Here is a 57,671-nt window from a genome sequence, read left to right on the forward strand (position 1 = left end):
TGGGTTTCATCTGGGGTGGGTTCGGCGTCTCCGGGGGGGGGCTGCGGCGCCCCCCCCGCGCGGCGCGGTGGGCCGCCCCGCTTCTGAGCGAGTGTGCTTGCGGGGTAAGTTGACCCGCGCTATCCGGCGGGCGGTGCGAACGCCTTCAGCGGCTCGGAGCCGGTTTGGTCGTGGCCCCAGTACGCGTCGGCGGTGATCTCCTCGGATGTGTAGAACCGTTCGTCGACCAGCATGCCTTCGGTACCGAACTCGAGATCCCATCCGCCCGGTGCGCGGACGTAGAACGAGATCATCTTGTCGTTGGTGTGCCGGCCCAGCGTCGAGGAGATCGAGAAGTCCATGCGGTTGACCCGATCGAGGGCCTGACCCACTGCGTCGAGGGTGTCGACCTCGGTCATCAGGTGCACGAGCCCGGGCTCCTCGTTCGGCGGTGCCGGGCACAGCGCGAGGCTGTGATGGCGCTCGTTGATGCCGAGGAAGCGCACGCGGACGAGGCCGTCCTCGTCGAGACGGATCGAACCGCGCGGCAGGAACCCGAGTACCTGCGTGTAGAACTCGTACGTCTCGGCGAAGTTCGCCGAGGGCAGCACCACGTGACCGAGGCCGTGGCGTCCGGTGACCCAGCGTCCCGCGAATCGGGTGACCACGGGGCTGTGGTCGAGAACCGGGCCGAAGAACACCTCGAGGCGCGTACCGGACGGATCCTCGAACGCGATGGCACCTTCCGCGTCGATGTAGGTGGCCTCCTTGTGGGAGAGCACCTCCACCGTCCGGCCGGACTTCTCGACCGCTTCACGCACACGCTCGAGTGCGAACTCGTCGCGTACTTCCCAGCCCACGGCCAGTGCCTTGTCCGAATCGCCGGGCAGCACCTGGATGCGGGAGCGACGCTCGTCGACGCGTGCGTAGAACCCGTCCTGCTCGGGACCGGAACCCTCGGCCATACCGAGGCCGTCGAGCAGCAGTTCGCGCCAGCGCGGCACGTCCTGTGTCTGAATCCTGAGGTAACCGAGACCCCGTAACTCTGTCATGTCAGTTGTTCCTCGAAAGTAGTAGGTGGATCAGATCATTGCGCGGTATGCGCCCTGCGGCTCGCCGCCGAGCTGGGTGAGGGCGGCCGAGTGGTAGATCATGCCGGGCACGTGAATGGCGTGGGTCAAGCCGACGTGCGCGTCGCGCCAGAAACGCTGCATCGGCGTCTTCAAGTGGACGGCCGCACCGCCGGCGCGGGCGAAGACCTCGTCCATCGCACGCACTGCACGCCACGCCGCCGAGATCTGGGTGCGCCGGCCGATGGCCCGCTCCTCGAAGCTGATCTCTTCACCGCGGTCGGTCTTGTCCCAGAAGCGGTCGACGGTCTCGAGCAGAGCCAGTCGCGAGGCGGAGATCTCGGATGCGGCCTCGCTGATCGCGAAGAGAACGTAGGGGTCTTCCTTGATCGGGACGCCGGTGACCTGGACCCGCTCCTTCTGGGCCGCGATGTAGCAGGCGAGCGCGCCTTCGGTCATGCCGATGAGCGACGACGTGATGCCCAGCGGGAAGATGTAGGAGAACGGGAACTTGTACAGCGTCTCGTCGCGTCCGGCGTGACGCCAGCCGTTGCCGCTGAGCACGATCTCGGCGTCGAGGGTGCGGTGCTCGGGGATGAAGGCGTCCTTGATGATGAGGTCCTTCGAGCCCGTGCCGCGCAGGCCGATGACGTTCCAGCTGTCCTGGTCGATCTCGTAATCGGAGCGGGGAAGCACGACGTGCAGGACCTTGTCGGTCCGGTTGCCGTCCTTGTCTCCGACTGCCGCTCCGATCATGATCCATCCGCAGTGATCCGTGCCGGACGAGAATGCCCAGCGCCCGTTGAGGATGTAACCGCCGTCGACCGGCACCGCGACACCCATGGGCGCATACGGCGACGCCATCCACATGTCGTTGTCGGCGCCCCAGATCTCCTCCTGGGCCTTCGGATCGAAGAATGCCAGCTCCCACGGGTGGACACCCACGATGCCGGCGACCCAGCCCGTCGCGCCGTCGAGTGCGCCGAGCGCCATGACGGTCTCGGCGGCCTCACGGGGATGGCCTTCGAATCCGCCGTACTCCTTGGGCTGGAACGTGCGGATGATGCCGGACTCGCGCAGGTGCTTCGCGGTCGTGTCGGTCAGGCGCATGAGCTTGTCGCCCTCGACGCCTTCGGCGCGGATCTCGTCCGCGTGCTGCATGATTCTGTCCAAAACGTGGCCCATGGCGTGACTCTTCCTGGGTATCGGCTGTGGGAGCCGAGCGGTGGGGTGGTGTCCCGATAAGGGGTGGGGACCGGCGCACACAGTGTGCCGATGCGCTACCCCGAACAGTGGCAGGGACCACACCCACCCGCATCGATGTTTCCGTTGAACGGGACAGCAACTGCGCCACCTGCGGGGGCGCGGTACAACGAGGACAACGCACCGGCCGTCCGTGCCCGCACCTTCCGAAGGAGCAAGATGACCGACACCGCAGCTCTGGTGGCTTCCCTGCTCGAGCGTGTCCAGGCACTCGAAGACAAGGCAGCGATCCAGGAGGTGCTGTCGGCGTACGGGCCTGCCGTCGACGCCGGTGACGCCGACGCGGTCGGCGAATTGTGGGCCGAGGATGCCGTCTACGACATCGACATCCGGGTGATGGAGGGCCGCGACGCGATCACCGAGATGGTCCGCACCCGTCCCCATCAGGACTACATCAACGAGGGCTGTGGCCACCTTCTCGACCCCGTCCACATCCGGGTCGACGGCGACACGGCCGTCGCGACCTGCCATTCACTGTTGCTGCGCCGCAACCTCGATGTCGATTCCTTCCGCGTCTGGCGCGTCACGGCCAACCGCTTCGAGCTGGCGCGCATCGACGGAGCCTGGAAGATCACGCGCCGCACGGCCCGGCTGCTCGACGGTAGCGCCGCAGCACGCGAGTTGCTCGCGCGAGCGTCCCGCTGACACCGGAGGAAAGTCGTGTCCCAGAACGAATCACAAACTCTCTCTTCGGAATCAGCAGGCCTCACCCTCGGTGCCGCAGAGCAACTTCTCGCCATCCGGGAGATCGAGCGGGTCTTCGCCGCCCGGCTCCGGGTGATGGACAACAAGCAGTGGGAGTACTACCCCACCTTGCACACCGAGGACGTCGTCAGCGAAACGTGGCAGGGCCTGCCCGGCGACAAACGCCCCAGCACCGACGGTGAATCGGGCCGTGTGGTAGGGCGTACGGCGCTGACGCGTGCCATCAGCAACCTGCTCGACGGCCCGGTGAAGGTGACCTCGGCGCATCACGGGCACTGCCCCGAGATCGTGCTGGAATCCGACACCACCGCCCGCGGTATCTGGGCGATGGAGGACCGGTTGTGGTGGGACAACGCCGGCACCGAGGAATCGCTACACGGGTGGGGTCACTACCACGAGCGTTACACCAGAGTCGATGGTGTATGGCTGATTTCGTACCGCAAGCTCACCCGTCTCCGGCAGGTGCACACGCCGGGATTCTTCTCGTTCCTGAAACCGCTCTGAGCCTTTCGGCACTCCCGCGGCGCACCGGCGTCACGCGCGAGCAGCGGACCCCTTCTCTGCCGCCCGGGCATGGCCGACGATCTCGCCGGTGAGCTGTGGCCACAACTGTGGGGGCAGGTTGTGGCCCATGCCCGGAACCACCACCAGGCGGGCTCCCGGAACGGCGTCGGCAGTTGCGATTCCGCCGTCCACCTCGACGAGCGGATCGTCTTCGCCGTGGATGACCAAGGTCGGGATCGTCAGGTTGCGTAGTCCCGGAGTGCGGTCGGGGGAGACCAGGATCGCAGCGAACTGGCGCGCGACACCGGCGGCGTCGTGGCTCCGGAGGAACGATCGCCGCCCAAGGTCGGCGACACGTGATTCGTCGAGCGGGTATCCGGGCGAACCGATCACCCGGTACACCTGAAGGGAACGTTCGGCGGCGCTGTCCGGGTCGGTCGGCTGCGGAAGGAACAGCGCCGCTGACGCCTCCGGTCGCGTCCGACCCACCTCCCGCGACGGCGTGGACATGATCGATGTCAGGCTCCGTACCCGGCTGGGGTGATCGATCGCGAGTTGCTGGGCGATCATGCCCCCCATCGACGCACCGACGATGTGCGCGGACTCGAGACCGAGCGCGTCGAGCAACCCTGCTGTGTCCTCGGCCATGTCCACCAGCGTGTACGGCGGTGCAGGCGTGCCCTGTCCACCGAGCAGCGCACCCAGGTCGGGAACTCCGGCCTCGTCGAGGTGACCGGACAATCCGATGTCGCGGTTGTCGAAGCGGATCACGTGGAAGCCGTGGCCGGCCACAAGTCCGCAGAATTCGTCGTCCCACGCGAGCATCTGGGTGGCGAGACCCATGATGAGCACAAGGGGTGGGGCGTCCGCGTCGCCGAACGTCTCGTAGGCCAATTCGAGGTCGCCGACTGCTGCGCGCTCGGTCCGGTCGGTCATGGGCATCCTTATCGCTCGCTACCGGTGTCTGTTCGTACCCTGCCATGTCGCGCCGTCGTCTTTACGCTTTCGAGGGGACGTTGGAGTGTTCCGGAGGAGACTCGGAAAGGACTTCGGAGGGGCACATGACGGTCGACGACAATCCCACGAATCTTCGTCGGGTGTCCAGGCTGCTCGCCGGCATCCGTGACGGCACCGACGACGACACGCTGGCGGCGGGATTCCTGCTCGCCGCCACGGTCGTGGCGCTTGTCTGGGCAAACCTGGGAGATTCCTACGAGGCGTTCTGGCACACCCCGCTGAGCATCCGGATCGGGGATTACGCCATCACCCTCGACTTGAAGGACTGGGTGAACGACGGCCTGATGACCTTGTTCTTCTTCGTCGTCGGTCTGGAAGTGAAGCGGGAACTCACCATCGGAGAGCTCACCGATCGCACACGGGCCGCTGTCCCACTGGTAGCCGCCGTTGCCGGTCTCGCGTTGCCTGCCGTGCTCTACCTGTTGCTCAACCCCAGCGGGGAGGCTGCGGGTGCGTGGGGCGTGGTGGTCTCCACCGACACGGCGTTCGTGCTGGGCGCGCTCGCGCTCGTCGGACCACGGTGCCCGGCCCGGTTGCGGGTGTTCATCCTCGCGCTCGCGGTGGCCGACGACATCGGTGCGCTCGCCATCATCGGGTTCTTCTACACCGAGCAGCTGAGGCTCGGGTACCTGCTGCTCGGCTTCGCGGGTTTGCTGTTGATCATGCAGTTCCGCCGGCTCGAAGTGTGGCGCGGCGTCGCCTACTTCCTCGTCGCGGCCGCAACGTGGGTGGCCTTCTACGAGTCGGGCGTGCATCCCACCCTTGCCGGTGTACTGATCGCGCTGATCCTTCCCATCTATCCGCCGCGGCGCGCCGAGGTGGAACGGGCGGGTCAGCTCACGCGGGCATTCCGCCAATCACCCAATCCCGACTATGCGCGCGCGGCGCAACTCGGTGTTCTCCGCGCGGTGTCCGTCAACGAGCGGTTGCTCCGGTTCTATCAGCCGTATACAGCCTTTCTCGTGGTGCCGATCTTCGCTCTCGCGAACGCCGGTGTGGTGATCACCGGCGAGACGATCGGCGACGCGATCGTCTCACCGATCACGTGGGGTGTCGTTCTCGGTCTGGTGGTGGGCAAGCTGGTCGGGATCACCGCAGCCACCGCAGTGTTCTCCCGTCTTCGGCCCGGGAGCCTGCCGCCGGGCCTGACTCTCTCGCAGGTCAGCGGTGGGGCAGCACTTGCGGGCATCGGATTCACCATCTCCCTGTTCATCGTGGACCTGGCGTTCGAATCGCCCGAGGCCGCCAACGATGCGCGCATCGGTGTACTCGTCGCAGCCGTGCTCGCGACCGGATCGGGCTGGGCGCTGTTCCGGTTGGCGGATCGACGCCGCCCCACCGACGGCGTCACCGGACTCGTGCTGTTACGTCCGGTCGATCCGAGCCGAGATCACGTGAGGGGACCGGAAAACGCACCGCTCACGCTCGTGGAGTACGCCGATTTCGAGTGCCCGTTCTGCACCAGGGCCACCGGGGGCATCCAGGAAGTACGCACACACTTCGGTGACGACCTCCGGTACGTCTTCCGGCACTTCCCGCTCGATGCGGTGCATCCGCACGCGCGTTTCGCAGCCGAGGCTTCCGAGGCGGCCGCGGCGCAGGGCAAGTTCTGGGAGATGCACGACCTCCTCTTCGCCCACAGCGACGCCCTGTCCGAAGAGGAGATCTACGACTACGCCGAGCGACTGGGCCTCGACATGGACCGATTCGACGAGGATCTGCGGTTGGACCGCTACCGGCACCGAGTCGACGACGACGATCTCGACGCCGCGACCAGCAACCTGTCCGGGACACCCACGTTCTACCTCGGAGCCACCGGCACGGGTCTTCCCTTGCACACCGGGCCGTTCGACGCGGCGACCTTGATCAGCAGACTCGAAGAAGCGCGCGAGCCCTGACCGCTACCGGACCCACACCCAGGCGAGGTTTGGGTGCTCATACAGCGGGAAGCCGACGTGCAGAGCAGCACCCGACCAGTTCAGGAAGGCCCGATGGAGGGAGACATTGATGGCTGAAGAGGACGCCCACACAACGCGGACCGATCAACTCCGCTTCCAGGACCCCGTGACTCGCTACCCGTCGATCACGCCCCCGGAGCAACATCAGCCGGAACCGGGGCACGAATCCGAACTCGAGCCACGAGCCGACATCGGTGAGTTCTCGTACCGCGGCACCGGTCGCCTTCAGGGGCGCAAAGCACTCGTGACCGGCGGTGATTCCGGAATCGGTGCCGCCGTGGCGATCGCGTTCGCGCGAGAGGGAGCCGACGTCGCGATCTCACATCTGCCCGAGGAAAAACCTGACGCGGAGAACGTCGCCCGCATCATCTCCGAGAGCGGCCGGAAGGCGGTGACGCTCAGTGGCGACCTGACGGACGCTCGTTTCTGCCGCAGCGTGGTGGATGACGCGGCCGAACATCTCGGCGGACTCGACATCCTCGTCAACAACGCGGGCAAGCAGATCGCGACGACCAGTCTCGAAGAGTTGCCCGACGAGCAACTCGAGGAGACGTTCGAAACGAATATCCTCGCGATGTTCCGGACCACTCGCGCCGCGCTGGCGCATCTGGAGGCCGGGAGCACCATCATCAACACCACGTCGATCGTCGCGTACATGCCGTCGCCGACGCTGATGGATTATGCCTCCACCAAGGCGGCGATCAACAACTTCACGAAGGGCCTGGCAAACCAGCTCGCCGGCAAGGGTATCCGCGTCAACGCCGTCGCACCAGGTCCGATCTGGACACCGCTGCAACCTTCCGATGGGCAGCCGAAAGAGGAACTTCCCGAGTTCGGGCAGAACACACCCCTGGGGCGTGCGGGCCAGCCCACCGAACTGGCGCCGGCGTATGTGTTTTTGGCGTCGCCGGAATCGAGTTACGTGGTGGGATCGACGATCCACGTCAACGGTGGGATGCCGTCCCCGTAGCCACTTCCTCGAGCCTGCGCCGTCGACTGGTCGCGGGCGCACTGGATCGACGCGGTACACGCCTACGACGTGGTAGGCGTGTACCGCGTCGGCGGTCGGAGGTTTCGTGTCATGTGGCGCACCGCCCCGGGCGTCACCGACAATCGAGCCCGCATCGTGAGGCCTGAAGCCCCGACCGACGCCTCGCCTCCATCCGAGTCTCCTCCCCGAGACCGGCCGCTGCGCAGATGTTCTGCGTATTCACTTGCGACACACGGTTTATCCGTCGCCCTACGGTTCCCGTTACGCCACAGGGCATGCTTCGGCAAGGTTCATCTGTTCGGATTACAGACCGGCGAACACGGCGAGGTCTCGAGGTGCTCGGTTCCCGCCGGCCGTGCGCGACGGTGAGGGTCGTCACTCGTCGGAGCCGCGGCCTGTGGTCCATACACCGCGGTGTCCGGCGGACGGCTCAGGCCCGGATGCGGGCGAGCAGGGGTAGCAGCAGGTCGGCGATCTCCGATCCGACCGCGACGAATGTCTCCTCGTCGCGGCCGATCGGGTCGACGATGTCTTCCGGCCCGGATGCGGGAAACTGTGCCCGGGCCTCTGCCAGTTCTGCGACGGACGCGGCGCCCGAAGCCTGCTGCACGCGCGCGGCTTCCGGCAGCGTGAACGTCACGCGCATCATCCGCGGTGCGAGCGTGATCACGTCGCCCCGATGCTGTTCGCTCATTGTGAGGACGAGGTCGGCGTCCTCTGCGATTTCCGGGGTCAGCCGTCTCGCGACGAATCCTTCCGGGTCACCCCCGAGTTGCTGCAACACGAGCGCGGCGGTGGGCTCCATGCCGTGTCCCACCACGGCCCTGGTGCCCGCGCTGTGGGTGTCGAGGTCGTCCCGCCCCGACTCGGCGGCAAATGCTGTGGTCAACCGTTCGGCGGTGGGCGAGCGACAGATGTTTCCGGTGCACACGAAGAGAATCCGCATCCGCCGATCGTAGGGGACGTCGCCGCGAGGGGCTGTCCCACGAACCGGCCCTGGCGTCGTATCCGGCATTGGGTAGCATCGGAGCGATTCGAAAGGCGCCGGGGAGACACAACGCCGCTGGCGCGACCAACTGTCGAAGGCGGCTCATGAGTTCGGTTCTCGGTGTAACCGTGGGGGAAAGCGCCGTCCGGATCGTGCGTCCGGTGGATCGGGCCGCACCCTCTGCGGGTTTTCAATTCCAGGTCGTGGAGACCGGTAAGGACGATCCGGCGCGACTCGCGGCGAGCACGCTCGGCGTGCTGTTCCAGGCAGGCGTGGCGGGCGATCCGATCGAGACGGTCGGGCTCGTCTACCGCGATCAGGCACAGGCCGAACGCCTGCGTGCCGCACTGTCCGCCGAGAAGCTCGACCGCTTCACGCTCGTGTCCGAGCCGGAAGCGGCCTTGACCTATCTGCAGGCGACCGGCGAGCTGGGCAGCAACACCGCGGTCTTCTACGACCTCGGCGACGCGGGCCTGACGGTCACCGTGGTCGACCTGCGCGCCGGCCAGGTCCTCGCCGAACGGACCGACTCGATCGGTGGCCGCGTCTTCGACAAAGCCATCCGCGAACATGCGCTCGATACCAACGGCGTGTGGCGTCCCGACGACCCGAGCACCGACAACGAATTGTCGGCGCAGTGCCGGCAGGCGAAAGAGAAGCTCTCCGAGAGCGATACCGTGGCGGTTCCCGGAGCGGCCGGTGTGGTGTTCCTGTCGCGCGACACCTTCGACCCGCTGATCTCGCAGTGCGTCGAGTCGTCCGCGCAGTTCGTGCACAACGTCATCGCCCGCTCGAACCGCAATCCCGAGGCCGTGGTGCTGCTCGGGGGCGGCGCGCACGTGCCGCTGGTCCAGGAAGTGCTGCGCTCGTGGCTGAAGCTGCCGCTGGTCGTGCCTCACGAACCCGAACTCGTCCTGGCCAAGGGCGGTGCGATCGTCGCTGCGCGGCCGCCGTCGTCGCAGCCGATCAGTCCGCTCACCCGAATCGTGCCTCCGCGTCCCGCGCCGGTCAGCGAAGACACCGACCGCATTCCGGTGGTCAAGGCGGCGGTGTCCTCGCCGCCGCCGGAGAAGCCTGCGGAGAAGACCGACGACGACGCGAAGCCGTGGTGGGCCGCGCTGTCGTGGCGGGGACCTTCGGTCAGCGGCAAGCAGATCTCCGGTGCCGGACTGGCCGGGTCGGCGCTGGCTGTCGTCGCGGTGATCGGTATCGCCTTGAGCGCGGGGAACTCCGTGTTCGGAGCGCCTGCGGACGGCCGCGGGACGAGTCCTACGCAGTCGTTCGATCAGCCCACGACGTCGTCGACGCGGCCACGGCCCGCGCCCGCTGTGTCACCGTCGACGGTCACTCCCACAACCACCACCGAGTCGCCCACGACCACCTACGAGCCGCGACCGGTACCGCCGCCTCCGTCGCCGGAACCGACTCCGGAACCGCAGATCCCGGGCCTGAACATTCCGGTACCGACGTTGCCGCCGCTCCCGACGATCGAACTGCCCCGGCTACCGGAACTCCGCGTACCCGGTCTGTGACCTACCGGCCCGGCTGCCCGCCCCCGTTGGGGCGGGAGTGCCGGCCCGGCGCGACCGGCGGGCTTCCGGCCCGGGACAGCACGGCGGCGATCGCTGTGGTGAGGGGAACCGACAGCGCCAGCGCGATACCGCCCACGCATGCGCGCACGATCTCGACGGCCACCGCGTCGCCGGTGACCACGTCGGAGATCGACCGGCCCGCGACGGAGAAGAGCAGCAGCAGCGGCAGCGCACCACCCGCGTAGGCGAGCACGAGCGTGTAAACGGTGCTGGCGATGTGGTCGCGGCCGACCCGCATCGCGGACGCGAAGATCTCCCGGCGCGACGCGCGTGGATCCAGGGATGCCAGTTCGAACGCCGACGAGGCCTGCGTGATCGTGACGTCGTTGAGCACACCGAGCGAGCCGATGATGAAGCCTGCCAGCAGCAGGCCGCTGATCGACACGGTGCCGATGTACATCTGGACGTCGGTGTTCTGTTCTTCGGACAGACCCGTCAGATGGGTCATCCGGATCGCGACGTACGAGAGCAATGCGGCGAGGGCCATCGACGCGAGGGTGCCGAGCAACGCCGAACTGGTCCGCAGATTGACCCCGTGGGCGAGATACAGCACGGCGTAGAGGATCAGTGCTCCGCCGACCAGCGCGACGGGGACGGCCGGCTTTCCGTCGAGGAGCGCCGGGAGCATGAACATCACGAGCACAGCGAACGCGACGCCGAGGCCGATGAGCGCCCGCAGGCCGCGCCAGCGGGCGACGGCGACGATGACGATCGCGAACGTCGCGATGACCAGGCTCAGTGGCAGGCCGCGCGCGAAGTCGTAGAACGAGTACTGGGTGGCCCCGGTGGGGTCGGTCTGGCGGACGATCCGGATGTCGTCGTCGGTGCTCAATTCGGGCTGCCCGGGACCAGGGACCACTTCGAGCAAGGTGAAGGCGCCGGCGTTGGGACCGGACTCGATCGCGATGATGCTGCGCTCGCACTCGTATGCCCCGCCGACGGGCGGGGGCAGCGGGTCGCCGGGAAACACGCGCCCGGACGACGGGCTACCGCACGCGCCGGGACCTTGCTCCACCACTGTTCCGGCTTCGGTGACCACTGCGTCACCGCCGGTGGTCTGGAACGGGGCCGGAACGTCGATGGATTGACTGCTCGGCCAGAGCAGCACCGTTCCGAGGAGGACGACGGCGCCGATGGCCACCAGCAATCCGATGACGATCTTCGCGGCGAGCGGGCCCAGTGGTGCAGGTCCGTCGAAGTGGCCGTGTCCGTGTCCGTGACTCACGGCCACAGGCTAACCACCCGCCGCGCGACACGCGCAGGCGGTGGCCGACCACGAGGAGTGAACCGAAGACAGTGGGCTGGGGGTGGCGGGGAGCAGGGGGGTGTCCCCGCCACCGTCACCTGACCTCGCACAGGGGGATGGCGTCGGTCAGGGAGCCCGGCACTGAGTGCCGAAATCCAAGCTACTTGCTTTTGGGGGTCCGCGGGGCCCGCGATTCTGTGGCGCTCCTCACGAATCGGACGGACCGTCCAGGCCCGAACAGACTCCGAGGGCACCGAACAGGGACTTTCGCCTCTAGCGCCCCTGCGTCACCGTTCCGCAACGATCGCTTTCGCGGGCGTGCCGCTACTGCTTGTAGCTCGAGAGGAAGTTGCCGATCCGCTCGATCGCAACGGAGAGGTCCCGGGCCCACGGCAGCGTGACGATGCGGAAGTGGTCCGGGGCGGGCCAGTTGAAGCCCGTGCCCTGTGTGACCAGGATGCGCTCCTGCAACAGCAGATCCTGGACCAGCTGCTCGTCGTCGTGGATGTCGTACACCTCGGGGTCGAGCCGGGGGAACGCGTACAGCGCGCCGCGCGGCTTGACGCAGCTCACGCCCGGAATCGCGTTCAGGCGCTCCCACGCGACGTCCCGCTGCTCGAGCAGGCGCCCGCCGGGCAGCACCAGATCGTCGATGCTCTGGTAGCCACCCAGGGCCACCTGGATGGCGTGCTGGGCCGGAACGTTCGGGCACAGGCGAGTGGACGCGAGCAGATCGATGCCCTCGAGGAATCCGGCGGCGTGGTCCTTCGGGCCGGTGATGACCATCCAGCCCGACCGGTAGCCGGCGACGCGATACGCCTTCGACAACCCGTTGTACGTGATGCACAGCAGGTCGGGGGCCAGCGTCGCGAGGGAGACGTGCTTGGCGTCGTCGTAGAGGATCTTGTCGTAGATCTCGTCGGCGAGCAGCAGCAGCTGGTGCTTGCGTGCCAGTCGCACGATCTGCTCGAGCACCTCGCGGGAGTACACCGCGCCGGTGGGGTTGTTCGGGTTGATCACCACGATCGCCTTGGTGCGCTCGGTGATCTTCGACTCGATGTCCTCGATGTCGGGGTTCCAGCCGTTGGTCTCGTCGCACAGGTAGTGCACGGGTGTGCCACCGCCGAGCGATGTCATCGCAGTCCACAGCGGGTAGTCCGGTGCGGGGATGAGCACTTCGTCGCCGTCGTCGAGCAGCGCCTGCATCGTCATGGTGATGAGTTCGGACACGCCGTTGCCGAGGTAGACATCGTTGATGTCGAACTTGGGGAAGCCCGGGACCAGCTCGTAGCGGGTGACGATCGCGCGCCGGGCGGGCGCGATGCCCTTGGACTCCGAGTACCCCTGGGCATGCGGAAGCGACCCGATCATGTCCTGCACGATCGTGTCCGGCGCCTCGAACCCGAAGGGTGCGGGGTTGCCGATGTTGAGCTTGAGGATGCGATTGCCCTCCGCTTCGAGCCGTGCCGCATGCGCGTGCACCGGTCCGCGGATCTCGTACAGCACGTTCTGGAGCTTGGACGACTGCTCCAGACGGCGGCTCATCCGGTGGTGAAGCTGGCCCTGTTCCTCGTTAGTCACGGCTCTATGGTGCCACCGTCCCGCAAACCGATTTCATCCGCATTTTCCCGACACGCGGAATTAAGGCGGGATCCACCGCGACGAATGTCCGGATAAGTGCGATGATTGGGATTCCAGCAAGGCCGTACGTCGGGGTGACGTACGGGAAGATTAGGAGCAAGTGGTATGGCGCAGGGCACTGTCAAGTGGTTCAACGCAGAAAAGGGCTTCGGATTCATCGAGCAGGACGGTGGGGGCGCGGACGTTTTCGTTCATTACTCCGAGATCCAGGGCTCGGGATTCAAGTCGCTCGACGAGGGAGCACGCGTCGAGTTCGAGATCGGCCAGGGTCAGAAGGGCCCGCAGGCCCAGGGTGTGCGCGCTATCTGAAGCGCATCTCTGCTGACCGAGCGGCGGCGTCGCATCTCAGGGTGCGGCGCCGTCGCCGTGTCTGCTCCCGGTGCCGATCCGGGTCTCACCGCACATCTGGCCCCATGGATACTGTGTAGCCGATCCGGCGTGCGAGTCGCGTTGTGGTCGGTGGGGATTCGATAAGCCGTCGGAGACGGAACCGGTGTGAGGTGGGAATGAGCGTGGGGGGCGACACCGAGCGCGCAAGCTCGGGTGCGCGATGGCGGGATCCGAAGCGCTACCTCTGGTTGTACGGACTGGCGATCCCGTTGAGCCCGTTTCTCGCCTACGTTCTGGTGCAGCACTTCCACCTCGGGGTGTTCTGGGCGACCGGCGCCATCATCATCGCGGTGATCTGCCCGCTGATCGATGCGCTTGCCAAGGTCGACACCGGCAACCCGCCCGACGAGGTGATGAAACCCCTCGAGAACGACCGGTACTACCGGTACTGCACGTACCTCTACCTGCCGCTGCAGTACGCCGGGTTCGTCTTCGGCTGCTGGCTCTGGGTGTCGCAGCCCATGGGCGGCGCCGAAAAGTTCGCCCTGGCCGCGACCTTGGGCATCGTCGGCGGAGTCGGCATCAACGCAGCGCACGAGCTCGGGCACAAGCGCACGTCGATCGAAAGAAACCTTGCGAAAGTGGCGCTCGCCCAATCTTTCTACGGTCACTTCTACGTCGAGCACAATCACGGGCACCACATCAGGGTTGCCACACCGGAGGATCCTGCGACGGCACGCTTCGGTGAAGGGTACTGGCGATTCCTGCCGCGTTCGGTGTTCGGCAGCCTCGGTTCGGCGGTGCGGTACGAGAACGCGCGGCTGAAGCGCCGTGGCCTCTCGTGGTGGAATGTGCGGCATAACAACGTGCTCAGTGCCTGGCTCATGAGCACAGTGCTGTACGCGGCGCTCATCGCGGTGTTCGGCTGGTCGATCGCACCGTGGCTGGTCGTGCAGGCAGCCCTTGCCATCATGTTTCTCGAAGGCGCGAACTACATCGAGCACTACGGGTTGCTGCGGCGGAGCCGTCCCGGCGGCGGGTACGAACGGGTCGCTCCGGAGCACAGTTGGAACAGCAATCATGTCTGCTCGAACGTCTTCCTCTACAACCTCCAGCGGCACAGCGACCATCACGCGAACCCGCTGCGCCGCTACCAGACGCTGCGCTCCATGCCCGACGCGCCTCAGCTTCCCGCCGGATACGCGGTCCTGATCGTGCTGTCGCTGGTCCCGCCGCTCTGGCGACGGATCATGGATCAGAGGCTGCTGGAGCATTACGGCCGGGATTTGTCACGCATCAACATCCACCCCCCGAAGCGAGATTTGCTCCTTGCCAGATACTCGGACTGACGCGAAGCTATATTACGGAACGATCTTGTCCGAATAACGATCCGGAATCTTTTTCACTAGCGTCGGGAGCCGAGTGGAACAGCAGTATGCGCGTGGGCCGGTGCTCGTCGACGACGAGCGTCAGGCGGGCTTCCCACTCTCGTCGGCGCAGCGCGGGATCTGGTTCGCCCAGCATCTGCTCGGCGACATCCCGCTCACCATTGCCCAGTACATCGACGTCCACGGTGATCTGGACACCGAGGCCTTCGCGGACGCCGGTGCGGCCACCGGTCGCGAAATCGGCACCGGGATGCTCCGGTTGTTCGAGCACGACGGGCAGCCGTACCAGGTGATCGATCCCGATCTCAACGATCGGGCCACCGTTCTCGACCTGCGTGAGAGCCCCGATCCCGAAGCCGCTGCGCTCGCATGGATGCGGGCCGAGTACCGCACCCCGCTGGACATGCTCGAGGACCGGCTCATCGTGTGCGCGATTCTGCGCATCGCCGACGCCCGGTACTTCGTCTACACCCGGATCCACCACGTTGCGCTGGACGGATTCGGCGCCACAACCTTCGTCAACCGCATCGCCGAGCGGTACACCGCCGCCAAGGAAGGCCGCGAACCCGCGTCGTTCCCCGTCAGCGCGCTCCACGAGATCGTCGACGACGAGAACCGCTACCGCGCATCGGACCGGTTCGCGACCGACCGGGAGTACTGGGCCGCGCGGGTCCGCGACTTGCCGCACCCGATCGGCCTCTCCGGCCGGGCGGCGCCGGTCGGCCCCAATCCGGTCCGCTACAGCGCGCCGCTGCCCGACGAGGTGTCGGCGTCCATCGAACGGGTCGTCGCCCGTGACGAGCAGGCCACCTTCGCGAGCGTGGTCATCGCGGCGTTCGCCGCCTTCCTCGCCCGGGTCACGGGCGAATCCGACATCGTGCTCAGCCTGCCGGTCTCGGCACGCACGACCGTCAAGTTGCGACGCTCCGGGGGCATGGTCTCGAACGTCGTGCCGATCCGAGTGGGCGTGGACCCCGCGGACACCGCTCCCGACATCACGTCCCGCGTGCAACTCGAACTCACCGGAGCGCTGCGTCATCAGCGGTACCGGCACGAGGACATGCGGCGCGACACCGGGAGGGGCGGAGCCGATCGCGGTTTCTTCGGTCCTGCCGTCAACATCATGATGTTCGGAACGGAGATCCGTCTCGGCGATCTCGTCGGCCGTCTCCACGTGGTCAGCACGGGACCGGTCGAAGACCTCTCGCTCAACATCTACCCGAGCAAACCCGGCGATCCGGCGCACATCGACCTCGAAGCCAACCCGAACCTGTACTCCATCGACGAATTACGCTCCCACCACAGCCGATTCATCGAGTTCCTTGCCGACTTCGCGGAATGCGACGGCACCGTGGGCGCGCTCGACGTGCTCCACGAGGACGAGCGGGACACGCTCGTCCCGTTCCGCGGCCGCCCGCCGCGCCCCGTCCGGATGCTGCCGGACCTTCTCGCGCAAGGGGTGCGGCGCAACCGCGACGGCATCGCCGTCCTCGACGGCGACCGGACGCTGACCTACCGCGCCCTCGACGAGCGCTCCGATCGGCTCGCCCGGGTACTCGCCGACGCCGGCGCCGTTCCCGAAACTTTCGTCGTGCTGAGCATGGAACGCAGTGTCGAAGCGCTGGTCGCCCTCTGGGCAGTGGCGAAGACCGGCGCCGCGTTCGTGCCGATCGATCCGGCGCTGCCCGCGGAACGTCTCGCGTACATGATCCGGGACTCCGGTGCGCGACTCGGCATCAGCACGCGGGACCGGATACCCCACCTGCCCACGGGTCCGCGCTGGCTCGCCGCGGACGACGCGCATCCGGCTGTGGATGCGCCGCCGGTCGTCGCGGCCAGGCCCGAGCATCCCGCCTACATGATCTACACCTCCGGTTCGACCGGCACACCGAAGGGCGTGGTGGTCACCCACTCCGGGCTCGCCGCGTTCGACGCCGACGCCCGGCCGGAACTCGGCCTCACTCCCGAATCGAGGATGTTGCGTTTCTCGTCGGCGAGTTTCGACGCATCGATCTTCGAGATGCTGCAGGCGTTCAGCGCCGGCGCGGCGATGGTGGTCGCCCCGCCGCACATCCTCGGCGGGCAGGATCTCGCCGATCTGTTGCGCAGCAGCCGTGTCACCCACATCGTGTCGGCGCCGACCGTGCTCACCACCGTCGACCCCACCGGACTCGACGCTCTCGACGCCGTCGTGGTGGGCGGTGACGTCTGCACCCCCGACCTCGTCGAGCGTTTCGGTGCCGTCAGCCGGTTCACCAACAGCTACGGGCCGACCGAAACCACCATCGTGGTCACCGCGGGGAGCCCGCTGCACTCGGGTGACCGGATCACCATCGGGCGGCCGCTCGACGGTGTCGCAGCCGTGGTCCTCGACCGCAGATTACGGCCCGTCCCAGTGGGATTCGTGGGTGAGCTGTATCTCGGGGGCCCTGCGCTGGCCCGGGGATACCACTCCCGGCCCGGACAGACCGCCGACCGGTTCGTCGCCAACCCGTTCGAGCCCGGTGGCCGCCTCTATCGCACCGGTGACGACGTGCGCTGGACCGTCGACCACGAACTCGAATTCCTGGGCCGCTCCGACTTCCAGGTGAAGATCCGCGGATTCCGCATCGAACTCGGTGAAATCGACACGGCGCTGCTCGAACAACCGGGTGTCGACTACGCGGCGTCCGTCGTCCACGACACCGGGCACTCGAGCGTGCCGATCTCGTACGTGCGGATGGAATCGGACCACCTCTTCGACGCAGCGACGCTCCTCGAGGGCGTCGGCCGGATGCTGCCGTCGCACATGATTCCCGCCGCGCTGATGGAACTGGACCACATTCCGGTGACGCCCGCGGGCAAGCTCGACCGCGCGGCCCTACCGGCACCACGGTTCGAGTCGGCCGAATTCCGCGCGCCCCGGACAGATTCGGAGATTGCACTCGCCGAACTCGCGGTGGGGCTCCTCGACGTCGAACGGGTCGGTGTCGACGATTCACTGTTCGCGCTCGGCGCCGACAGCATCGTGGCGATGCAGTTCGCCGCCCGCGCCAAGGATGCCGGGCTGCACATCACGGCACGGCAGATTTTCGAGCACAAGACGATTGCCGCGCTGGCTCGTGTCGCCACCGCGGTGTCGACGACCACGGTCATGGCAGAACTGCCCGGTGGCGGTGCCGGCGAGATTCCGCTGACGCCCATCGTGCACGACATGCTCCGGCGCGGCGACTACTCCACGTTCGCGCAGGCGGTACTCGTCACCACCCCCGCCGGCCTCACCGCCGAACACCTGTCCGCAGCGCTCGGTGCCGTGCTCGACCGCCACGACATGCTGCGCTCGGTGATGCGCGGCGACACCTGGGAGGTCCGTGCCGGCGCCGCCGATCCCGGAACCCTCGTCACGCGCGTTCCCGTCGCGGACCTCGACGACATCGAGGATCTGATCGCGTCCCGATGCGACAGTGCCGCAGCGGCGCTCGATCCTGCCGCGGGTGTGACGCTGCAGGCCGTGTGGTTCGACGTGGACGCAGCCGATACGCAGGGCAAACTCCTGCTCGTCGCGCACCACCTCGTCGTCGACGGGGTGTCCTGGCGGGTGCTGCTCCCCGACCTCGGACAGGCCTGGATGCAGGTCGCGGCGGCCCAGGAGCCTGTTCTCCCGCCGATCGGTACGTCCTTCCGCCGCTGGGCGCACGCCCTGCACGACGCCGCTCGCGACGGCGCGTTCGCCGACGAACTCGTCTACTGGCAGCGCACGCTGACCGGGGCCCGTCCGTTGCGCGGGATCGGCACCCTCGACCCGGACGTCGACACCCTCGCCGCCACCCGGCGCATCGACGTCGCACTCGACCCGGCGGTCACCGACGCCGTCCTGACCCGGCTGCCCGCGCTCTACGGCAGCGGCGCCGCCGACGGGTTGCTCACCGCCCTCGCGCTGGCGGCCGCACGCTGGGACGACGGTGCCGAGCGCTCGCTGCTGCTGACCCTCGAAGGCCACGGGCGTGATCTCGATACGCCGGACCCCGCAGACCTGGCGCGCACCGTCGGCTGGTTCACCAGTGCCTACCCGGTGCGTCTCGCCGTCACCGGCGACCTCGACGACGCCCTCGCCGGCGGATCCGCAGCGGCCGCCGCGGTCAAAGCGGTGAAGGAACAGCTTGCCGCCGTGCCGAACCACGGTATCGGCTACGGCATCCTGCGGTACCTCGACGACGAGACCGGAACGGTGCTCGCGGATCTGCCCGCATCCCAGCTCTCGTTCAACTACCTCGGCCGGCTCACCTCGGGTCACATCCCCGACGAGATCCGCGAGATCGGCTGGGTACCCGACGACCTCGATCTCGATCCGAACCGGACCTCCGGGCTCGCCGCCGCAGCGGCGATCGACATCAACGCCATGGTCGTCGACGGTCCCGACGGACCACACCTCACCACGTCGTTCGCGTACGTGCCGCGCCTGGTCTCCTCCGAGGACGTCGCCGAACTCGCCGAACTGTGGCGCAGCGCCCTCACCGGTCTCGCCGCGCACCTCGATCGTCCCGACGCGGGCGGCCTGACCCCGTCCGACGTGCCGCTCGTCGCCGTGGGCCAGCGCCAGATCGAGCAGTGGGAAGCCGAGTACCCGGCCGTGCGCGACATCTGGCCCCTCCCACCGCTCCAGGCAGGGTTGCTGTTCCACGCCCGGCTCGCCGCCGGCTCGCTCGACGTCTACGTCGCGCAACTGACCCTCGAACTGGCCGGTGCCGTGGACAGCGACCGGCTGCGCAGCGCCGTCGACGCGGTCGTCGCCCGGCACGCCGGCCTGCGCACCGCGTTCGTCCACGACGAGAACGGGGACCCGGTGCAACTCGTGCTCGATCGCGTCGCCGTGCCGTGGCGCGAGGTGCGGGCGGGTGCGGGTGGAGCCGCCGAGATACTCGACTCCGAGCGCGGAACACCCTTCGACCCCGCCCGGCCGCCCCTGCTGCGGGCAGTACTCGTCCGCACCGACGACGACCGCGCGACGCTCGTACTGACCAACCACCACCTCGTGCTCGACGGGTGGTCGATGCCCCTACTCGTCCGAGAGATCCTCACCCACTACATATCCCGGGACGCGCTGGCCGAGCCCGCGCCGTACCGGGACTATCTCCGATGGTGGCGTGAGCAGGACACGGACCGGTCGCTCCAGGCGTGGAGCGAGTTGCTCGCCGGCGTCACCGAGCCGACGCTCGTCGCGCCGAACGCCGAAGCGTCCTTCGAGGACAACCCCGGCGAGATCGACCTCGATCTGCCCGGCGGGTTGCTCACCGCGCTCACCGAGCAGTCGCGCGAGACCGGGATCACCGTCAACACGGTCGTGCAGGTCGCGTGGGCGCTCGTCCTGGGCCGGATGCTCACGCGTTCGGATGTGGTCTTCGGCGCGACCGTGTCCGGTCGCCCCGCAGAACTGCCCGGCGTGGAGAACATGCTGGGCCTGTTCATCAACACGGTGCCGGTGCGCGTCGAGTTCGAGCCCGGGGACACCGTCGCCGACGTGCTGCGCAGCGTGCAGGACGCGCAGGTGTCGATGCTCGACCATCACCACGTGGGTCTGGGCAGCATCCAGCAGAACATCGGTGCCGGAACACTGTTCGACACCCTCACCGTCTTCGAGTCGTACCCCGTCGACCGCGCCGGTTTCGACGAGACCACCGACTTCGCCGGCATGCGCGTCACGGGTATCGATGCCCGCGACGCCACGCACTACCCGCTCACCGTCATGGCGATCCTCGAACCGAGGTTGCGCCTGAGCGTGCGCTACCGCACCGACCTGTTCGACCGCGCCACCGTGGACCGCATCGCGCGGCGCCTCGTCGGAGTACTCGAGACCGCGGCGACCAGGCCCGACACGCACGTCGGGGACGTCGACGTCTTCCTGCCCGGCGAACGAGACACCGTCGCCGGATTCGAACGCGGCCCGGATCGGGATCTGCCACCCACCACGCTCGTGGACCTTCTTGCGCAACAAGCGCAGCGGACTCCCGACACGCGGGCCGTCCTCGTCGAGGGCGCTCCCGCACTGCCGTATTCGGAATTCGCGTCGCGGGTCAACCGCCTCGCCCGTGCCCTCGTCGCCGACGGCATCGGCCCCGGCGACCTGGTGGGCGTCGCGATGCCGCGGTCGCTCGACCAGTTCACCGCGATCCACGCCGTCGTCACCGCCGGCGCCGCCTACGTGCCGATCGACCCCGAACAACCCGCGTCGCGCACCGCACACGTACTCGATACGGCTGCCCCCGCGCGGGTGCTCAGCGCACTGCCGGACACGGCCGGGTTCTCCGGCGCGCCGCTCACCGATCTCGACCGCCGTGCGCCGCTCCACCCCGACGACCTGGCCTACGTGCTGTTCACGTCCGGGTCCACCGGACGCCCCAAGGGTGTCGCCATCTCGCACCGCAGCATCGTCAACCGCCTGCTGTGGATGCAGGACACCTATCCGCTCACGGCCGACGATGTGGTGCTGCAGAAGACTCCCGCGACATTCGATGTGTCGGTGTGGGAGCTGTTCTGGCCGTTGCTGACCGGTGCCTCGGTGGTGCTCGCGAGCCCGGACGGGCACCGCGACCCGCGCTACCTCTCTCGCGTGAGCGACGAATACGGCGTCACCACACTGCATTTCGTGCCGTCGATGCTCGACGTCTTCCTCGCCGGCGCCGACCTCGGCCGCTGCGGCAGCATGCGGCAGGTGTTCACCAGTGGGGAGGCGCTACCCGCCACCACCGTCGCACGGTTCGCCGAGAGCCTCGGCGTGCCCCTCCACAACCTGTACGGGCCGACGGAAGCCGCGGTCGACGTCACCGCTCATCCGACGGTGGCCGGGGAGAACCCGGTGCCCATCGGAGCACCTGTCTGGAACACGACTGTGCGCGTGCTGGACTCGCGCCTCCGGCCGGTCCCGGTGGGCGTCGAGGGCGAGCTGTACCTCGGGGGAGTGCAACTCGCTCGCGGATACCACGCGGCACCCGGCCTGACGGCAGCGCGATTCGTCGCCGACCCGTCCGGCCCAGCACGTCTCTACCGCACCGGCGACGTGGTCCGGTGGCGCGCCGACGGCGTCCTCGAGTACGTGGGCCGCAGCGACTTCCAGGTGAAGCTCCGGGGTCAGCGCATCGAACTCGGAGAGATCGAGTCCGCGCTACTCGACCACGACGCCGTCGCGCAGGCCGTGGTCGCACTGCATCGCGACCACGCAGCCGGGGAACACCTGGTCGCATACGTGGTCGGCGCCGTGGACAGCGAGGCCGTCCTCGCGCACGCCGCAGCGCGCCTCCCGCGGCACATGGTTCCCACCGTCGCGATGGTGCTCGACGCGCTCCCGGTGACCTCCAACGGCAAACTCGACCGCAAAGACCTCCCCGCACCGGAATTCGGCTCCGGCACCGAGTACGTCGCCCCGGCCACCGCAACCGAGGAGACAGTGGCGGCGATCGTGGCCGACGTGCTCGGACGCGACGGCCTCGGCGCGACGGCGAACTTCTTCGATCTCGGCGGTAACTCGCTGACCGCGACCAGGCTGCTCGCCCGCCTCGACGACACCTTCGACACCCGCCTGCAGATCCGCGATCTGTTCGACAACGCCACGGTGGCCGGACTGTCCACTCTCATCGACGGACAACAAGACCGGCAGACGGGTCCGCCGCTCGTCGCGGGGCCGCGCCCAGAACACATCCCGCTCTCACCGGCGCAGGCGCGCATGTGGTTCGTCAACCGCTTCGACCCGGCCTCGGGTGCCTACAACGTGGCGGTCGCGCTACGCCTGACCGGCACGCTCGACATCGACGCGCTGCGCGCCGCGGTCACCGACATCGTGGACCGGCACGAGACGCTGCGCACCCGCTACCCGGATAGCGGCGACGGTCCCCGGCAGGAGATCCTGCCGGCCGCCGAGGTGATCGATGCACTCACACTCGACGCCGACGCCCTGCACGGGACGCTCGACGAATGGCTCCTCGAGGTCGTCGCCCGCGGCTTCGACGTCACCCGTGAGATTCCCCTCGCGCTGAATATCGTCCGCGAAGACGCCGACCGGCACGTCCTCGTTCTGGTCGTGCATCACATCGCGATCGACGGCTGGTCGATGCAAGCGCTCGCCCGCGATCTGGTCGCCGCCTACGGTGCACGCAGCGCCGGCAGCGCCCCGGCGTGGGAGCCGTTGCCGGTCGGGTACGCCGACTACGCACTCTGGCAGCAAGGACGACTCGGCAGCACCGACGACCCCGACTCGGTGGCGGCCCGTCAACTCGCCTTCTGGCGGGACGCCCTGGCCGATGCCCCCGAGGTCTTGGACCTGCGCGCCGACCGTCGTCGACCGGCGGTCCCTTCGTTCCGGGGCGGCACGGTCACCGTCGACGTGCCCGCACCGGTATATGGCCGCGCGGCAGAACTGGCGAGGGCGCACGACGCATCGCTGTTCATGGTGCTGCACACCGCCCTTGCGGTACTGCTCTCCCGAACCGGCGGGACCTACGACGTCACCGTCGGCACGCCCGTCGCCGGTCGCGGCCATCGTGACCTCGACGACGTGGTGGGCATGTTCGTCAACACCCTCCCGTTGCGCACCCGGTTCGATGCCTCGTTCTCGTTCGCAGCGGCCCTGACCGCGGTGCGCGACACCGACCTTGCCGCGTACTCCCACGCCGGTCTCCCGTTCGAGCAACTCGTCGAGGCACTCGCCCCGGCGCGCTCGACGTCGCACCAACCGCTGTTCCAGACCGTGCTAGCGCTCGACGTGCCGCAACCGGGTGCGGTGACGCTGCCCGGTCTCGACATCGAGGTGCTGCCCGTCGATTTCGGGATCGCCAAGTTCGACCTCGAATTCGCCGTCACCGAGCACGAGCGGCACGCGACCGTCACGTTGACCTTCGCCCGCGACCTGTTCGACGACACCACTGCCGCAATGCTGGTCGAGCGCTACGTGCGAGTGCTGGAGTCTGCCGTGGCAGCTCCGGATGCCTCAGTCGGCTCGCTGAACCTGCTCTCGCACGCCGAGCACGGCGAACTGCTGCGCCGCCCCGAATCCGTCGGCGTACGCACGCTCCCGCAGCTACTTGCCGAGGCTGCCGCCGATCCCGACGCACCCGCGCTCGTCTCCGGGACGCGCATCGTCACCTACGGCGAACTCGACCGCCGCTCCTCAGCGCTCGCACACACGCTGATCGAGGCCGGCGCAGGCCCCGAGACGGTCGTTGCGGTCGCCGTGGAACGTTCGGTGGAATCGGTACTCGCAGTCTGGGCGGTCGCCCGAACCGGCGCCGCATTCCTGCCCGTCGATCCGACCTATCCGGCGGCTCGCATCGAGCACATGCTCACCGACTCGGGTGTGCGCCTCGGTCTCACCACCGACGCACACCGCAAGGCCCTGCCCGACGAGATGCGGTGGCTCGACGCTGCCGCGCAGACCGACGACGACCGGCCCGTCCCTGCGCGCGAACCGCACCCCGACCATCCCGCCTACCTGATCTACACCTCCGGTTCCACAGGCGTGCCCAAAGGCGTGGTCGTCACCCACCGCGGCCTCGCCGCATTCGTCGCCGAGCAGCAACGCCACTACGGCGTGCGGCCCGGTGACCGCGTCGCGGCATTCGCGTCACCCAGCTTCGACGCGTCGATGCTCGAACTGCTGATGGCGGTCGGTGGGGGAGCGACCCTCGTGCTCGTCCCCACCGGTATCTACGGGGGCACCGAACTCGGGACGGTGCTCACCGACACCGGCGTGACGCACCTCTTCCTCACGCCCGCGGCACTGGCGACACTCGATCCCGAGACGCTGCCGCATGTCCGGGTGGTCGTCGTCGGCGGTGAGGCATGCGAACCGTCGCTGGTGGCACGATGGGCGCCGGGCCGGGCGATGTTCAACGCCTACGGTCCCACCGAGTCGACCATCATGGCAACGCATTTCGGTCCGATGACGCCGGGAGAACCGGTGCGCATCGGCCGTGCCGTGCTCGGCACGTCCGCGATGGTTCTCGACGACCGGCTGCAACCGGCGCCCACGGGAGTGCCCGGCGAACTGTACGTATCCGGCGCGGGGCTCGCGCGGGGTTACCACGATCGCGCCGAGCTCACCGCAACGCGGTTCGTCGCCGACCCCGTCGGTGGCGGACTCATGTACCGAACGGGCGACCGCGTCCGGAAGACCGCGGACGGAACGCTGGAATACCTGGGACGCAACGACTTCCAGGTGAAGGTTCGCGGCCATCGAATCGAACTGTCCGAAATCGACGCCGTCCTGTCCGGGCATCCGTCCGTCGACGCTGCCGTGAGCGTGCCCCACGCCGCAACCGGCGCCGTGGTGGCCTACGTGGTGCCGGCACCCGGTCACGCGATCGTCGCCGCCGACGTGACCGCTCACGCTGCCCGCGCCCTGCCCGACTACATGGTGCCCTCGGCGATCACCGTCGTCGACGCCTTCCCCCTCACCGGTGCGGGCAAGGTCGATCTGCGGGCACTGCCCGAACCCGTCTTCGCCGCCGCACAGTTCGTCGCACCGCGTACCGACGCCGAAAGGCGGGTCGCGGCGGTGTACGCCGACGTGCTCGGTCTCGAGCAGGCAGGTGCGCACGACGACTTCTTCGCCCGCGGCGGTAACTCCCTCTCGGCGACCCGTGTGGTTGCGCGACTCGACGCGTCGCTCGGGGTGCGCGCGGTGTTCGAGAACCCGACCGTGGCCGCACTGGCGGCCGTCGTCGGTGACAGTGGGCCGGGGACGCGCCCGCCGCTCGTCACCGGGCCCCGCCCCGACCGCATTCCGCTCTCGCCGGCGCAGCAGCGGATGTGGCTGATCAACCGGTTCGATCCCACGTCGCCGGTCTACAACGTCCCCGTCGCCGTGCGACTGCGCGGCCGACTCGACCACGACGCGCTGCGCGCCGCGGTGCACGACGTCGTGCAGCGGCACGAGACCCTGCGGACGGTCTTCCCCGACGCCGACGGTCCACACCAGGTGGTCCTCGACGACGCCCCGGTGAACCTGACGCCGCGCCCGATCACCGCCGATACCGAGCGTGACGAGATCCTCGCCGTGCTCTCGCGCGGATTCGACGTCACGACCGAGGTCCCGATTCGCGGCGCCCTGCTCCAGGCTTCAGCCGACGAGCACGTGCTCGTGGTGGTCGTGCACCACATCGCCGCCGACGGCGCCTCCACCGTGCCGCTGGCCCGCGACATCCTCGTCGCCTACAGCGCCCGGCTCGCCGGCGCCGCTCCGCAGTGGGCGCCGCTCGCTGTGCAGTACGCCGATTTCGCGGTGTGGCAGCGCGCCGTGCTCGGCGATCCCGCCGACGCCGGATCGCTGGCAGCGCGTCAGCTCGCCTACTGGACCGAGGCACTCGACGACGTCCCGGCCGTGCTCGAGGTGCCCGCCGACCGGCCCCGCCCGGCGGTCGCCTCGCAACGCGGCGCACGAACCGAGTTCCGCATCGGTGCAGACACCGTGGACGCACTCGACGCCCTCGCCCGGGCGCACGGCGCCACGCGCTTCATGGCACTCCACGCCGCCCTGTCCGTTCTGCTCGCGCGGCTCGGCAACACCGACGACGTCAGCGTCGGCACCCCCGTCGCCGGTCGCGGGGAGGCAGCGCTCGACGACGTCGTCGGCATGTTCGTCAACACCCTCGTGCTGCGCACCCGGTTCGACCCGGCCGCCGGCTTCGATCGGACCCTCGAGCAGACCCGCGACGCCGACCTCGCCGCGTTCGGGCACGCCGACGTGCCGTTCGAGCAGATCGTCGACGCCGTCGACCCTGTCCGCTCGCAAAGCCACGCGCCGCTGTTCCAGGTGACACTGTCGCTCCAGAACCAGGGCACGGGTGTCCTCGAACTACCCGGCCTCGAGATCGAACCCGTCGAGCCGGGTATCGATGTCGCGAAGGTGGACCTCGAATTCACCCTCCGCGACGACGACGGCGGCCTCGCCGGGTCGCTGACCTACGCGACCGACCTGTTCGATGCCGGTACCGCGGAATCCTTGACGCGGCGATGGCTGCGGCTGCTGGACGCCGTGACCGAGAACCCCGCCGTGCCGGTGGGCGAGGTGCCGCTCATGGGGGAGAGCGACGCCGCCCGTGCGCTCCGGCACGCCGTACCCACGGATGTGCCGGTACGCGTGCTGCCGGAGATCTTCGCGGGGGGTGTCGCCGCGAACCCGGACGGCATCGCGGCCACCGACGGGGCCAGGCACCTGACGTACACCGAGCTGGATCGTGCGTCGAACCGTCTCGCCCGCATGCTCGCCGAGCACGGCGCAACGCCGGAAACGTTCGTGGCGCTGTCGTTCCCGCGGTCGGTCGACGCGATCATCGCATTGTGGGCCGTGGCCAAGACCGGTGCGGCGTTCGTGCCGGTCGACCCCGCGCTGCCCGCCGCGCGCATCGCGTACCTGCTGTCGGATTCCGGTGCGCTTCTCGGGCTCACACACGGTGACGCACCGTCGACCGACATCTCGTGGCTCCGCGTCGACGCCGCCGCCGGATACTCCGACGCGCCGATCCGGCGGACGACCTCGGCCGGGTCCGCCGCCTACATGATCTATACCTCCGGATCGACCGGCACCCCGAAGGGTGTCGTCGTCACCCACCGCGGGCTGGCGGCCTTCACCGGCGAACACCGCCCCGAACTAGGCCTGAGCTCCGCGTCGAGGATGCTCCGGTTCTCGTCGTCGAGCTTCGACGCCTCGGTGTTCGAGCAGATCGCCGCGTTCTCCGTCGGTGCCACGATGATCGTCGCGCCGCCGGAGATCGTCGGTGGCGCCGAACTGTCGGATCTGCTGCGGCGAGAACGGGTTACGCACATCCTCACCGCGCCCGCCGCGCTCGGTACCGTCACACCCGACGACCTGCCCGACCTCGAAGCGGTCATGGTCGGCGGCGACGTCTGCCCTCCCGAACTGGTTGCCAAGTTCGGCTCCGTGTGCCGGTTCGTCAACTGCTACGGCCCCACCGAAACCACCATCATCATTACGGAGACCGCGCCGCTGACCGCGGGCGACGTCATCACCATCGGCGCGCCGATCCGCGGTGCGGGGGCCGTCGTCCTCGACGACCGCCTGCACCCCGTGCCCGACGGTGTCGTCGGCGAGTTGTACCTGTCCGGTGCCGGACTGGCCCGCGGCTACCACCGCCGGCCCGAGCTGACGGCGTCCCGCTTCGTCGCCAACCCCTACACCGGTGGGCTCATGTACCGCACCGGAGACCTGGTGCGGCGCACGGCCGGTGGCGAGCTCGACTTCGTCGGCCGCCGCGACGCCCAGGTGCAGGTGCGGGGCCTGCGCATCGAACTCGGTGAAATCGAGGCCGTCCTCACCCGCACCGACGGGATCGCGCAGGCTGTCGTGCTGGTGCACAACGACGCCCGCACCGGCGACCGGCTCATCGGCTACGTCGTCCCCACCGACGGCAATGCCGCCGACACGCACCTGCTCCGCAACCGGATCGCCGACGAACTGCCGTCCTACATGGTGCCCGCGCAGATCCTCGTGCTCGACACACTGCCGATCACCGCGAACGGCAAACTCGACCGGAAAGCGCTGCCGGTCCCGGCTTTCGAGACGCGAGCATTCCGCGCACCGGAAAACGCGGTCCAGCAGACCGTCGCCTCGGTCTACGCCGAACTGCTCGGCGCCGACCGGGTCGGGCTCGACGACGACTTCTTCGCCCTCGGCGGCAACTCCCTGATCGCCACGCGGGTCATGTCGCGGATCGGGGCGGAACTCGGAGCGGACATCCCCCTCCGCGTCCTGTTCGAACAGCCCACGGTGGGTGCGCTCGCCGCGGCAGCGCAGGAGTACATGGGACGGGTAGCGCGCCCGGCGCTGGTCGTGCAGGAGCGTCCCGCTCGCATTCCGCTGTCGCTCGCGCAGCAGCGGATGTGGTTCCTCAACCGGTTCGACCCCGGCGCCGCGACCTACAACATCCCGGTCGCGCTCCGGTTGTCGGGCGCCCTGGACCACGCAGCACTGAAGGCAGCGGTCGAGGACCTGCTGCTGCGGCACGAGATCCTGCGCACCGTATACCCGGAGGTCGACGGCGCGGGTATCCAGCGGGTCGTGCCGCTGTCCGAGGTGGACGCCGATCCGACGCCTGTTCCGGTCGATCCGGACGACGTGTTCACCGTCGTCGGAGAATTGATCTCGGCGGGTTTCGACGTGACGGCGGAGGTGCCGGTACGAGTGCGGGTGTTCCGCGCCGGGCCGGAGGAATACATCCTGGTCTTCGTGGTGCACCACATCGCGGGTGACGGATTCTCGATGGGACCGCTCACCCGGGATGTGATGACGGCGTACGCGTCGCGCGTCGGAGGTCAGCCGCCCACGTGGGCTCCGCTGCCGGTGCAGTACGCGGACTACACCCTCTGGCAGCGGCAGATCCTCGGCTCCGAGGACGACCCGGACAGCGTGGTGTCGAAGCAGATCTCGTACTGGAGCGAGACTTTGGCGTCGCTGCCGGATCAGCTCGAATTGCCCTGGGATCGGCCGCGTCCCCCGGTGGCGTCCCATCGGGGTGCGTCGCACACGGTCGGTCTCGACGCGTCGCTCCACCGAGGTCTGCTCGGGCTCGCCCGAACACACCACGCCACGCTCTTCATGGTGCTGCACAGCGCCCTGGCGTCCGCTCTCGCCCGGCTCAGCGGCACCTCCGACATCGCGCTCGGTACGCCGGTTGCCGGTCGTGGTGAAGCCGAACTCGACGATCTGATCGGGATGTTCGTCAACACGCTGGTCCTGCGTACCGACATCGACCCGGGCCGGTCGTTCGCGGACCTGCTCCGCTCGGTGCGGGAAACGGATCTGCACGCGTTCGCGCACGCCGACGTGCCGTTCGAGCGCCTCGTCGAGGTCCTCGCACCGGCCCGTTCGCAGGCGCGTAACCCGCTCTTCCAGGTGATGCTGACGCTGCAGAACATGCAGCCCGTCGATTTCCGTCTCGGTGGCGTCGACATCGAACCCGTCGAGGCCGACCTGAACCAGGCGATGGTCGATCTCCAGGTCACCGCGCACGAAGCATTCTCGGAGGGCGGCACTCCGGACGGTATCGACCTGACGTGGACCTACGCCACGGACCTCTTCGACGCTTCCACCGTCGCGGGATTCGCCGATCGGTTCGTCCGCATCCTCACCGCAGCAGTGCGCGATCCCGAAACTCCCGTCGGCGACCTGGAATGGCTCGCGCCGCCGGAGCGTGCGGCCCTACACGAGATGGGCCTCCCCGCGGTGCGCACCGGCCCGGGCGGCGCCACCCTGCCGGATCGGTCGGCCGCGCAGGCCGCGACGACACCGCATGCCGTCGCCGTCGCCGACGAAGACACCTCGTACTCCTACGCGGAATTCGCTTCGAGAGTCAACAGTCTTGCCCGGCATCTTATTTCGCTGGGTGTGGGCCCTGAGACGAACGTTGCCATCGCGATGGAGCGATCGATCGACGCGGTGATCGCGGTCCACGCCGCGGTCGCCGCCGGCGGTGCCTACGTGCCCGTCGACCCCGGGCAACCGGCCGAGCGGATCTCCTACGTGTTCGAGATCGCCGATCCGATACTGGTGTTGTCGGACTCGCGCCACCACCTGGGCGCGGATCGGACGGTGTTCGATATCGGCACGTTCGATGCGACCGGTGTACCGGACGGGCCGATCTCGGATGCCGAGCGACGGGGCCCACTGCGCCCGGACAACACGGCGTACGTGCTGTTCACGTCGGGCTCGACGGGGCGCCCGAAGGGTGTGGCGGTCTCGCACGCGTCGGCTGTGAACCAGCTGGACTGGTTGCAGGAGGAGTTCGGCGCCGATGCTGCCGACACCGTTCTGCTCAAGACTCCGCTGACGTTCGACGCATCGGTGTGGGAGCTCTTCTGGCCCTTGCACAGTGCAGCGCGGATGGTCGTCGCGGCACCGGACGGTCACCGCGATCCGCAGTACCTCGCGCGTGCGCTGGTGGATTTCGAGGTGTCCGTGGCACAGTTCGTGCCCGTCGTGCTCGACGCGGTGCTCGACGTGCTGGAGGAACCCACTCCGTCGTTGCGGCTGGTATTTGCCGGCGGTGAGGCCCTGTCGGGTGCGACGGCCGACCGCGCGCGGAGGATGCTCGGGTGCGGGGTGCACAACCTGTACGGCCCGACCGAAACGACGATGCAGGCCACGCACCGCCGAAGCGATCCCGATTCCGGCGGTGGGCGCGTCCCCATCGGTACACCCGTTCGGAACACCGGTGCCCTGGTGCTCGACACACGTCTGCATCCCGTGCCGGTGGGAGTCGTGGGCGAGCTTTATCTCTCGGGTGTCCAGTTGGCCCGCGGCTATGCGGGACGCGCACACCTGACGGCCGACAGGTTCGTGGCGAACCCGTTCGACGGTGCGGGGACGAGGATGTACCGCACGGGAGATCTGGTGCGGTGGAACGCACATCACGAACTCGAATACGTAGGCCGCAACGACATGCAGGTCAAGCTGCGGGGCCAGCGGATCGAACTCGGGGAAATCGACTCGGTGCTGCGCGCACACGAGGATGTTGCGGCCGGGGTAGTGGTGGCGTGGCCGGAACAACTCGTCGGTTACGTCGTGCCCACCGGTGAACTCGATACGCAGCGACTGCGGGAGGCACTGGGCCGGGTGCTGCCGTCGTACATGGTGCCGGCGCAGTTCGTCGTGCTCGATGCGCTGCCGACGACACCCAACGGGAAGGTCGATCGGAAAGCGCTGCGACAGCCCGAGGTTCGGGCACGCGAGTTCCGCCGCCCGTCGGGCGACACCGAACGTGCTGTGGCCGACGCCTTCTCCGATATTCTCGGTGTCGCACAGGTGGGGGCGGACGACGACTTCTTCGCGCTCGGTGGCACTTCCCTGGTCGCGACCAGGCTCGTCGCGCAGTTGCGCGACGCGCTGGGCGTCGCGGTCCCGTTGCCGTCGTTGTTCTCGCATTCGACGGTGGAAGCGCTGGCTCGGAAGATCGCCGAGGGCGGGGAGTCCGGTCCGGAGTTCGGAACGCTGCTCCCGATCCGTGCGGAGGGCGACCGTCCCCCGGTGTTCTGCGTACATCCGATCATCGGATTGTCGTGGTGCTACACCGCTCTCGCGCAGGAGATCGACCCGTCCGTACCCCTGTACGGAGTGCAGACCCCGCTCGAGGACCTACCGAACTCCCTCGACGACCTGGCGGCGCTCTACGTCGACGAGATACGCCGGATCCAGCCGGAGGGCCCGTACCGGCTGCTCGGATGGTCGCTGGGCGGTGTCATCGCGCATGCCATGGCGGTGCACCTCCAGGCCGCCGGCAGCGCAGTGGAAACACTGGTGATGCTCGACAGTTTCGCGGACACCGACACCGACACCGACACCGACGCGTCCGAGGAGCCGGAAATGCCGATGAGAGACCTGCTCGCAGGACTCGGCGTTGTCGGAGACGGTGACGGACCGGCGGATCTCGCCGGGATCGTCCGGGTGGTCGCCGACGTCACCGGCACTCCGGCCGAGGACACCGAACGTCTCGTGCGGCAGCTGATGGACGCGGCCCGGCACAACGTTGTCCTGGCGGCCGGTCACCGGCCCGGACGGTTCGACGGTGACGTCGTGTATTTCACCGCAGCCGAGGACGACAGCCGCGGGGCGGCAGGCTGGGCCGATGCCGTGAGCGGGCGAATCCATGACCATTCAGTGCCGGTCACCCACTGGCGCATGACTTCGACCGAGGCACTTGCCGTACTGGGTCCTCGCCTGCGTACTGTCTTCGCAACCCCATCCGACCCCAACCGACAGGGCGAACAAGCACGATGAATATGAACGTTCTGCGGCGAAGTAGCGCCTGCGTCATTGCCGCTTCGGCGCTCATCCTGGCGGGGGCACCCGCCACCGCCTCGCCCGGCGGGGAGGAGGTGCGGGTCGAGCAGGTCGAAGGAAACCGCTACGACATGCACGTGTACTCGGAGTCGATGGGCCGGGAGATCCCGTTCCAGCTGATCCGCCCGGCCGACACCAGCGTGCCGCGCCCGACGCTGTACCTGCTGAACGGCGCCGGCGGCGGCGAAGACGGCGCGAACTGGCTCAATCAGACGAAGATCCTCGACTTCCTCGCGGACAAGAACGTGAACGTCGTGATCCCCGCACAGGGCATGTTCACCTACTACACCGATTGGATGCGTGACGATCCGGTTGTGGGTGTCGCGAAGTGGGAGACGTTTCTGACACAGGAGCTTCCCCCGGTGGTCGACCGTGCACTGGGTACCACGGGTGTCAATGCGATCGCGGGACTGTCGATGGCAGGCACGTCGGTGCTCGACCTCGCAATCCAGGCGCCGGGACTGTACCGGGGCGTCGCCTCGTACAGCGGCTGTGCCCAAACCAGCGACCCCGTGGGCCAGGCGTATCTCCGGTCCGTCGTCGAAGTGATGGGTGAGACCGATGCTCGCAACATGTGGGGTCCGTACGACGGCGACGAATGGGCCCGGCACGATCCGACGGTCAACGCCGAAGGGCTGCGGGGGCTCTCCCTCTACATCTCGAACGGAAACGGTTTGCCCGGACCGCACGAGAACCCGGCACTGCCACGCACCCCACAGGCACCGCCGCTGCACGAGCAGGTCGTGATCGGCGGCGTGATCGAGGCGGCAACGAACGTCTGTACCCAACGGCTGGCCGAGCGGCTGGAAGAACTCGATATCCCCGCGACCTTCCACTTCCGTGAGAACGGCACGCACTCATGGGGTTACTGGGAGGACGAACTCCACCGTTCGTGGCCGCAATTGGCGGCGTCACTCGAACTCGGGAACTGACATGACGCGGGACGCCGAGACCGGCTGAACCCGCACCTACAGAAAAAGCTCGCGGCCCTGGTGGTGTGTCCACCAGGGCCGCGAGCGTTTACTTCAGGACTGCTTACCTGCGACCGGGGGGCTTGATCCCGCCCTTGATCTGCAGTCCGCCCGGCTTCGCCTTCGGCGGGGCCGGTGCGTCGGCAGCGGGTGCCTTCGGCGCCTCGGGCGTCGTCTCAGACTCCGTAGCCGCCGACTCCGTCACCGGCTCGGTCGTCTCCGGCTCGGAGTCGGCAGTCGGCTCGGGAGCAGATTCCGCAGCCGGCTCAGGAGCGGTCTCGGGTGCCGGTGCCGCCTTCTTTGCTCCCGGTCCCTTCAGGCCGCTCTTGAGCTGCAATCCGCCCGGCTTCGCCTTCGGGATTGCCGCAGCCTTCGGCTCCTCGGCTGCGGGAGCCGCGGGCGTCTCGGTTGCGGGTGTTTCGGCTGCGGGGGCCTCCGGTGCAGCGTCGGCCTCGGGTGCGGCCGGTGCTGCTGCTTTCTTGGCTCCGGGAGCCTTGAGGCCGCCCTTCATCTGCAGTCCGCCCGGCTTGGCCTTGGGAGCCGCAGTGGCCGCTGCCGGTGCGTCTGCTGCTGCCGGTGCGTCTGCGGCCTCCGCGGCGGGGGCCGCCGGTGCAGCGTCGGCCTTGGGTGCGGCCGGTGCTGCTGCCTTCTTGGCGCCCGGTCCCTTGAGACCGCCCTTCATCTGCAGTCCGCCCGGCTTCGCCTTCGGGACCGCGGCGGTATCCGTGGGTGATGCCTCGGCCGCGGGAGCATCCGCTGCCGGGGCGTCGGTCTTCGCGGAGGCTGCGGGTGCCGCTGTCTTCTTGGCGCCCGGTCCCTTGAGGCCGCCCTTCATCTGCAGTCCGCCCGGCTTGGCCTTCGGCGCTGCGGATGCTTCCGGAGCCGGTGCCTCGGCCGCAGGGGCCTCTGCGGCCGGAGCCGCTGTCTTCTTGGCACCCGGTCCCTTGAGACCGCCCTTCATCTGCAGTCCGCCGGCCTTGGGTACGCCGGTGGTCTTCGGAGCGGCAGGAGTAGCTGCAGCGGCCTCGACGGCCTCCACACGCCCTTCCTCGACAGCCTCGGCGGTCTCCTCGACCTCGAGCTCGGACTTCGGCTCCTGGACGACCCTGAGGTTGTCGCTGAGCTTCGCCGCCTCGACGCGGGAGATCGACTCGAGCATGAGCTGCGCGACGTCGATGACCTCGACGCCTTCGCCCAGACCCTGCTCCTGACGGGCGGTGACGCCGTCCGTGAGCATGACGCGGCAGAACGGGCAGCCCGTCGCGATCTTCGAGGGGTTGGTCGTGAGCGCCTCGTCGACGCGATCGATGTTGATGCGCTTACCGATGCGCTCTTCCATCCACATGCGGGCGCCACCGGCACCACAGCACATCGAGCGTTCGCCGTGACGCGGCATCTCGACGAGCTTCGCGCCCGAGGCTTCCATCAGCTCACGCGGGGCGTTGTACACCTTGTTGTGCCGGCCGAGGAAGCACGGATCGTGGTACGTGACGTCCTGGCCGACGGGCGCCACCTGCACGAGCTTCTTCGCACGGACCAGCCGGTTGAGCAGCTGCGTGTGGTGAACCACCTCGTAGGAGCCGCCGACCTGCGGGTACTCGTTGTTCAGAGTGTTGAAGCAGTGCGCACAGGTGACGACGATCTTGCGCTTGCTCTGCTCGACGCCGTCGAACACCCCGTTGAGGGTCTCGATGTTCTGCTGCGCCAACTGCTGGAACAGGAACTCGTTGCCCGCGCGACGAGCGGAGTCACCGCTGCAGGTCTCGTCGGCACCGAGCACCATGAACTTCACGCCGGCGGTCGCGAGCAACTCGGCGACAGCCTTCGTGGTCTTCTTCGCGCGGTCTTCGTAGGCACCGGCGCAACCGACCCAGAACAGGTAGTCGTAGCCCTCGAAGCTGTCCGCATCCTGGCCGAAGACCGGGATGTCGAACTCCATCTCGTTGATCCAGTTGAGACGGTCCTTGGCGTTCTGGCCCCAGGGGTTGCCCTTGTTCTCGAGGTTCTTGAACAGACCCGCGAGTTCGGACGGGAAGTCCGACTCGATGAGTACCTGGTAGCGGCGCATGTCGATGATGTGGTCGACGTGCTCGATGTCCACGGGGCACTGCTCCACGCACGCACCACAGTTGGTGCAGCTCCACAGCGTTTCGGTGTCGATGATCGGCGCGAGTTCGCCCGCCTCGACCATCGCCTCGGTGTCACCGACGAGCTTGCGCTCCGCTTCCGTGCGTGCCCCCGCCGGAATCTTGGCGAGCGCAGCTTCGTCGGCGTTGCCCTCGGCGTCCACGAGCCCGACCTCGTCGCCGCCGATGTCCTTGCGGCCACCGGCCAGCAGGTACGGCGCCTTGGCGTTGCCGTGGTCGCGCAGCGACGTGATCAGAAGCTTCGGCGACAGCGGCTTACCGGTGTTCCAGGCGGGGCACTGCGATTGGCAGCGACCGCACTCGGTGCACGTGGTGAAGTCGAGCCAGCCCTTCCATGTGAAGTCCTCGATCCGTCCGGCACCGAAGGTGTCCTTGTCCGGGTCTGCTTCCTCCATGTCGATAGGCTTGCCACCCGACATCATCGGCTTCGCGGCACCGAGGGCGACGCCGCCGTCGTCTTCACGCTTGAAGTAGATGTTGAAGAAGGCCGAGAAGCGGTGCCATGCGACACCCCACGTGATGTTGCGGCCGACGATGTAGAGCCACACCATGCCGGACATCAGCTTGACGAATGCGAAGACCGAGACCAGTTCGGGGCTCTCGGGAAGGATCCGCGCGACCTGCATCGTGAAGAAGTCGGTGCTCATATGGCCACCGCCGTAGGTGGCGATCTTGCCGGCCTTCACCATGATCATGCCGAGACCCTCGAGGAGGACGACGGCCTCGACGAAGTAGGCGGCCTTGAAATTGGAGCCGCTGAAGCGCGACAACCGGCCGGGCTGACGCGGGTGATTGAGCTGGCGGATGGTGATCAGCGTCAGGATGCCGATCACCGTGCCGATGCCCAGAATCTCGTCGATGAAGTGGTAGACGGCCGTGTCGCCGATGATGGGCCAGTGGAAGTTCGGGTCGAACGTCTGGCCGTAGGCCTCGAACCAGACGATGGCACCGAGCAGGAAGCCGACCATGACCAGCCAGTGCGCCCAGCCGACGGTACGGAACTTGGTCATCTTCGTGTGCGCGATGAACTCGACGAGCATCTGCTTGAAGCGCGGGAAGAACGGCCGCCATCGGTCCGGGGCCGGTTGGCCGACCCGGATGGTCTTGACCATCGTCCACGCGCCGCTGATGAACGCGAACCAACACACGAGGCTGAGCAGCACGCCGATCGTGCCCAACGTGATCGTCAGGGCATTCATACGTGGCCTTTCGTGTCGGGGGCAGCACCGGGCCGCCTGGTATAAGCCACCGCATCGTAACGCAGGTTAAGTTACTGGCCGGTAACTTGGTGGAGAACAGGGACAGGTTACTAGCCGGTAACAACGTTCGTGCAGCGGGGATGTGTGTGCCCGGCCACGTTAGTGGTCAAACCTTCCACCTCTTCTAGCCAGGCTCCCCTAACTGCGCGTCATTCTGTCGCGGCAGCCTTCGGGGCAACCCCGACTCCGAGCGCGGTAGCGGCGAAACAACTCATATAACAAATGAGGTGTGACGTCGGTTATGATTCGCCCCGGACGTGGCATCCGGGCAGTGGGTTCATCGTCGGGGGGTCTGGATGTGCCACGCGAACAGGGAAAATGGGGGCGTCCCTCGGGCGTGCGCCATGTCACAGAACGGAATCACATGAAGCTCAAGAAGCTTGCCATCGTCGCGACGATGACAGCCGCCGCTATGGGGATCACGGCCGGCACTTCCTACGCAGCTCCGGCCGCCCCGTCGGCCGAAGACAAGATCAACTACGAGGTCCGGCCCGAGGGCGACTCGGTCGTGACCGTGATCGACGCGGGCTCGTTCGCCATCTCCGGTGACGGCACGCAGGTCGAACTGCAGGACAACGACGGTAACGCCGTCATCAGCCTGCCTCTCGCCGTCCAGCTGGGCGATCTCCAGCTTCCGTTCGAGCGTGAAATCAGCGAAGACGGCAAGACGCTGACCCTCACTCCGGTCATCGACCCGTCGAAGGCGACGCCGGTCGAGCCCGAAGACAAGGTCGCGATGGGGATCACGCCTGTCGGCCTGAAGCTGTCGGACGTTGCGTCGCCCGACGAGAACCTCAAGGCCCAGCAGAACTTCGTGTCGCAGCTGGGCATGGCAACCGCGATCGGCACCGTCGCAGGCGCCATCATCGGGTGTGTTGTCGGAGCTATCCCCGGGAGCATCATTCCGGGTGCCGGCACCATCCTCGGGTGCGCGGGCGGCGCAGGCGTCGGCGGCACTATCGGAGCCTTCGTCGCAGGCGGTCCGACGGCAGTCATCGCCGGTATCGGAGTCGTCGAGACGCTTCTGGCGGCTCCCGGCACTAGCCAGTGGGCGAAGTAGCACTCTGCACGCAGGCAACGGCCCCGTCACCTCACCGGTGACGGGGCCGTTTTCTGTCATTGCCGGAGAGACTGCGTGAGAAGTGGCGGCGGGGGGACGGTCGACAGCCGCCCGTCGTGGACTTCGGCGACTCGGTCTGCGGCGGCGAGGAGGGAGCGGTCGTGCGTGACCAGAATTGTGGCGGTGTGCCTTTCACGTGACAGACGGGTGATCAAGTCGACAATTTCCTCGCCACGCTCCTGATCGAGGGCGCTGGTCGGTTCGTCGACCAGAAGCACGGTCGGGTCGTTCATCAGGGCACGCGCGATGTTGACCCGCTGGCGCTGGCCGCCCGACAACGCGTGCGGTCTGCGGTCGGCGTGATCCGCCATGCCGACGGCGTCGAGCAGGGCCATCGCGCGGGGCACAGCCTCGCGGGTCGAACGCCCGTCTATCCATGCCATCATCTGCAGCTGCTCGAGGGCGGTGAGGGAGGGTACGAGGTTCGACTGCTGGAAGACGATCCCGATCGTGCGCCGACGCAGTTCCGCGAGCCGGGCGCGGGGCAGGCCGGAGGTGTCGATGCCGTCGATCACGACCGACCCGGAATCGGGAGCGATGAGGGTGGCGGCCACCGCGAGCAGGCTGGACTTACCGGAACCGGACGGTCCGACCACTGCGGTGACGCTTCCGGCAGGCACGTCGAGTGTGACGTCGTCGAGGGCGAGCACACGGTCGTCGCCGTCGGCGTAGGTGAGGGAGATATCGGTCAGGATCAGACTCATCGGGCACTTCCCAGAGCGGTGAGGGGGTCGACGGAGGTGATGCGGCGAACAGCGATCGCTGCGCCGAGGGAGCCGAGGGCGATCATCACCGCCGCCGGTACCAGGAGGGTGGCCGGCGTCAGTGCGAACGGAACTGACCCGGAGAGCGCCGCACCGGCAGCGGCCGCCAGCGCAGTGCCGAGGGCGGTACCAGCGGTGAGCACGACGAGGGCTTGCCCAAGGGCATCTCGGACGAGCCGGCCGGTGGAGGCACCCAGGGCTTCGAGCACGGCGATGTCGCCGCTTCGCTGGATCGTCCAGACGGTGAAGAAGGCGCCGATGACGAGCGCGGAGATGGCGAAGAGGAATCCTCGCATCAACTGGAGCGAGCCGTTCTCCGACGCGTAGGAACCGATAGCGGACAGCGATGCGCTCTTCGAGACCGTCGTCGTTCCCGCGAGACGGTCGGTGGCGGTGGCGTCGAAGTCAGCAGTGGTGCGGAGCGCGACGAACGTGGCGGTCTGCTCCGTGCCGGTGCCACCGGGGGGTGCGATGTGTCTCCACGTGCCCAGGTCGATCCAGATCACCGGAAGGTGACCGAAGGATTCTTCGCCGTGCACCGCACCGACCTTCAGATCGCGTCCGGCCACGGTGATCGCGTCGCCCGGCCCCACGCCGAGGCTCTCGGCGACCGGAGTGGTCAACACCGCGGTGTCCTCGCCGTCGGCGGCGCCGCCCGGAACGAGGGGCGAACCGGGCCGGACACCGAATGCGGACACGGTGAGGCCCGATTCCCCGGCCACCGCCTTGGCCGTGGAGATTCCTACCGGCTCGGCGCTGCTCACGCCTTCGGTGGTGGCCACTCGCCGCCACTGGCTTTCGGTGACGACCGACTCCGCATACGACAAGTCCTGTCCGTTCGCGGGGGTATCGAAGGCGATGTGGTCGGCGGGCAGGGCCGTGATCGCGCCGGTGTTCTGTCGGCCGAGACCGGCGGTGAGGCCGGACAGCAATCCGACCAGCAGAGTGATCAGTACGACGACGGATCCCATCAGGGCGAATCGGCCCTTGGCGAATCTCAGGTCTCTCCAGGCAACGAACACGGTGCGGCTGCTTTCTCGGGGGAACGGTGTGCCCTCCACTCTTGCCGCGTGGGAGCGGAAGGACATCCGGCAGGAGAGGGGACTTCGCAGGCCGAAGGAGGCGCGCCCGGTTGTATCTTTCGATGGATGTGCAGCCCGCTGCGCGCCCGTACGCTCGACTGACAGTGAATACGTTGACCCCTACAGTCCGGCTCCTGGCGTGGTGCCTTCATCTGCTCGTTGCCGGGTTGCTCGTACTCGCCGTAGTTCGGGCATTCGCGGATTCGGCACCCGACGCGGGACTCGTTGCCGCCGTGGCGGCGATGGCAGCGGTGACCTACGGTCTCGGACCCCTGCTGCCCGCCGTCGGCCGGTCCTACGCCGGAGCCGTCTTATGGCTCTCCGCGGTGGGGGCGGTGTGGCTGGTGCTTCTGACGCTCTCGCCGGAGGCAGTCTGGCTGGCGTTCCCTCTCTATTTCGTACAGCTGCACCTGCTGCCCCGGCGCAGCGGGCTCGTTGCGGTACTGCTCACCACCGCGGCGGCGGTCGTCGGCTTCTCGATCCACCAGGGTGCCTTCAGCCCGGCCACCGCCATCGGGCCCTCGCTGGGTGCCGCGGTGGCGGTGGCAGTGGTGTGGAGCTACCAGGCGTTGTACCGGGAAAGCGAGCAACGCCGGATGCTCATCGACGAACTCACCGCCACACGTGCGGATCTCGCGGCCGCCCAGCACAGTGCCGGGGTTCTCGAAGAACGTGAACGACTCGCACGCGAGATCCACGACACCCTGGCACAGGGGCTGTCGAGTATCCAGCTTCTGCTGCGTGCAGCCGAGCGGGCTCTGCCCGAACGGGTGGACATCGCTTCCGGCTATATCGGCCGCGCGCGTTCGGTGGCTGTGGACAACCTCGGAGAAGCGCGACGTTTCGTGGCGGCGCTCTCTCCTCCGGCTCTGGACGGCACCACGCCGGCGGGCGCGCTGGAGCGACTGTGCGCGACAACGACCGACCGGCATCACATCGACGCCCGATTTCACCTCCGCGGTGCTCCGGTCGGCCTCCCGCCCGAGTACGAAGTCGCGTTGCTCCGGGTGGCTCAATCGGCGCTCGCGAACACCACCCGTCACTCCGGGGCAACCGGTGTCGATGTGACCCTCGGCTTCGGGGACGACCGCGTATCGGTGGACATCACCGACGACGGAGTGGGCTTCGATCAGCGGTCGGTGTCCGAACCTGCGCCCGGGAGCGGTTTCGGGCTGGAGGCGATGCGCGCCCGCGTGGACGATCTGGGAGGTACGTTCACCGTGCGATCCGTCGACGGCGAGGGGACCTCGATCACCGCTGTTCTTCCGCTTCCCTCCGAATCGTCTTCCGAGAGGCATCTGTGAGCGCCGGCCCGATCCGCGTACTGCTCGCCGACGATCATCCGGTCGTCCGGGCGGGTTTGCGTGCAGTCCTCGAGACGGAGCCGGGAATCGAGGTCGTCGCCGAGGCGGCGACTGCCGAGGACGCGGTGGCCCGGGCGACCAGCTCCGACGTCGACGTGGTCGTGATGGATCTGCAGTTCGGGCGTGGACGGATGTCTGGTGCTGCCGCGACGGCCGCCATCACGTCGCGTCCCGGAGCTCCGCACGTCGTCATCGTCACCACTTATGGCACCGACGCCGACACACTGCCGGCGATCGAGGCCGGTGCCACCGGCTATCTGCTCAAGGACGCGCCTCCGGAGGAGTTGGCGGCCGCGATCCGTACCGCGGCGTCCGGTCGCACGACTCTCGCTCCGGCAGTGGCCGATCGGCTCGTCCACCGTCTTCGCGCCCCGGGCACGTCGTTGACCGGCCGGGAGGTCGAGGTTCTCGGGCTGGTCGCGGAGGGGCTGTCGAACCACCGCATCGCGCAGCGACTGCACCTCACCGAGGGCACGGTGAAATCACATCTCGCACGTATCTATAGCAAGCTCGGGGTCGATTCGCGCACGGCTGCGGTGGCGTCGGCTACCGAACTCGGATACATCCGGCGTTGACCGCGGAGCCGATGACGCCAGGTACAGACAAGAGGCCCTCCTTCCGAACGGAAGGAGGGCCTCTTGTCGAGATCGAGTGTTTACCAGGTGCGGACCTTCAGGCCCGGGTTCTCGGCCAGAACTGCGTTGATCGGTGTCGCGAACAACTCGGGGGTCTCGCCCAGGAGGCTGCTGACGAATCCGGCCACCTCGCACAGGCCGTACTGGCCCACGTTCGAGGCGCTGGAGATGCCGAGTGCCAGGGTGCCCGTGACGAGCGTTCCGCCGCTGTCACCCTGCAGTGCGCACAGGTTCGTGGAGAAACCGTTGCTGAGCACGCGCTCGCCGATCGCGACGTTCTGCTGCGCCGACGTCACGACACCGCAGCTGTAGCCGGTCCGCAGGCCCGACTTGCACACGGGCGTTCCGACGATCGGATCGGCGGTGCCGGTGATCGGCAGGGGTGCCGCGTTGGGAACACGCACGCCGTTGTTCTCGAACCTGCCTGCGGCATCGGCTGCCGGCCGGATGATGCCGTAGTCGTTGTTGTCGAGGCTGGTCTTCTCGAACGTTCCGAGACGCTGGCCGAGCGTGTCGCCCAGAAGCTGGTACACCTCGGACGCCCATCGCGTTCCGGCCTGTGAACGGTTCGGATCGCAATGACCGGCCGTGATGTTGACGGGGCCGCCCGAACCGTCCTCGGCGTTGAACCCGAGGGAGCAGCGAAGGCCTGCGCCGGCACCGAGCGCCGCGTAGGCGTCTCCGCCGAGCAGGGCGTCGGGCGCCGCGATGCCCGCGGTGAACTCGAACTCCGGAGTGGACTCCGGCGTCAACTCGGTCGGCGCGAAGAGAACACGAACGCCGTCGAGGAACGGCGGCAGTTCGAGTCCGGCGACGTTCTCGGCGCGCACCACGAGGTCGTTGTTCACCACGTCGATCGCAATGCCGCGAATGACGTCGGCGATCGCGGGCGGCTGAGTGTCGAGCCAGTCGTTGAGCTCGTCCAACCGGGCTTCGAGGGCGTTCTCGCTGTTCTCCGTCTTCTCGACGACGAAACCGGAGTCCTCGGCGGCCGTGCGGGCATCGTCGAACTGCTCACCGTCGGCGAGGCCGACGATGGGCGTGCCCTGCTCGTCGAGCCAGACACCGGCGAACACGCTCTCGAACTGCTCGCGCGCCTTGTCGGCGAAGCGGGCCAGTTCCTGGCTGCGCTCTGCGTCGTTGAGGAAACGGTCGGGACTGATCTGGAGGTCTCGCTGCAACGCTTCCACCAGTTCGGCCGGCAGTGCGGTCGTCGGGGCCGGCGCAGGCTCGGCCTGAGCGACGGTGGCTGCGGTGCCGAGGAGCAACACGGCGGCTGAGCCGATGACGGCTGCCTGACGTGCGAAGGAGCGGCGCATGAAAACCTTTCTCGTTGTCCCTCCGCGGCTCGAGCGCGCAAAGGTAGCTGACCCGTGAGGACCGGCATTGGTCGATCCTAAGGGGTAACAGGTGTGACTCACAGCGGGTTGTGAGTGACCGGTGTGTCGGGTGTTGCTCCTGTGAACAGCCCCGGTGAGGCTACGCAGCGTTGATCGTGCGCACCGTGCTGCCGGTGGCGTTCTCGATGTCGCGGATGGAAATACCCAGGCTGGAGGTGCCTCCGTTGGGCGCGAGGACGAGGTTCGCTTCGACGCAGTTCGGTGCGCCCGCGCTGTTGGAGCCGCTGATCACGCCCAGGGCGAGCGTGCCCGTGACGATGGATCCGCCGCTGTCGCCGGACAAGGTGCACGCCGTCGTGGCGAAGCCCCGGATGGTGCTGGAGAACCCGGAGTTGTACACGAGCTGGGTCTCGACACGCTCGGCGGCGACGACACCGCAGGTGAACGAGGAGGACTGCCCCGACTTGCAGACGGGCGCGCCGACGACCGGAACTGCGGTGCCGGTGATGGTCAGCGTGGAGCCGTTGCCACCGCGCACGACCGGGCGGTTCAGACCCGCGGCGACGCCGGCTTCGTCGAGGGAGATGACCCCGTAGTCGAGCGTGCTGTCCGTGCCCACCGTGGACTGGGTGAACGTGCCGATCTTGGTGCTGGCGTCGATGTCTTCCCGGTTGGGCAGGTAGACCGTGGAGCCACCCTGCTCACGGGCGACGGCGTCGCAGTGGCCGGCGGTGAGGTTGACCGGGTCGCCGTTCGCGTCGACACCGCTGAATCCGAACGAGCAGATACCGATCCGCTCGAGCGGCGTGGTCCGCACGTCGCCGTCGGCGGTGAGGTAGGTGTCGCCTCCGAGCGGAGCCGGATCGTTGGGGGGAAGGCCGGGGCTCAGCTGTACCTGCACGTTCGCGATGAGCGACGGGAGATTCAGGGCGCGTCCGACCGGCGAGTTCACGATGTCGACCACGAGCTGGTTGTTGAGGACGTCGATGGACGTCGAATTCACCTGGGACGACACCTCGCGCGGAAGTGCCGAGACCCACCGGTTCAGCTCCGCGAGGGCCTGCTCGAGGCCGTCGGCGGACAGAGGGGCGACCGTGGCACGGTAGCCGTCCTTCTGTGCCTTCTCTGCTGCATCCCGATTCGTCACCGCGACGACGGGCTGTCCGTCTTCGCCGAGCCACGCACCCGCGTAGTCGTCCGGGCTCTCGGCCCGGAACGAACGGGCGTAGTCGCCCAGTGCCTGCGCGCGGGCGGCGCGATCGAGGTATTCCTCCGGTGAGATGCCCAGATCCCGGGTGATCGCATCCACCAGTTCGGTGGGCAGATCGGGAACCGGGAGCTGCTCTGCCGGGCTCGCGTGGGCGGCGGTGGTCAGCGGTCCCACCAGCAACACGGCCGACGCCGCTGCGACGGCGACACGGCGGGCGGTGGAACGAGCGGCGCGCGACGCCGGCAAGAGACGCATGAGGGCCCTTCTACATGGTGGATCAGCGGTCTGAACTGCAATTATGTACACGAGCGCGGTACTTGCGGTACCGACCCGCGGGACAGCCTACGGCACAAACGTCAGTGCAAAAAATGTGCCCTAGATCACGTGCGGAATCAGCCGCCGGAAGAGCCGCTTTCCTCCGTGGTAGGAGGGCCGGGGTCCGTCCCCGGTTCGGGCGTTTCGGTCTCGGTGGGCGTGGTCTCGGTGGGCTGCGTCGAGGGCTCGACAATCGGGGGTGTCTCACCCGAGTCGTTGCCGCCTCCGCCTCCGCTCGACGGCGGATTACGGCGCGACCATCCCGTGCTCGTCGTCGTGTTGCTCGACGGCCCCGCGCTCGACGACCCGGTATTCGACGACGAGGTCGCTGCGTCGCCGGTGGTGCTCGGATCGGTCCAGGCCGGTGCGCCGCCTGCCGGCGCGACCGCGGGAGCGACCGCCGCGGAGGTGTCGGACTCCGTGGACGACTCTGCCGTGGTTGTCGTCGGGGTACCGCCAGGCGGTTTCGTGGGGGACGGTGTCCGCGTGGTGTCGCCGAACGGCGCGACCGTCGTCTCCATTGGTGATGTATTGGCGGTCGCCGTCGAGGAGTCGCGCATCGTGAACACCCACGCGCCCACACCGACGAGCAGAGCGATCGCCGCTGCCGCAGCGCCGACGGTGAACAGTGAGGACCGGCGCTTGGTCTCGGACTCGTCTGCCGGTTCCGGCGCCGGCGAGCTGGCCCTGACCGTTCCGGTCGTCTCGGGAGGAGGCGGAGTGGCCGTGATCTTGGCGATGACGGTGGTGGTCTCGGTGTCGAGTTCGCTGCGCTTGGGCCCGGTGAGACGCGCGACGGGAAGAATCTGGGTGGAGCCCAGCAGATCCACCGACCCCGCGGCGGCAGCGAGCGCCGCGCCGCGCACCATCGTCTGGTGAGGCTCGGGTGCGAGTGCGCTCCGCACTCCCAGGCCGGTCTTGAAGGACTGGGCAACCAGCTGGGCCGCGGTGGGATCGATGGCTTCGTCGACGGTGACGACGATGGCGTCGAGATTGCTGACGAGCCATCCGAACGCCCCGAGGGCGGCGGACAGCTGCGCTGTCACGGACGGCGCGTCCTCTTCGGCAAAGCGGAACGACTTACCTGCCGCGACACCGGAGCGGACCAGGGTGACCGTCGAGCCCAGCGGATCGATGTGGTGAACGGCGATGAGCCGGCCGGTCTGGTGGGCGACCTGCGACTCGTACCACGCGGCGGCTGCCTCGGCGTCCGAGATGAGCGACACGTACCGCAATCCCACGTAGTCGAGTGCGTTGCGCAGGACGGCGACGGTCGACGGCGGCCACTCGGTGGGATGGGTCGCGACCGCGGTGTAGGGCTGGTCGCCGATGAGGCGGGCCGCGTCGGCGAGGAGGCATTCCATGGCCGTTGCCACGAGGTCTTCGGCGCGGGAGAGGGAGCCGTCGTTGGCGCGGACGCCGCCGGATCGGCCGATGCTGCTGACGAACTCGGTGAACGAACTGGTGGTTCCGTCGAAGAAGTCGTGGTCGCCGAGCGTCGCGGTGCCATCGGAGTGCAGGTGTACTGCTGTGCGCCGTTCGATGGGTGACGGGTCGGGTCGTCCGGGCGACGACGAGGTGACCGCAACCGACGACACGGAGTTGCCCACCCTCAGGCCTACGCCTACGGACATGCCGGAATTCCCCCAAATCTGGTCGGAGCTCGTGCAACGGGGACCGGCCGCACCGGATCCGGGCGACGTGATGCTGCACTGTCTCCGCGGAAATGTACAGGCGTATGCGGACATAACGATAGGTGAATCTCGAAACCACCAGGTGGACCCGTCGGGCGGCCGCTTCACGGGAGCATTCGGCCCGGGCGGACGGAGCGCGGCGCCGCCTCGATCCCCACCGGGAGAATGTGAAGACCGTCACATCCGGGAACGATCCGGCCAGATCTTCGGTTGCAGGTATCAGACAACTTGAGCTACCAAGGCTCAACTCCACTTGACTGGAGCGTCCGAAGGGGTGCAGTCTCGACTTGGCGAAGCCAAGTTGAGTCGAACAGGCTCAGGTTGGGGAACTGAACGTTCCGCGGTGCGACTCGCGTCGCGGTGAAACATTTTGGAGGAAATCATGGCTCGTGCGGTCGGTATCGACCTCGGAACCACCAACTCGGTCGTTTCCGTTCTGGAGGGCGGCGAGCCCGTTGTGGTCGCCAACTCCGAAGGTTCACGCACCACCCCGTCCGTCGTCGCTTTCGCGAAGAACGGCGAGGTTCTGGTGGGTCAGCCTGCCAAGAACCAGGCGGTCACCAACGTCGACCGCACCATCCGTTCCGTCAAGCGGCACATCGGGTCCGACTGGAACGTCGACATCGACGGCAAGAAGTACACCCCCCAGGAGATCAGCGCCCGCACGCTGATGAAGCTCAAGCGAGACGCTGAGGCATACCTGGGCGAGGACATCACCGACGCCGTGATCACCGTTCCGGCCTACTTCAACGACGCGCAGCGTCAGGCGACGAAGGAAGCCGGCACCATCGCCGGCCTCAACGTCCTGCGCATCGTCAACGAGCCCACCGCCGCGGCTCTCGCATACGGCCTCGACAAGGGCAGCAAGGAACAGACCATCCTGGTCTTCGACCTCGGTGGCGGCACGTTCGACGTCTCGCTCCTCGAAATCGGTGACGGTGTCGTCGAGGTCCGCGCGACCTCCGGTGACAACCACCTCGGCGGCGACGACTGGGACGAACGCATCGTCAACTGGCTCGTCGACAAGTTCAAGGCACAGCACGGCGTCGACCTGACCAAGGACAAGATGGCCCTGCAGCGTCTGCGTGAGGCTGCGGAGAAGGCGAAGATCGAGCTGTCGAGCTCGCAGTCCACGTCGATCAACCTGCCCTACATCACGGTCGACGCGGACAAGAACCCGCTGTTCCTCGACGAGCAGCTCTCCCGCTCCGAGTTCCAGAAGATCACCGGCGACCTTCTCGAGCGCACCCGCGCTCCGTTCCAGCAGGTCGTCAAGGACGCAGGGATCTCGGTCGGCGACATCGACCACGTGGTCCTCGTCGGTGGCTCGACCCGTATGCCCGCAGTCACCGATCTCGTGCGCGAACTCACCGGTGGTCAGGAGCCCAACAAGGGCGTCAACCCCGACGAGGTCGTTGCCGTGGGTGCGGCACTGCAGGCCGGCGTCCTCAAGGGCGAGGTCAAGGACGTGCTGCTGCTCGACGTCACCCCGCTGTCCCTCGGTATCGAGACCAAGGGTGGCGTGATGACCAAGCTCATCGAGCGCAACACCACGATTCCGACGAAGCGTTCGGAGACCTTCACCACGGCCGACGACAACCAGCCGTCCGTGCAGATCCAGGTCTTCCAGGGCGAGCGTGAGATCGCGGCGCACAACAAGCTGCTCGGCTCGTTCGAGCTCGGCGGTATTGCCCCGGCTCCGCGCGGCGTCCCGCAGATCGAGGTCACCTTCGACATCGACGCCAACGGCATCGTGCACGTCACCGCCCGCGACAAGGGCACCGGCAAGGAGAACACGATCAAGATCCAGGAAGGTTCCGGCCTGTCCCAGGAGGAGATCGACCGGATGGTGAAGGACGCCGAGGCACACGCCGAGGAAGACCGCGCCCGTCGCGAAGAGGCCGAGGTCCGCAACCAGGCCGAGTCGCTCGTGCACCAGACCGAGAAGTTCATCAAGGACAACGAGGACAAGGTGCCGGCCGACGTCAAGGAGAAGGTCGAGGCAGCCGTCAAGGATGCCAAGGACGCTCTGGCCGGTAGCGACATCGCCGCGGTGAAGTCCGCCGTCGAGAAGCTCGCGACCGAGTCGCAGGCCCTCGGCCAGGCCATCTACGAGTCGCAGGGCGGAGCCGACGGCGCAGCTGCCGGCGACGGTGCTGCGGCAGGCGCAGACGATGTCGTCGACGCCGAGGTCGTCGACGAGCCGACCGATTCGGAGAAGAAGTGACGTCGGGTAAGCCCGAGCAGGAACCGGTGACCGTCACCGACAAGCGTCGCATCGATCCCGAGACCTTCGAGGTGCGGGACGCGGCCGAGTCGAGTGAGGGCACCGGTGCCCCTGCCGAGGGCACCGTAGAAAACGAGGGCACCGTGAACGAGGGCGTCGTCGAGAACGAGGACGGCGAGGAGGTCCGCGTCGAGGAGATCGTCTCCACCGAAGCGGAACTCGCGGAACGTACCGCGGATCTGCAGCGCGTCTCCGCGGAGTACACCAACTACCGCCGCCGGGCCGAACGCGAGAAGGCCGCCATCGGCGAGTCCGCGAAGGCCTCGGTGGTGGCGCAGTTCCTCGACGTCGTCGACGATCTGGATCGGGCCCGTGCCCACGGCGACCTCGAATCCGGACCGCTGAAGGCGGTGAGCGACAAGCTCACCCGCATTCTGACCGGACTCGGCCTCGTCGGCTTCGGCGACGAGGGTGACGTGTTCGATCCGGAACTGCACGAAGCGGTCCAGATGGAAGGCGACGGCAGCAACCCGGTGCTGGGCACGATCCTGCGCAAGGGTTACCGCGTCGGCGACCGGATTCTGCGGCATGCGATGGTGACTGTCACCGACGGCGATCCGGCGGACACGCCGGAGCAATCGCCGTCCGACAGCGTCGGCACAGAGTAAGAACAACAAGAGCGAGAGGAGGAGACGCCCGGTGAGCCAGCGGGAGTGGATCGAAAAGGACTTCTACAAGGACCTGGGCGTCTCGTCCGACGCTTCGCAAGAAGACATCAAGAAGGCCTACCGCAAGTTGGCTCGGGATCTGCATCCCGATGCCAACCCCGGCGATGCCGCAGCCGAGGAGCGGTTCAAGTCGGTCAGCGAGGCGAATGCCGTGCTGTCCGACCCGGCCAAGCGCAAGGAATACGACGAGACCCGCCGGATGTTCGCGTCCGGAGGTTTCGGCGGCGGCTTCCAGCCCAGCGGAGGCGGATTCTCCGGGGGCAGCACCACATTCGATCTCGGCGACCTCTTCGGGGGCGGCGGGGCCGGCGACGGTGGATTGGGCGACCTCTTCGGTGGCCTCTTCAACCGCGGTGCGACACCCGGGGGCGGTGCCAACCGGTCGCGGCCACGCCGCGGCGGCGACATCGAGACCGAGACGACCCTCGACTTCCGTGACGCCGTGCAAGGTGTCACCGTTCCGTTGCGTCTGACCAGTCCCGCGCCGTGCACCACCTGCCACGGCAGCGGCGCCGAGCCGGGCACCAGCCCACGGGTGTGCCCGCAGTGCAACGGAAGTGGGATCGTCTCCCGCAACCAGGGCGCCTTCGGATTCTCCGAGCCGTGCGACGAATGCCGCGGTTCGGGCTCGATCATCGACAGCCCGTGCCGTGACTGCCGCGGCAGCGGCGTCCAGGAGCGCACCCGCACCATCACCGTGCGCGTACCTCCGGGCATCAAGGACGGTTCCCGCATCCGCCTCGCCGGGCAAGGCGAGGCCGGCCTGCGGGGTGCGCCGTCGGGCGACCTCTTCGTCGTCGTGCACGTCCGGCCCGACCGCGTGTTCGGACGGGACGGCGACAACCTGACACTTGTATTGCCGGTCAGCTACGGCGAACTCGTGCTCGGCAGCACCGTATCGGTTCCCACGCTCGACGGCCGGGTCGGTCTCAAGATCCCGGCGGGCACGGCCGACGGCCGGGTTCTGCGGGTGCGGGGCCGCGGCGTCCCCAAGCGCGGGGGCGGCGCAGGAGATCTGCTCGTGACCGTCAAGGTTGCCATCCCGCAGAAGCTCGACGAACAGGCGACGGAAGCGCTGCGCGATTATCTTCGTGCCGAAGAGGCCGGCGGATTCGACCCGCGTGAAGGATGGGCAGGTGCGTGATGAGCGATACGGGAACTCCCCGGAATCTCCCGCCGGATCCCGATGCGCGTGTCTATGTCATCTCGGTCGCCGCGGAACTCGCCGGGATGCACGCTCAGACACTGCGTAACTACGACCGGCTGGGACTGGTTACCCCGCACCGCACCAGCGGTGGCGGACGGCGTTATTCGCCGCGCGACGTCGAACTGCTCCGTGAGGTGCAGCGGCTTTCCCAGGACGAAGGTGTCAACCTCGCCGGGATCAAACGGATCATCGAGTTGACCAACCACGTCGAGGCACTGCAGCAGCGGGTCGCGGAACTGTCCACCGAGGTCGCGCAGTTGCGCTCCGCACGGCGTGATCTGGTGCCCGTGCCGCGCACCAACGCGCTGGTCGTGTGGAAGCCGAGGCACGCGCGCGAATCCTGACGCACAACAGCACAAACCCCCACGTCCGACAGGGCGCGGGGGTTTCGCTTTTCAGTTTCGCTTTTCAGGGGCGTGCGACGCCCGGTAGCAGCGGTGTCGGGAACCGCGGTGTCAGGAACTGCCCCGACCGATCGTGTACGTGACGTTCATGAACGGAAAGCCGGCATCGACCTGCGCGGCAGCGGTGTACGCATGCCTGTTGGCGCCGTCGATCCGTGTGCCGTCGGCATTGGCGATCCCCGTGCCGTGGTTACTGGCCATGAGCACGGCGGTGGCCTCGCCCGGCATCGTGTAGGTGACCTGCATGCCGAATCCGCGTCGATCGGCACTTCCCGCAGTCACGACTTCCGTTGTGTGCGCGGGGACGATGGTCGCCGGTTCGTTCACCCACTGCCCGTAGGGAATGGTCGCCGCGCCGAGCACCATGGGCGCGTCGGTGTCGTTGGTGACCGTCAGCGTGATGGTCGGCGCGTCTGCGGGAAGGGTCTCGCTGCTCGCCGCTGCGGGAGCAGTGAGGGTGGCCGCCGCAGTCAGGGCGACGGCGGCACATACGCGGGTGCGGTACTTCATGGTGCTCCTGCGGTCGACGAGTCTAGGCCGCCGGTTCGGGACGGCCGGCAAAGTGTACCCACGAGTACGGAGCAAGGGTAAGAGCCGTCCGGGACCTGCTGTCAGGCCGGGACGAGATCGCTGACCTGGGCGACGAGTTCCAGCGACCGCAACCACGCGTCGCGTCCGGGAGCCGACGACACGACGATCAGTTCGTCGGCCTGCGCGCGCTCGGTAAAGCGGTCGAGGTAGTCGCGCACCTCGGCCGGGGTGCCCACCGCGGTGTTCTTCAGCATCGTGAGGACCTGGTAGCCGGCGGGGGAGTCGAGGAGCAGATCGATCTCCTCCTCGGTGAACGTGCGCCCTCGCCCGACCATCTGCACGACGCGTGAACGCTTGGTGGCTTCGAACATCGCTGCCGCTTCGTCGGCGGTATCCGCGGCAATGACACCTACACCGGCGATGACGTACGGCTCCGGGTGCTGCTCGGACGGCTGGTACTCGCGGCGGTACAGCGTGACTGCCTCCTCGAGAGCCTGCGGCGCGAAATGCGACGCGAACGCGTAGGGAAGACCCAGCAGGGCAGCAAGTTTCGCGCCGAAGAGCGACGACCCCAGAATGTACAGCGGCACATCGGTGCCCTTACCCGGAACCGCGTCGACACCCGGGATGCGCGAGGCACCCTTCAGATACCCCTGGAGTTCGAGGACGTCCTGGGGGAAGCTGTCGGCCGACGACGGGTCGCGTCGCAACGCCCGCATCGTCTTCTGGTCGCTGCCCGGTGCCCGGCCCAGCCCCAGATCGATGCGACCGGGATGCAGCGTCGCGAGCGTGCCGAACTGCTCGGCGATCGTGAGCGGCGAATGATTCGGGAGCATGATGCCGCCGGCGCCGAGCCGGATCGACGACGTGTGTGCCGCGACGTGCGCGATCAGCACGCTCGTCGCAGACGACGCGATGGTCGGCATGTTGTGGTGCTCGGCGTACCAGATCCGGCGGTACCCCCACCGTTCGGCGAGCTGTGCCATCTTCACGCTGGCGTCGAAACTGTCGCGAGCGGTTTCACCCTCGCCGATATGGGCCAAATCGAGGATGGAGAGAGGAACAGTCACCGAGAATCCTTCGTCCGGGGCCCGCCACCGGCAGCTGGGCACACCCTGGGTGCAACCCGGGGTAGCCGCCCGCTATTCCGGGAGGCGGCCGTCACAGCCGGTCGAAGTGCCCATAGGTGCCGCGGTAGAACAGCAACGGGCCGTTGGACGGCAGCGCTGTCAGGCCGGTGACGCGTGCCACCACGATCGTATGGTCGCCGGCGTCGTGCTCCGTTTCCACGGTCGCCTCCACGCGGGCGAGCGCGCCGTCGAGGGCAGGGGCACCGTTGTCGCCGGGCACCCAGTCGACGCCGCGGAACTTGTTGCCACCGCTGACGGCGAACGCCGCGCACAACGTGCGCTGGCTCTCCGCGAGGACGTTGATGGCGAGAGTGCCGATCTCGCGGATGCGCGGCCACGTCGTGGACGTGCGAGCGGGGCAGAAGGAGACCAGCGGCGGGTCCAGCGACACCGAGGTGAACGACTGGCACGCGAAGCCGAGCGGCGCGTCGCCGTCGAGCGCGGTGATGACCGTGACTCCCGTGCAGAAGTTGCCCATCACGTCGCGCATCGTCCTCGGGTCGAGCACGGTGTGTTCCGCCGTCATCGATGTTCCTTTCCGTCCTGTTGCTCTCCAGTGTCCGTCATGCGGGGACGGCGGGTCTCCGGGGGAGTGCGGTGGTATGCCCCCGGGGACGCTAGCGGGGTCCTCGTCCATAGGGCGACGGCTTCCCATCCAACGGGAGATCCACACAGTTCAACGGTCTTCCCGCTGTACGGGACGCCGCCGATGCCCTCCGGGTACGTGCCCTAGCGTCGGCGGGGGCCTACCGTGTGCTGCCGATCACTATCGTCTCGTCCCCGAATGAAGGAGCATTTCCATGGCGTCGACTCCCGTTCCGCCTGTGACCCCTGCCCATGACACCGAGGTCGACCTGCTCGTGATCGGGTCGGGTACGGGCATGGCGGCTGCACTCGCCGCGCACGAACTCGGCTTGTCGGCGTTGATCGTGGAGAAATCTCCTCATGTCGGTGGATCGACCGCCCGCTCCGGCGGCGCGTTCTGGGTTCCGGCCAATCCGATTCTGACCGAGGCGGGGTCGGGTGACACCGTCGAACGCGGTCACACCTACGTCCGGTCCGTGGTGGACGGCACGGCACCGGCCGAGCGCGGCGAGGCCTTCGTCGACAACGGTGTGGCGACGGTCGACATGCTCCGGCGCACGACGCCGATGAAGCTGTTCTGGGCGGAGGGCTATTCCGATTACCACCCCGAGTTGCCCGGTGGCTCCGCAGTGGGACGCAGTTGTGAATGCAAGCCGCTCGACCTGTCGGTGCTCGGTGAGGAACGTGGACGGCTGCGCCCGGGCCTGATGGAGGCCGGACTGCCCATGCCCACGACGGGCGCCGACTACAAGTGGATGAACCTCATGCTGCGCGTGCCGCACAAGGGCTTCCCGCGCATCTTCAAGCGACTGGCGCAGGGCGTCGCCGGGCTCGCCGTCAAGCGGGAATACGTCGCCGGTGGTCAGGCGATCGCTGCGGGACTGTTCGCGGGTGTGCTGAAAGCCGGTGTGCCGGTCTGGACCGACACCTCGCTCGTGCGTCTGGTCACCGACGGCGACCGGGTCACCGGTGCCGTTCTCGAGCAGAACGGCCGGGAGGTGACGGTGACCGCGCGCCGCGGAGTCGTGCTCGCCGCGGGCGGCTTCGACCACGACATGGCGATGCGCCGCAAGTTCCAGTCCGAGCGTCTGCTCGACCACGAGAGCCTCGGCGCGGAGAGCAACACGGGCGACGCGATCAAGGCGGCCCAGGAGGTCGGTGCCGGTCTCGATCTGATGGATCAGGCCTGGTGGTTCCCCGCTGTCGCACCGACCCGTCCGGGCAAGCCGCCGATGGTCATGCTCGCCGAGCGGTCGCTGCCGGGTTCGTTCATCGTCGATCAGACCGGACGCCGCTTCACCAACGAGTCGTCGGACTACATGTCGTTCGGGCAACTGGTGCTGGCGCGCGAACACGCCGGCGACCCGGTCGAGTCGATGTGGATCGTCTTCGACCAGAAGTACCGCAACAGCTACGTGTTCGCAGCCGGCGTCTTCCCGCGCCAGCCGCTCCCGGAGTCCTGGTACGAGGCGGGCATCGCCCACCGTGCCTCGACCGCCGAAGAACTCGCGGCGTCGATGGGAGTGCCCGTGGACACCTTCTCCGAGACCTTCGGTGCGTTCAACGAGGATGCCGCAGCCGGAACGGATTCCGAGTTCGGCCGTGGCGGCAGCGCCTACGACCGGTATTACGGTGATCCCACGGTCCGGCCCAACCCGAACATGCGGCCGCTGACGCACGGTCCGTTCTACGCCGTGAAGATGACCCTGAGCGATCTCGGCACGTGCGGTGGCGTGCGGGCCGACGAGCGGGCGCGGGTGCTGCGCGAGGACGGCAGCGTCATCGGCGGGCTCTACGCGGTCGGCAACACCGCGGCCAACGCGTTCGGGCACCGCTACCCCGGCGCCGGCGCGACCATCGGCCAGGGACTGGTGTTCGGATACATCGCTGCTCGCGACGCAGCGGGAACAGCCGCCGCGAAGTAGAGCGCGGTCGAGCCCTGAGTCCCCGGCGGCGCGGCCGCCGGGGACTCAGTACGAGTCGTAGCGGATGTTCTCGAGCGGAGTACCCGTCTCGAGCAGTCGCTGCACGGTGGAGCGCACCATCGCTGCGGAGCCACAGACCAGCACCTGGTGATCGCCGAACGCCCCGTACGACGTGACGATATCGCCGAGCGTGCCTTCGAGGAACTCGTCGGGGTCGATGCCGAAATCGCCGACGTGCGAGACGATCCGGTCGTAGAACGGATCCTGGATCGCGGGGTCGTACAGCGACTCGGTCACCGGCACGATCGTCAGCCAGGGCAGTGCTTCCCCGAGCAGGGCCAGCATGTCCGCCGCGTAGAGGTCCCGGGGCGTGCGGGCGCCGACGAAGAGGAAGGTGCGGGGCGGCTGTGGACGGCGCGCGACGTCGAGGAGCAATGCGCGCAGCGGGGCCAGGCCGGTACCGCCGGCGATCATCACCACAATGCGTCCGGTGTCGTCGACGTGGAGGTCACCTCCGCGAGGATTGCCGACGGTCCACACGTCTCCGGGACTGGTGGACTCGACGATCGTTTTGCTGACCCATCCGCCCGGCACGGTGCGGACGTGGAATTCGAGCTTGCCGTCCATCGACGGGGGGAGTGCGGGCGACAGGCGGCGCGGCAGGTTCGGACGCTGCGGCACGGTCACGTCGACGTACTGGCCGGCGCGGAACGGAACGATGTCGCTGTTGCATTCGAGCCGCACGACGGCCAGATCGGTTCGCAGGCGGTGGTGCTCGACCACGGTCGCGGAGACCGCGATGTCGGTGTCGGTCGATGACGGCGTAGCCGACTGCATACGTGACCCCCGGGTGGTGTGGCGCGGTGTTGCACAGACTCTAGGCGAGGAACACGCACCCCGACAGAGTGGAACGTGTTTCAGTTTTGCCGGTGCAGCGGTTATCGTGGCGGGAACCGGGTGACGCCGACCACATCGGAAGCCCGTAACCCGGGCCGTCACACCCCCGGACCACGACACCGACCGGAAGGACGACATGATCGAGGAGTACGCGGACCTGCACCGGCCCGTCTTCACCCCGGACCTGCTCATCACGGCGCTCGACCGCAGCGCGGACCGTCCGGCGCTGTACCTCGGCGACGTCGTCCTCACCGGCGCCGAGATGCGCGGTGCCATCAGCAGGTTCCAGCAGGCCCTCGGGTCCGTGGGAATCGGCCAGGGGTCATCTGTCGCGATGCTGTCGAAGAACCGGCCGGAAGTCCTCATCTCGATGGGTGCGACGATGGTCGCCGGATGCCGCAACAGTGCGCTCAATCCGATGGGTTCGCTCGCCGATCACCTGTACATCACCTCCGATGCCGAGATCGAGACCCTCATCTTCGATCCGGATCACTTCGAGGAGCGGGCCGCCGAGCTGCAAGCCCAGATCCCGACCTTGAAGAATCTGTTCTCCCTCGGTCCGTCGGCTGTGGGCACGGACATCCTCGCGCTCGCCGATCAGTTCACCGAGCAACGCCTCGTGGCTGCTCCGGTGTCGGCCGAGGACACGTCGTCGATGGTCTACACCGGGGGAACCACCGGAAAGCCGAAGGGCGTGATGGGGTCGTTCCGGTCCGGCGCGGCGCTCAACCAGATCCAGATGGCGGAGTGGCAGTGGCCCGACCAGCCGCGCTTTCTGATCTGCACCCCGCTGTCCCACGCCGGCGCCGCGTTCTTCGTGCCGACGCTGCTGCGCGGCGGCTGCCTCTACGTGCTGCCGTACTTCGAACCCGGCCTCGTCCTCGAGACCATCGAGAAGCACCGCATCAACGCCACGATGCTCGTACCCACGATGATCTATCTGCTGCTCGACCACCCCGACTTCGACGCGCGCGACCTGTCGAGCCTCGACACGCTCTTCTACGGCGCGTCGGCGATGTCACCCGCCCGGCTCCAGGAAGGGATCGAGCGCCTCGGGCAGGTGTTCTTCCAGTTCTACGGGCAGTCCGAGTGCGGCATGACGATCTCGGTGCTGCGCAAAGAGGAACACCTCGCCGACGATCCGGAACGACTCGCCTCGTGCGGACGTCCGGTGCCATGGCTCGACGTACGCCTGCTCGACGACGACCTGCGCGAAGTGCCACAAGGGGAACTCGGCGAGATCTGCGTGCGCGGCCCGCTCGTCATGAAGGGGTACTGGAAGAAGCCCGACGAGACGGCAGAAGCGCTGCGCGGTGGGTGGCTGCACACGGGCGATGTCGCGCGTGCCGACAAGCACGGCTTCCTCACCATCGTCGACCGCAAGAAGGACATGATCGTCACCGGCGGCTTCAACGTGTTCCCCCGGGAGATCGAGGACGCGATCTCGTCCCACCCCGCCGTCGCCTCGGTGGCGGTCGTCGGTGTGCCCGACCAGAAGTGGGGTGAGGCGGTCAAGGCATGCGTCGTGCTGCGTGACGGCCAGACCGTGACCGCGGAAGAACTGATCGAGAAGGTCCGTGCGGCCAAGGGATCCGTGCACGCTCCCAAGTCCGTGGACTTTCTCGATTCGCTGCCGCTCACGC

Annotated in this window: 34 protein-coding genes (1 of these 34 only partly in view); 18 read left to right on the plus strand and 16 right to left on the minus strand. The window is 67.9% G+C overall.

What is annotated here, in order from left to right:
- Window positions 1–119 precede the first annotated feature (119 nt).
- Window positions 120–1,031, minus strand: coding sequence for a biphenyl-2,3-diol 1,2-dioxygenase (gene bphC / locus ACLQ3J_RS05525; RefSeq protein WP_169618944.1), 912 nt, complete (start codon window positions 1,029–1,031; stop codon window positions 120–122).
- A 30-nt stretch (window positions 1,032–1,061) separates the two neighbouring features.
- Window positions 1,062–2,234, minus strand: a complete 1,173-nt coding sequence (locus tag ACLQ3J_RS05530) for an acyl-CoA dehydrogenase family protein (protein WP_296550500.1) — start codon at window positions 2,232–2,234, stop codon at window positions 1,062–1,064.
- A 237-nt stretch (window positions 2,235–2,471) separates the two neighbouring features.
- Between ACLQ3J_RS05530 and ACLQ3J_RS05535 the strand changes: the two genes are divergently transcribed.
- Both ACLQ3J_RS05535 and ACLQ3J_RS05540 read left to right on the plus strand, forming a co-directional pair.
- Complete coding sequence (locus ACLQ3J_RS05535) at window positions 2,472–2,957, plus strand: nuclear transport factor 2 family protein (RefSeq protein WP_425902434.1); 486 nt, start codon at window positions 2,472–2,474, stop codon at window positions 2,955–2,957.
- Window positions 2,958–2,972: 15 nt separating this feature from the next.
- Window positions 2,973–3,521: a nuclear transport factor 2 family protein gene (locus tag ACLQ3J_RS05540; RefSeq protein ID WP_425902435.1), complete on the plus strand. Its 549-nt coding sequence runs from the start codon at window positions 2,973–2,975 to the stop codon at window positions 3,519–3,521.
- Window positions 3,522–3,551: 30 nt separating this feature from the next.
- Here ACLQ3J_RS05540 and ACLQ3J_RS05545 read toward each other — a convergent pair whose 3' ends face one another.
- On the minus strand, window positions 3,552–4,457 hold the full coding sequence (locus ACLQ3J_RS05545) for an alpha/beta fold hydrolase (RefSeq protein ID WP_296550503.1): 906 nt from the start codon (window positions 4,455–4,457) through the stop codon (window positions 3,552–3,554).
- 125 nt (window positions 4,458–4,582) lie between these two features.
- Here ACLQ3J_RS05545 and nhaA point away from each other — a divergent pair, with 125 nt between their 5' ends.
- Together nhaA and ACLQ3J_RS05555 are read left to right on the plus strand one after the other, a co-directional pair.
- On the plus strand, window positions 4,583–6,436 hold the full coding sequence (gene nhaA, locus ACLQ3J_RS05550) for a Na+/H+ antiporter NhaA (RefSeq protein WP_425902437.1): 1,854 nt from the start codon (window positions 4,583–4,585) through the stop codon (window positions 6,434–6,436).
- Window positions 6,437–6,545: 109 nt separating this feature from the next.
- On the plus strand, window positions 6,546–7,466 hold the full coding sequence (locus ACLQ3J_RS05555) for an SDR family oxidoreductase (protein WP_425902438.1): 921 nt from the start codon (window positions 6,546–6,548) through the stop codon (window positions 7,464–7,466).
- A 451-nt stretch (window positions 7,467–7,917) separates the two neighbouring features.
- Here ACLQ3J_RS05555 and ACLQ3J_RS05560 read toward each other — a convergent pair whose 3' ends face one another.
- Window positions 7,918–8,433 carry a protein tyrosine phosphatase gene (locus tag ACLQ3J_RS05560; RefSeq protein ID WP_425902439.1) on the minus strand — a complete coding sequence of 172 codons (516 nt, stop codon included), beginning with the start codon at window positions 8,431–8,433 and terminating at the stop codon, window positions 7,918–7,920.
- A 146-nt stretch (window positions 8,434–8,579) separates the two neighbouring features.
- Between ACLQ3J_RS05560 and ACLQ3J_RS05565 the strand changes: the two genes are divergently transcribed.
- A complete protein-coding gene (locus ACLQ3J_RS05565) occupies window positions 8,580–10,007 on the plus strand; it encodes an Hsp70 family protein (protein ID WP_296550507.1) in 1,428 nt (475 codons plus the stop codon).
- A gap of 1 nt (window position 10,008) precedes the next feature.
- On the opposite strand, the gene ACLQ3J_RS05570 is transcribed toward ACLQ3J_RS05565, so the two are convergent.
- Both ACLQ3J_RS05570 and ACLQ3J_RS05575 read right to left on the minus strand, forming a co-directional pair.
- Window positions 10,009–11,292 carry a YibE/F family protein gene (locus ACLQ3J_RS05570; protein WP_296550508.1) on the minus strand — a complete coding sequence of 428 codons (1,284 nt, stop codon included), beginning with the start codon at window positions 11,290–11,292 and terminating at the stop codon, window positions 10,009–10,011.
- A 345-nt stretch (window positions 11,293–11,637) separates the two neighbouring features.
- On the minus strand, window positions 11,638–12,858 hold the full coding sequence (locus ACLQ3J_RS05575; RefSeq protein ID WP_296550560.1) for a pyridoxal phosphate-dependent aminotransferase: 1,221 nt from the start codon (window positions 12,856–12,858) through the stop codon (window positions 11,638–11,640).
- Window positions 12,859–13,059: 201 nt separating this feature from the next.
- Here ACLQ3J_RS05575 and ACLQ3J_RS05580 point away from each other — a divergent pair, with 201 nt between their 5' ends.
- From ACLQ3J_RS05580 to ACLQ3J_RS05595, 4 genes are all read left to right on the plus strand, one after another.
- Window positions 13,060–13,263 (plus strand): cold-shock protein, encoded by a 204-nt coding sequence (locus ACLQ3J_RS05580; protein ID WP_169618985.1) that lies wholly within the window; start codon window positions 13,060–13,062, stop codon window positions 13,261–13,263.
- 197 nt (window positions 13,264–13,460) lie between these two features.
- Complete coding sequence (locus tag ACLQ3J_RS05585; protein ID WP_296550509.1) at window positions 13,461–14,633, plus strand: alkane 1-monooxygenase; 1,173 nt, start codon at window positions 13,461–13,463, stop codon at window positions 14,631–14,633.
- Between the two features lie 73 nt (window positions 14,634–14,706).
- Window positions 14,707–32,430, plus strand: a complete 17,724-nt coding sequence (locus tag ACLQ3J_RS05590; protein WP_425902441.1) for an amino acid adenylation domain-containing protein — start codon at window positions 14,707–14,709, stop codon at window positions 32,428–32,430.
- Window positions 32,427–33,425, plus strand: a complete 999-nt coding sequence (locus ACLQ3J_RS05595; protein ID WP_296550511.1) for an alpha/beta hydrolase — start codon at window positions 32,427–32,429, stop codon at window positions 33,423–33,425. The genes ACLQ3J_RS05590 and ACLQ3J_RS05595 overlap by 4 nt, the downstream gene beginning before the upstream one ends.
- A 103-nt stretch (window positions 33,426–33,528) precedes the next feature.
- Here ACLQ3J_RS05595 and ACLQ3J_RS05600 read toward each other — a convergent pair whose 3' ends face one another.
- Window positions 33,529–36,810 carry a heterodisulfide reductase-related iron-sulfur binding cluster gene (locus ACLQ3J_RS05600; protein ID WP_425902443.1) on the minus strand — a complete coding sequence of 1,094 codons (3,282 nt, stop codon included), beginning with the start codon at window positions 36,808–36,810 and terminating at the stop codon, window positions 33,529–33,531.
- Between the two features lie 424 nt (window positions 36,811–37,234).
- Between ACLQ3J_RS05600 and ACLQ3J_RS05605 the strand changes: the two genes are divergently transcribed.
- On the plus strand, window positions 37,235–37,930 hold the full coding sequence (locus ACLQ3J_RS05605; protein WP_425902444.1) for an ammonium transporter: 696 nt from the start codon (window positions 37,235–37,237) through the stop codon (window positions 37,928–37,930).
- Window positions 37,931–37,986: 56 nt separating this feature from the next.
- Here ACLQ3J_RS05605 and ACLQ3J_RS05610 read toward each other — a convergent pair whose 3' ends face one another.
- Window positions 37,987–38,694, minus strand: a complete 708-nt coding sequence (locus ACLQ3J_RS05610; RefSeq protein ID WP_296550514.1) for an ABC transporter ATP-binding protein — start codon at window positions 38,692–38,694, stop codon at window positions 37,987–37,989.
- The gene (locus ACLQ3J_RS05615) at window positions 38,691–39,776 is read right to left on the minus strand and encodes an ABC transporter permease (protein WP_425902446.1); all 1,086 of its coding nucleotides are present in this window, start codon (window positions 39,774–39,776) and stop codon (window positions 38,691–38,693) included. The genes ACLQ3J_RS05610 and ACLQ3J_RS05615 overlap by 4 nt, the downstream gene beginning before the upstream one ends.
- 173 nt (window positions 39,777–39,949) lie before the next feature.
- On the opposite strand from ACLQ3J_RS05615, the gene ACLQ3J_RS05620 reads away from it, so the two are divergent.
- Window positions 39,950–41,140: a sensor histidine kinase gene (locus ACLQ3J_RS05620; RefSeq protein ID WP_425902447.1), complete on the plus strand. Its 1,191-nt coding sequence runs from the start codon at window positions 39,950–39,952 to the stop codon at window positions 41,138–41,140.
- Entirely contained in the window at window positions 41,137–41,775 is a 639-nt protein-coding gene (locus ACLQ3J_RS05625) for a response regulator (RefSeq protein WP_425902449.1), read from the plus strand. The genes ACLQ3J_RS05620 and ACLQ3J_RS05625 overlap by 4 nt, the downstream gene beginning before the upstream one ends.
- An 80-nt stretch (window positions 41,776–41,855) precedes the next feature.
- Here ACLQ3J_RS05625 and ACLQ3J_RS05630 read toward each other — a convergent pair whose 3' ends face one another.
- From ACLQ3J_RS05630 to ACLQ3J_RS05640, 3 genes are all read right to left on the minus strand, one after another.
- Window positions 41,856–43,154, minus strand: a complete 1,299-nt coding sequence (locus ACLQ3J_RS05630; protein ID WP_425902450.1) for a S1 family peptidase — start codon at window positions 43,152–43,154, stop codon at window positions 41,856–41,858.
- Between the two features lie 160 nt (window positions 43,155–43,314).
- Window positions 43,315–44,640: a S1 family peptidase gene (locus ACLQ3J_RS05635; protein ID WP_422424005.1), complete on the minus strand. Its 1,326-nt coding sequence runs from the start codon at window positions 44,638–44,640 to the stop codon at window positions 43,315–43,317.
- Between the two features lie 137 nt (window positions 44,641–44,777).
- On the minus strand, window positions 44,778–46,334 hold the full coding sequence (locus tag ACLQ3J_RS05640; protein WP_422424006.1) for a hypothetical protein: 1,557 nt from the start codon (window positions 46,332–46,334) through the stop codon (window positions 44,778–44,780).
- 442 nt (window positions 46,335–46,776) lie between these two features.
- Between ACLQ3J_RS05640 and dnaK the strand changes: the two genes are divergently transcribed.
- The 4 genes from dnaK to ACLQ3J_RS05660 are packed head-to-tail and all read left to right on the plus strand — an operon-like array spanning window position 46,777 to window position 50,900.
- A complete protein-coding gene (dnaK, locus tag ACLQ3J_RS05645; protein ID WP_169619001.1) occupies window positions 46,777–48,621 on the plus strand; it encodes a molecular chaperone DnaK in 1,845 nt (614 codons plus the stop codon).
- Window positions 48,618–49,289: a nucleotide exchange factor GrpE gene (gene grpE, locus ACLQ3J_RS05650; protein ID WP_425902453.1), complete on the plus strand. Its 672-nt coding sequence runs from the start codon at window positions 48,618–48,620 to the stop codon at window positions 49,287–49,289. Before dnaK ends, grpE begins: the two co-directional genes overlap by 4 nt.
- 31 nt (window positions 49,290–49,320) lie before the next feature.
- A complete protein-coding gene (gene dnaJ / locus ACLQ3J_RS05655) occupies window positions 49,321–50,493 on the plus strand; it encodes a molecular chaperone DnaJ (protein WP_169619004.1) in 1,173 nt (390 codons plus the stop codon).
- The gene (locus ACLQ3J_RS05660) at window positions 50,493–50,900 is read left to right on the plus strand and encodes a heat shock protein transcriptional repressor HspR (RefSeq protein ID WP_169619006.1); all 408 of its coding nucleotides are present in this window, start codon (window positions 50,493–50,495) and stop codon (window positions 50,898–50,900) included. Before dnaJ ends, ACLQ3J_RS05660 begins: the two co-directional genes overlap by 1 nt.
- Window positions 50,901–51,011: 111 nt before the next feature.
- Here the strand turns inward: ACLQ3J_RS05660 and ACLQ3J_RS05665 are convergent, their stop codons facing one another.
- From ACLQ3J_RS05665 to ACLQ3J_RS05675, 3 genes are all read right to left on the minus strand, one after another.
- Window positions 51,012–51,470, minus strand: a complete 459-nt coding sequence (locus tag ACLQ3J_RS05665) for a hypothetical protein (RefSeq protein ID WP_169619008.1) — start codon at window positions 51,468–51,470, stop codon at window positions 51,012–51,014.
- 101 nt (window positions 51,471–51,571) lie between these two features.
- Window positions 51,572–52,561, minus strand: coding sequence for an LLM class flavin-dependent oxidoreductase (locus ACLQ3J_RS05670; RefSeq protein ID WP_425902456.1), 990 nt, complete (start codon window positions 52,559–52,561; stop codon window positions 51,572–51,574).
- Window positions 52,562–52,652: 91 nt separating this feature from the next.
- Entirely contained in the window at window positions 52,653–53,147 is a 495-nt protein-coding gene (locus tag ACLQ3J_RS05675) for a flavin reductase family protein (RefSeq protein WP_425902458.1), read from the minus strand.
- A gap of 274 nt (window positions 53,148–53,421) precedes the next feature.
- On the opposite strand from ACLQ3J_RS05675, the gene ACLQ3J_RS05680 reads away from it, so the two are divergent.
- Window positions 53,422–55,131 carry a 3-ketosteroid-delta-1-dehydrogenase gene (locus tag ACLQ3J_RS05680; protein WP_169619013.1) on the plus strand — a complete coding sequence of 570 codons (1,710 nt, stop codon included), beginning with the start codon at window positions 53,422–53,424 and terminating at the stop codon, window positions 55,129–55,131.
- Window positions 55,132–55,176: 45 nt separating this feature from the next.
- Here ACLQ3J_RS05680 and ACLQ3J_RS05685 read toward each other — a convergent pair whose 3' ends face one another.
- Entirely contained in the window at window positions 55,177–55,968 is a 792-nt protein-coding gene (locus ACLQ3J_RS05685; RefSeq protein WP_169619014.1) for an FAD-binding oxidoreductase, read from the minus strand.
- 196 nt (window positions 55,969–56,164) lie between these two features.
- Here ACLQ3J_RS05685 and ACLQ3J_RS05690 point away from each other — a divergent pair, with 196 nt between their 5' ends.
- Window positions 56,165–57,671: the 5' portion of an AMP-binding protein gene (locus tag ACLQ3J_RS05690; protein ID WP_296549376.1), read on the plus strand. The gene runs 47 nt beyond the window's last position; the window shows 1,507 of its 1,554 coding nt (coding positions 1–1,507); the start codon lies at window positions 56,165–56,167; the stop codon falls past the right edge of the window.

Origin of the sequence: Rhodococcus sp. DT1 (genome assembly GCF_049844875.1) — a bacterium.
In the GTDB taxonomy this organism is placed as follows: Bacteria; Actinomycetota; Actinomycetes; order Mycobacteriales; family Mycobacteriaceae; genus Rhodococcus.

Excerpts from the sequence above, each read along its gene's own strand:
- bphC (WP_169618944.1), bottom strand. The coding sequence starts at position 1,031 with ATGACAGAGTTACGGGGTCTCGGTTACCTCAGGATTCAGACACAGGAC.
- ACLQ3J_RS05530 (WP_296550500.1), bottom strand. The coding sequence starts at position 2,234 with ATGGGCCACGTTTTGGACAGAATCATGCAGCACGCGGACGAGATCCGC.
- ACLQ3J_RS05535 (WP_425902434.1), top strand. The coding sequence starts at position 2,472 with ATGACCGACACCGCAGCTCTGGTGGCTTCCCTGCTCGAGCGTGTCCAG.
- ACLQ3J_RS05545 (WP_296550503.1), bottom strand. The coding sequence starts at position 4,457 with ATGACCGACCGGACCGAGCGCGCAGCAGTCGGCGACCTCGAATTGGCC.
- nhaA (WP_425902437.1), top strand. The coding sequence starts at position 4,583 with ATGACGGTCGACGACAATCCCACGAATCTTCGTCGGGTGTCCAGGCTG.
- ACLQ3J_RS05555 (WP_425902438.1), top strand. The coding sequence starts at position 6,546 with ATGGCTGAAGAGGACGCCCACACAACGCGGACCGATCAACTCCGCTTC.
- ACLQ3J_RS05560 (WP_425902439.1), bottom strand. The coding sequence starts at position 8,433 with ATGCGGATTCTCTTCGTGTGCACCGGAAACATCTGTCGCTCGCCCACC.
- ACLQ3J_RS05565 (WP_296550507.1), top strand. The coding sequence starts at position 8,580 with ATGAGTTCGGTTCTCGGTGTAACCGTGGGGGAAAGCGCCGTCCGGATC.
- ACLQ3J_RS05575 (WP_296550560.1), bottom strand. The coding sequence starts at position 12,858 with ATGAGCCGCCGTCTGGAGCAGTCGTCCAAGCTCCAGAACGTGCTGTAC.
- ACLQ3J_RS05580 (WP_169618985.1), top strand. The coding sequence starts at position 13,060 with ATGGCGCAGGGCACTGTCAAGTGGTTCAACGCAGAAAAGGGCTTCGGA.
- ACLQ3J_RS05585 (WP_296550509.1), top strand. The coding sequence starts at position 13,461 with ATGAGCGTGGGGGGCGACACCGAGCGCGCAAGCTCGGGTGCGCGATGG.
- ACLQ3J_RS05595 (WP_296550511.1), top strand. The coding sequence starts at position 32,427 with ATGAATATGAACGTTCTGCGGCGAAGTAGCGCCTGCGTCATTGCCGCT.
- ACLQ3J_RS05600 (WP_425902443.1), bottom strand. The coding sequence starts at position 36,810 with ATGAATGCCCTGACGATCACGTTGGGCACGATCGGCGTGCTGCTCAGC.
- ACLQ3J_RS05605 (WP_425902444.1), top strand. The coding sequence starts at position 37,235 with ATGAAGCTCAAGAAGCTTGCCATCGTCGCGACGATGACAGCCGCCGCT.
- ACLQ3J_RS05610 (WP_296550514.1), bottom strand. The coding sequence starts at position 38,694 with ATGAGTCTGATCCTGACCGATATCTCCCTCACCTACGCCGACGGCGAC.
- ACLQ3J_RS05630 (WP_425902450.1), bottom strand. The coding sequence starts at position 43,154 with ATGCGCCGCTCCTTCGCACGTCAGGCAGCCGTCATCGGCTCAGCCGCC.
- ACLQ3J_RS05635 (WP_422424005.1), bottom strand. The coding sequence starts at position 44,640 with ATGCGTCTCTTGCCGGCGTCGCGCGCCGCTCGTTCCACCGCCCGCCGT.
- ACLQ3J_RS05640 (WP_422424006.1), bottom strand. The coding sequence starts at position 46,334 with ATGTCCGTAGGCGTAGGCCTGAGGGTGGGCAACTCCGTGTCGTCGGTT.
- dnaK (WP_169619001.1), top strand. The coding sequence starts at position 46,777 with ATGGCTCGTGCGGTCGGTATCGACCTCGGAACCACCAACTCGGTCGTT.
- ACLQ3J_RS05660 (WP_169619006.1), top strand. The coding sequence starts at position 50,493 with ATGAGCGATACGGGAACTCCCCGGAATCTCCCGCCGGATCCCGATGCG.
- ACLQ3J_RS05665 (WP_169619008.1), bottom strand. The coding sequence starts at position 51,470 with ATGAAGTACCGCACCCGCGTATGTGCCGCCGTCGCCCTGACTGCGGCG.
- ACLQ3J_RS05675 (WP_425902458.1), bottom strand. The coding sequence starts at position 53,147 with ATGACGGCGGAACACACCGTGCTCGACCCGAGGACGATGCGCGACGTG.
- ACLQ3J_RS05680 (WP_169619013.1), top strand. The coding sequence starts at position 53,422 with ATGGCGTCGACTCCCGTTCCGCCTGTGACCCCTGCCCATGACACCGAG.
- ACLQ3J_RS05685 (WP_169619014.1), bottom strand. The coding sequence starts at position 55,968 with ATGCAGTCGGCTACGCCGTCATCGACCGACACCGACATCGCGGTCTCC.